This window comes from Streptomyces sp. CoH27 (assembly GCF_020181035.1).
Lineage (GTDB): Bacteria > Actinomycetota > Actinomycetes > Streptomycetales > Streptomycetaceae > Streptomyces > Streptomyces camelliae.
Genome location: NZ_JAIQYY010000015.1, coordinates 44,675 through 100,818 on the forward strand (window position 1 = coordinate 44,675; position 56,144 = coordinate 100,818).

The following is a 56,144-nucleotide window of genomic DNA, read 5'->3' on the forward strand; positions in this document are numbered from 1 at the left end:
TTGTTCTGCTGTCGTGTCAGAGCGCGTCGGGGCCGCGCTCGCCGGTGCGGACCCGGACGGCCGTGTCGACCGGCAGGGACCAGACCTTGCCGTCACCGATCTTGCCGGTTCGGGCCGCCTTCACGATGACCTCGATCAGCTGCTCGGCGTCGTCGTCCTCGGCCAGCACCTCGATGCGGATCTTGGGGACCAGGTCGACGGTGTACTCGGCACCGCGGTAGACCTCGGTGTGGCCCCGCTGCCGACCGTAACCGCTGGCCTCGGTGACCGTCAGCCCGTGGACGCCGAAGGCCTGAAGCGCCTCCTTGATCTCGTCCAGCCGGTGGGGCTTGACGACGGCGGTGATGAGCTTCATGCGTCCACCTTCTTGGTCTGCGTGGTGGCCAGGGCCGGGGCGTGGGCGGCGGAGCCGATGACACCACCGCCGGTGCCGCTGAAGTCGTAGGCGCTCTCGGCGTGCTCGGCCTGGTCGATACCGGAGATCTCCTCGTCCTCGGTGACCCGCATGCCGATCGTCTTGTCGAGCAGGAAGGCGAGGATCGCGGAGACGACCAGCGAGTAGCCGAGGACCGCGCCGACACCGGCGCACTGCTTCCACAGCTGGGTCCAGGAGTGGTCGCCGTAGAAGACGCCCGTGGCGGTGGACTGGCCCTTGCCGGTGGCGAAGAAGCCGATCAGCAGGGAGCCGAGGATGCCGCCGACCATGTGGACGCCGACGACGTCGAGGGAGTCGTCGTAGCCGAACTTGAACTTCAGGCCGACGGCCGCGGCGCAGGCGACACCGGCGATGGCGCCGACGGCGATCGCGCCGAGCGGGGAGACCGCACCGCCGGACGGGGTGATCGCGACGAGTCCGGCGACCGCGCCGGAGGCGGCGCCCAGCGTGGTGAACGCGCCGTGCTTGATCTTCTCGTAGGCGAGCCAGGCCAGCATGGCGGCACCCGTCGCGACCTGCGTGTTGACGAACATCAGCGCGCCGACGCCGTCGTCGTTGCCGAGCCAGGAGCCGGCGTTGAAGCCGAACCAGCCGAACCACAGCAGACCGGCGCCGAGCATGACCAGCGGGAGGCTGTGCGGGCGCATCGGGTCCTTCTTGAAGCCGACGCGCTTGCCGATGACGAGGATGACACCGAGCGCCGCCGCACCCGCGTTGATGTGGACCGCCGTACCGCCCGCGAAGTCGATCACGCCGAGCTTGAAGGCCCAGCCGTCGGCACCCCAGACCCAGTGGGCGACCGGGACGTAGACGATCGTGGCCCACAGGGCGATGAACAGGCACCAGGCCGAGAACTTCACGCGGTCGGCGAGCGCGCCGCTTATCAGGGCCGGTGTGATGATGGCGAACATCATCTGGAAGACCATGAAGACGAAGATCGGGATGGTGTATCCCGGCCAGAGCTCGGTCAGGCCGATGTGGCTGAGCCCGAACCAGTTCGAGTCCCAGCCGATGAAGCCGTTGTGCGTGCCGAAGGCGAGGGAGAAGCCGTAGAGCGTCCAGAGGATGGTGATGATCCCCATGGCGATGAAGCTCATCATCAGCATGTTGAGGGTGCTCTTGACCCGGACCATGCCTCCGTAGAAGAAGGCGAGTCCCGGGGTCATGATCAGCACCAGGGCGGAAGCAATGAGCATGAAGCCTGTGTTCGCGGACGACAGCTTGGGTGCCTCCGCGGCAAGCGTGATGGCTGGTGCCATCGGCATCTCCTCGTCATTGGTACGGCCCCGTGCGGGCGGTGCCTGTGAGCGGTCCGGTCGGTTGCGGGGGGCGGGCCGGTTATGCGCCAGAGACTGACGCAGCGCGGTTTCGATGGAAGCCCCTCGTTGTTTCGCCGGGGTGACGAAGGCGCCGTGCGTGTTACGCGTGGATGAACTGCCGGATCTCCGGCATGGCGATCGTTATCGTGACGCAACCTGCCGGGGAGGAGTCCCCGGCAGGTTGCAAAGCCGGCCGCGGCGGGCCTCTCGATGACCTGGCGTGGGGGAGCCGAGTCGGGCAGTTCGGGAGGCCCGGCCGCGGCCGGGGCTTGGGATACCGGGGCCGTCAGACGGCCTCGGCGGTCTCCGGGAGGTCCACGGCGAGCTGGTCGGTGAGGTCGACGACGACGGCGAGGTCGCCGTAGTCCCGCGCGGCCGTGTCGACCGTCTTTCGGATACGAGTGTTCACGCGCTCGGAGCGGACCTTCTTGGCGATCTCCATCGCCCGGGTGGCGTATTCCGTGCCCTGCTCGGGCTCGCGCTGGAGCAGATGCACGGTGGCCTTGCCGATCAGGTTGAGCGCATACGACCGCTGGTGCTCCGGATCGTCGGCGAACAGCTCCACGGCCCGCTGCATGAGCGGCTCGGCGAGGGAGGCGTAGGTGGGGCTGCGCCCGGCGACGTAGGCGAGGTCGCGGAAGGAGTGGGAGTTCTCGCCGTACAGCTCGGCCTCGGAGAAGAAGCGGATCCAGTCGGGGTCCGGCTCGTCCCACTCGTCGGCCTCGGTGAAGGTGTCCTCGGCCATGCGGACCGCACGCTTGGTCTTGCCGGGCTGGCCCATGTTGGCGTACGCGCGGGCCTCCATCGCATACAGCATGGACTGGGTGCGCGGGCTCGCGCAGTCCCGGCTGCCGTACTGGGCGAGGTGGATGAGCTCCAGGGCGTCGTCGGGCCGGCCGAGGTGGATCATCTGGCGGCTCATGCTGGAGAGGATGTACGAGCCGAGCGGCTTGTCACCGGCCTCCTTGGCCGCGTGCAGGGCGAGAACGAAGTACTTCTGCGCGGTGGGCTGGAGGCCGACGTCGTACGACATCCAGCCCGCCAGCTCGGCCAGTTCGGCCGCGACCTTGAACAGGACGCGGGTGGTGGCCTCGGGCTGGGGTTCCTGGAGCAGGTCGGTGACCTCGTGCAGCTGGCCGACGACCGCCTTGCGGCGCAGGCCGCCGCCGCACTGGGCGTCCCACTGGCGGAACATCCGGGTGGTGGACTCCAGCAGCTCCAGCTCGGGCCGGGACAGCCGGCCGGGGCGGCGCGGGTCGAGGAGGCGCGCGGGCTCGGCCGCCACCGGGGAGGCGGGGCTCGGCACGAGCCAGCGCTGCATGGGCTCGATCAGTGAGGGGCCGGCGGACAGTGCGAGGGAGGTGCCGAGGAAGCCGCGCCGGGCGAGCATCAGATCGCTGCGCGAGAACTCGCTGAGCAGGGCGACCGTCTGCGGTCCGGTCCAGGGCAGGTCGACGCCGGACGCGGAGGGTGACTGGCGGGCGGCGCGCAGACCGAGGTCCTCGATGGAGACCACACAGCCGAAGCGCTCGGAGAACAGCTCCGAGAGGATGCGCGGGATCGGTTCGCGGGGATTCTCGCCGTCCAGCCAGCGCCGTACGCGCGAGGTGTCGGTGGAGATGTGGTTGGCGCCCAGCTGGCGGGCGCGGCGGTTCACCTGGCGGGCCAGCTCGCCCTTGGACCAGCCGCTGCGTACGAACCACGAGCCGAGCAGCTCGTTGGGGCGCTTGTCAGCGTTCGTCCCGCTACCGCCGTTGCCGCTCACTGGAACGCCCCCATCCCTGAGACCTCTTGTCGCCGTCGCGATCCTCGGTCGCCCCGGAGGGAGACCGCCACGCGCCAGCCCTATCAGAATGCCGGTAAATACGGCCTCCCGTCCGGTAGTTGTCACCCATCGAACGAGTTGACCACTGGCCTCCGGCAACCCATGGATGCATATGCCCCGAAGACTCGCACACTCACAGTAATCCTACGATCACCGGTCCAGCCATGGCGATCCAAGAAACGCCACCATTCGCCACCCCTTCGAATGAACTCACGATCCCTGGTCCGCGATTCACTTGACATAGGACGACCGAAAGTGGGCGGAGTGAGGCACGTGGGGGCGCGTGACCGTCGATGCGCCACCCGAAGCGCTTCCAGGCGCCGCTTCGACCTCGCGCGTGGCCCGGGGCCGGCACGGGAAGGCGGAGCCCTAGCATTACGTTCCGCTTTCGCCTCGTTCCGTGTCGTAACCACCGGCGCGCTGGACCCGTTGGAGGGGGCATGGGCTTCACGATCGGCGGCATTCGCGAGATCCGCTCCAGCACGCGGCGGCGCGGCCGTTCCTCGGAGTGCACCGCCGTCGCCGAGTTCACCGGGCTGTGGGGCTGGGACGTGGTGCCGGGCGCACGGGCCGCGGCGGGCGCCTGCTCGTGCGGGCATGCCGACTGCCCGGCGCCGGGGGCCCATCCGCTCGACTTCGCACCCCAGGTGCCGGCCGGGGCCACGCTGGACGAGGTGAGCAAGGCCTGGGCGGAGTTCCCGGGGGCCGCGGTGATGCTGCCGGTGGGCCAGGCCTTCGACGTCATCGAGGTCTCCGAGGCGGCCGGCCGGCGCGCTCTGGTCCGGCTCGAACGCATGGGCCTTCCGCTCGGCCCGGTGGCCGCGACTCCGGACGGCCGGGCCCACTTCTTCGTCTCCCCGGGCGCCGCCGCCGACCTGCCCCGGCTGCTCTACCGCATGGGCTGGGACGACCCCTCCGCCCTGGACCTGCGCGGCCTCGGCCCCGGTGCGTACATCACGGCCCCGCCCTCCGACCGGGGCGGCCTGGGCCCGGTGCGCTGGCTGCGCCCGCCGGCGCTGGACTCGGCGACGGCACCTCCGGCGGCCCGGCTGCTGCTGGGCACGCTGGCCTATGTGGCGCACCGGTCGCGGGCGCAGGCATAACCCCTGGCGCCGGTCCGCACAAGGCGAAGCGCCCGTCCCCAACTGCACCTTGGGGCCGGGCGCTTCTCGCGCGCAGGTAGTGAATTCACTACCTGATCAGTCACCGATCAGCGCGTCCACGAACGCCTCCGGCTCGAACGGCGCGAGATCGTCCGCGCCCTCGCCGAGTCCGACCAGCTTGACCGGCACGCCCAGCTCGCGCTGGACCGCGACGACGATGCCGCCCTTGGCGGTGCCGTCGAGCTTGGTGAGCACGATGCCGGTGATGTCCACGACCTCGGCGAAGACCCGGGCCTGCACCAGACCGTTCTGGCCGGTGGTGGCGTCCAGGACGAGCAGCACCTCGTCCAGCGGCGCGTGCTTCTCCACGACCCGCTTGACCTTGCCCAGCTCGTCCATGAGGCCGGTCTTGGTGTGCAGGCGACCGGCGGTGTCGATGAGGACGACGTCGACCCCGATCTCCTTGCCCTCCTTGACCGCGTCGAAGGCCACGGAGGCCGGGTCGCCGGCTTCGGGGCCGCGCACGGTGTGGGCACCGACGCGCTCGCCCCAGGTCTGGAGCTGGTCGGCGGCGGCGGCGCGGAAGGTGTCGGCGGCGCCGAGCACGACCGTGCGGCCGTCGGCGACGAGCACGCGCGCGAGCTTGCCGGTGGTGGTGGTCTTGCCGGTGCCGTTGACGCCGACGACCATCACGATGCCGGGCTTGCGGTCCTCGGGCTCGGTCTTCACCGTGCGGTCGACGTCGGTGCCGACCAGCTTGAGCAGCTCCTCGCGCAGCAGGACGCGCAGCTCCTCGGGGGTGCGGGTGCCGAGCACCTTGACGCGCTCGCGCAGGCCCTCGACCAGTTCCTGGGTGGGCTGCACGCCGACGTCGGCGGTGAGCAGGATGTCCTCGATCTCCTCCCAGGTCTCCTCGTCCAGGTGCTCGCGCGAGAGCAGCGTGAGCAGGCCCTTGCCGAGGGCGTTCTGGGAGCGGGACAGGCGGGTGCGCAGCCGGACCAGCCGGCCGGCGGTGGGCTCCGGGATCTCGATCTCCGGAACCTCTTCGACGACGGGAGGCTCCGCCACGGCGACCGGTGCTGGGCCGCCGGGGAGATCCACCTCCTCGATCGTCCGGCGCGGTTCGTCGCGCGGTGTCTCGGCCTCGTCGCCGACGTGCGGCTCGGCCGGGGGCGCGGTGATGTCGGGCGTCTTCGGGGGTGGCGGAGGCAGCGACTTCCGGCGCCGGCTGCCCACGATCAGCCCACCGAGCGCGCCGAGCACGACCACGGCGATGACTACAGCAAGGATGACGGTTTCCATAACGCGTCCAGTATCAGCCATGGGTTACGACGAGAGCTTATTTGTGGCTTCCTCCGAGAGACAAACGCTACTTAAGGCGAGGAGTGGGATCAAAGTACGATGGTGGCGGCTCCGTCGACGCGCGTAGAGTCCGACCGTCCCCTTCCCCCCACGGCAGGCCCCTTTTTGATGAGCAAAACCGTCGAGACCGAAGGTGCTCTCGAAACCCGAGGCATCGAGCAGGTCCCGGATCACGAGCGCACCGGGAAGACCCGTGAGCTGTTCCCGACCTGGGTCGGCGCCAACATCAGCGTGCTGCTGCTGACGATGGGCGCGAGCCTCGTCGTGGCGTACCACCTGAACATCTGGCAGGCGCTGGTCGTCGCGGTGGCGGCGCCGGTCGTGTCGTACGGCCTCGTCGGGCTGATCGGGATCGCGGGCAAGCGCGGCGGCGCGCCCGGCATGGCGCTGTCGCGCGCGGTCTTCGGCCAGCGCGGCAATCTGCTGCCCGGTTCGCTGATCTGGGTCGCGCGCTGGGGCTGGGAGACGATCAACGCGGTGACCGGCGCGTACGCGATGCTCACCATCCTGGACATCCTGTTCGGCCTGAAGGCGAACAGCGTGCTCGACATGGTGACGCTGCTGGTCTTCGTCGTCGCGACGTTCGCGATCTCCGGGCTCGGCATCAACGCCGTGCAGAAGTGCAACAAGTACGCGACGTACCTCTTCGGCGTCTTCTCGGTGCTGGTGCTGGTCTACCTCATCGCGAACACGAACTGGTCGAAGGTGCTGCACCACGGCGGCGGCTCCACGGCCGCGGTGATCACCGGTGTCGGCATGATCGCGGCGGGCGGTGTCAGCTGGATCCCGACGGCGCCGGACTTCACCCGCTACCTGCCGCGCACGGCGTCGTCGAAGGCGATCGTGGGTACGGCGGTGGGCGGCGCCGGCATCGTCGTGCTGCCCATGGTCCTGATGGGCGCGGTGATGGCGGTCTCGACCCCGGACCTGGCCTCGGCCACCGACCCGGTGTCCTTCCTCGGCGAGATCCTGCCGACGTGGATCGCGGTGCCGTACCTGTTCATCGCGCTGATCGGCATGCTGCTGATCAACTCGATGTCGATGTACTCGGCGGGCTTCACCGCGCAGACCCTCGGCTTCAAGGTGCCGCGGCACTGGGCGGTCTCGGTGAACGCCGTGATCTCGCTGGTCTTCGGCGGGGTGCTGATGCTGGTGGCGACGAGCTTCATGGGCTCCTTCATCGCCTTCCTCTCCCTGCTCGCCGTCGCCTTCTCCGCCTGGGTGGGCGTGTTCGGCGCGGACATGCTGCGCCGCACGGAGTACGACGGCGAGGCCATGGCCGACACGACCCGCACCAGCGCCTACTGGTACAAGGGCGGCTTCTCCCCCGCGGCCGTGGCCGCCTGGGCGATCGGCCTGCTGTCGGGCCTGATGTTCACGACCTCGGACTGGTTCACCGGCCCGCTCGCGAAGAACAACGTCATCGGCGAGTACGGCCTCGGCTGGGTCGCCACGATCGTCATCTCGGGCCTGCTGTACGTGATCCTGCCGAAGCCGGCGGTGGTGCGGCCGGCGCCGGCCGGCGAGCAGGCGGCGGAGGCCAGGGAGTCCGCGACTCTGGCTGTCTGACGCTACGTCAGCTACCGTCCCCCTCCACCGCATCGCACCGGAGGGGGACTTTCCCATGCCCGTCACGGTCGTCCGCTTCAATCTCGTCGCCCCGGGCGCCGCGCCCGCCGCGCTCTCCGCCCGTTACCGGGCCGCCCTGGAGATGGCCGCGTACGCGGACGAGCGCGGGATCAGCACCGTGCAGACCGAGGAGCATCACGGCGCCGCGAACAACTGGCTGCCGTCGCCGTTCGCCTTCGCGGGCGCGGTGTTCGGGGCGACCCGGAACATCGCGGTGACCGTGTCGGCGGTGATCGGCCCGCTGCACGATCCGCTGCGGCTGGCCGAGGAGATCGCCGTACTGGACCTGCTGAGCGGCGGGCGGCTGGTGACGGTGGCGGGGATCGGCTACCGGCCCGAGGAGTACGCCCTGTTCGGCGTCGACTGGAAGCGCCGGGGCCGGCTCCAGGACGAGCTGCTTCAGACGCTGCTGACGGCGTGGTCGGGCGAGGAGTTCACCTACCGGGGCCGCCGGGTACGGCTCACCCCGCGCCCGTTCACCGATCCGCACCCGCTGCTGCTGGTCGGCGGCTCCTCCAGGGCCGCCGCGCGCCGGGCCGCCCGGCTGGGGCTGCCGTTCTTCCCGAGCGCGCACCTGCCCGAGCTGGAGGCGTACTACAAGGAGAAGCTCACCGAGTACGGCACCGAGGGCTGGTCGCTGATGCCCGCCGCCGAGACCCCGCTCCTGCACATCGCCGAGGACCCGGACCGGGCGTGGACCGTGTACGGCGAGCACTTCCTGCACGAGGCCCGGACCTACGCCTCCTGGCAGTCCGGGCAGATCCGCTCGGCGGTGAGGTCGGCGGCCACGACGGTGGACGAGCTCCGCGAGGAGGGCGTGTACCGGATCCTCACCCCGGAGCAGTGCGTGGCGCTGGGCGCCGACAGTCTCGTGCTCCATCCGCTGGCGGGCGGGATGCCGGTGGCGGAGGGGTGGCGGAGCCTGAGGCTCTTCGCGGAGCGGGTGCTTCCGGTGCTGGCGGATCGAGCCGCGTGAGGAGGGCGCGCAGCAGCACGGCCTCGGCCGGATCGCCGCCGACGGCCCGCAGCGCGGCAACGGCGGTGGGCCGTACCTGCGGGTGGGTGGCGGCGGTCGGGGAACTGCCGAGCCGTACGCGTGGTCCATCGACGCCCAGTCGATGTCGTGGCGTCCGTCGAACGTGCGGATCACCAGGGCGGACGGCACGGACAATGCGGCTGACCTGCGGCGAAGGGGGCCGTATGGCACACCGCCGCCCCCGTTCCGGGCAGTGGCCGGAGCGGGGGCGGCGGACGGTACGGGGAGAGGGCAGCGGGGACTTGGCCCTTCTCCCCGAGTTCACGGGGTCTCCTGGGCGGAGGTCAGCCCATCTCCTCCAGCGCCTTGCCCTTCGTCTCCTTGACGAACTTCAGGACGAACGGGATGGAGAGGGCCGCGAAGACCGTGTAGATGATGTAGGTGCCGGAGAGGTTCCAGTCGGCCAGCGACGGGAAGCTCGCGGTGATGGCCCAGTTGGCGATCCACTGCGCGGAGGCGGCCACACCGAGGGCGGCGGCGCGGATCTTGTTCGGGAACATCTCGCCGAGGAAGACCCAGACCACCACGCCCCACGACAGGGCGAAGAAGAGGACGAACACGTGGGCGGCGATCAGAGCGACCCAGCCCTGGGTGCTCGGCAGCTTGCCGTCGACCAGGTGGTAGCTGAACGCCCAGGCCTCCAGGGCCAGGCCGACGACCATGCCGACGGAGCCGATGAGGGCCAGCGGCTTGCGGCCGACGCGGTCCACGAAGATCATCGCGATGACGGTGCCGACGATGTTGATGATCGACGTCGTGAAGGAGTAGAAGAACGAGTCCGCCGGGTCGATGCCGACCGACTGCCACAGCGTCGAGGAGTAGTAGAACGCGACGTTGATGCCGACGAACTGCTGGAAGACCGACAGGCCGATACCGATCCAGACGATCGGCTTGAAGAAGAAGCCGCCGCCGAGCAGGTCCTTGAAGGTGGACTTGTGCTCGCTCTGCATCGCGTGCTCGATCTCGGCGACGCGGGCGTCCAGGTCGGCGTCCTGGCCCTCGACCTCGGCGAGGATCTCCTTGGCGCGTTCACGCTTGCCGACGGAGAGCAGGAAGCGCGGGGACTCGGGGATCGCGAAGGACAGCAGGCCGTAGAGGACGGCCGGGACGACCATGACGCCGAGCATGACCTGCCAGGCCTCCAGGCCCATCAGGTGGCCGCGCTGGTTGCCGCCGGCGGCGTTCAGCAGGCCCCAGTTGACCAGCTGGGAGACGGCGATGCCGATGACGATCGCGGCCTGCTGGAACGAGCCGAGCCGGCCGCGGTAGGCGGGCGGGGCGACCTCCGCGATGTAGGCGGGGCCGATGACGGAGGCCATGCCGATGGCGAAGCCGCCGACGACGCGCCAGAGTGCGAAGTCCCACAGGGCGAAGGGCAGCGCCGAGCCGACGGCGCTCACCGTGAACAGTACGGCGGCGATCTGCATGACGCGGATGCGGCCGATCCGGTCGGCTATGCGGCCGGCGTAGGCGGCACCGATGGCGCAGCCGATCAGGGCGATCGCGATGACCTGGGCGAGCGCGGCGGAGCCGATGTCGTAGCGGCTGCGGATGGCCTCGACCGCGCCGTTGATCACGGAGCTGTCGTAGCCGAAGAGGAAACCGCCCATGGCGGCGGCCGCCGCGATGAAGATGACGTGCCCGAGATGATCGGGATGAGCCGTTCTGGCTCCTGACTGAGGTGCCTGCGCTGTGCTGGTCACGTGTATCTCCTCGGGCCGCGGCAACGCTGCCGGGGTGGGGGTGAGCCCTGTCAGGTTCAAGTGGTGCATGGGTCCACACCGCTCACACCTGAAGGTAAAAGCAACGTTGCAGAGACTATGCCTTCAAGTTTCGAAGTCAATAGTTCAACAGCTGTGAGTTTTGAGATATGCCCTGTTGCCCTGTGTTCATTTATTGAACACAGAGTTAGTTGATCTTGAAGGGCTCAGCGCAGACGCTGGGAGATCACCTTCGACACGCCGTCGCCCTGCATGGACACGCCGTAGAGCGCGTCGGCGACCTCCATCGTGCGCTTCTGGTGCGTGATCACGATCAGCTGCGAGGCCTCCTGCAGCTCCTGCATGATCCGGATCAGCCGCTGGAGGTTGGTGTCGTCCAGCGCGGCCTCGACCTCGTCCATGACGTAGAACGGGCTGGGCCGGGCCTTGAAGATCGACACCAGCAGCGCGACGGCCGTCAGCGAGCGTTCGCCGCCGGACAGCAGGGAGAGCCGCTTGACCTTCTTGCCCGGCGGGCGCGCCTCGACGTCCACACCGGTGGTCAGCATGTTGTCGGGATCGGTCAGGATCAGCCGTCCGTCACCGCCCGGGAAGAGCCGGCTGAAGACGCCCTCGAACTCGCGGGCGGTGTCCCGGTACGCCTCGGTGAAGACCTGCTCGACGCGCTCGTCGACCTCCTTCACCACCTGAAGCAGGTCGGCGCGGGTCTTCTTCAGGTCCTCCAGCTGCTCGCTCAGGAACTTGTGCCGCTCCTCCAGCGCCGCGAACTCCTCCAGCGCCAGCGGGTTGACCTTGCCGAGCTGCTGGTACGCCCGCTCGGCCGCCTTGAGCCGCCGCTCCTGTTCGGCCCGGTGGAAGGGGCGCGGCTGGTTACGGGGATGATCGGGGTCGTCCGGCAGCTGCTCGCCCTCGGCGGGGAGCGAGGGCGGCACGGGCTGGTGCGGGCCGTACTCCGACACCAGTCCTTCCGGTTCGACGCCCAGCTCCTCCAGTGCCTTGGTCTCCAGCTGCTCTATCCGCAGCCGCTTCTCGGCGCCGAGCACCTCGCCGCGGTGGACGGAGTCGGTCAGCTTGTCGAGTTCCGACTTCAGTTCGCGGCCGGCGGTGCGGGCGGCGGTCAGCTCCTGTTCCCGCTGCGCCTTCGCAGCCTCGGCGGCGGAGCGTTCCCGCTCGGCGCGGGCGAGGGACACCTCGATGTGCGCGAGCAGCTGCCGGGCGCCGGAGGCGACGGCCTCGGCGACGGCTGCCTCGTGGCGCAGCCGGGCCCGGCGCTGCTCGGCACCCGCGCGTGCCTCGCGTTCGGCGCGGGCGGCCCGGTCGAGCGAGTCGGCCCGCCCGGCCAGCCCCTTGACCCGCTCCTCGTGGGTACGGACCTGGAGCCGGGCCTCCATCTCGGTCTGCCGCGCGTTGGCCCCGTCGGCGGCGAGCCGGTCGCGCACGGAGGTGTCCGGCTCCTCCTCGACCGGCATCTCCTCGGCGACAGCCAGCCGTTCGGCCAGCTCCTCCGCCTCCTGCACGGCCTTCTCCAGCGCCTCCTGCGCACGGGCGGCGGCCGCGGTGGAGCGCTCGGCCTCCCCGGCGGCGCCACGCGCCTGTCCGGCGAGCCGGCCGAGCTGCTGGGCGACGGCCGACTTCTCCCGGTCGGCGGCCCGGCGCCGCTCCGCCAGTTCTTCCACGAGGGCGGCGGCCTCGGTACGGCGTTCGGCTGCCGCGTGCTGTGCCTCGGTGAGTTCCTCGCAGCGCAGCGCCAGCTCTTCCAACTCGGCTGCGGCTTCGTCGACCGAGGCCTGCACCTCCAGCAGGCTCGGTGCGCCCGCGGAGCCGCCGTGGGCGAAGTGAGCGCCCAGCAGGTCGCCTTCGGCGGTGACGGCTGTCAGGTCGGGGTGGGTGTGGACCAGGTCTTCCGCGTCCTCCAGGGTGTCCACCACGACGATGCCGTGGAGGAGGCGGTGGACGGCGGGCATGAGGTCGGCGGGGCCGCGGACCAGCTCCGCAGCGAAGCGCCCACAGGACAGGGGGGTGACAGCGGATTCGGCGTCTGCGGGCTCATCGTGGCTTGTCGCGCCACGCGGCGGAGCCGCATATCGATACTGCTCCGCATTCCTTTGGGGCGCGTCCCCTGGCGTCGACTCCATCGGCCCCGCCAGCAGCAGCGCCGCCCGGCCGCCGTCCTGCTTGCGCAGCATGCGGATCGCCTCGGCCGCCGCCGCAGGGGTCGATACGGCGATCGCGTCCGCCGCCGCGCCGAAAGCTGCGGCCAGCGGGATCTCGTGGCCCGGGGTGACCGTCAGCAGCTCCGCCGCCGGGCCCAGAATCCCGGTGAGCCGGTCCCGTGCCCCCAGCAGTATCCCGGTACCGTCCTTGCGCCTCAGCCCCAAGGCCAGGGCCTCCCGGCGGGCCTGGGTCGCGGCTCGGCGGCGTTCGGCGGCGGTGAGTGCCTCGCGGGCCGTGCTCAGGGCGGACTCCGCCTCCGCCAGTTGCCGCTTGGCCGCCTCGTGCTGGTCGGCCAGGTCCGCGTCGTCGGCGTCGAGGCCGTCCACCTCGGCCTTGAGGGCCTCGTACTCCTCCTGGGCGGTGACCGCGCGTTCCTGGGCCTCGTCGCGGGCCGCGGCCAGCCGGTCGATCTCGGCCTGGGCCGAGGCGGCGCGGGAGCGGGCCGCGTTGACCTGGCCGGTCAGCCGGGCCAGGCCCTCTCGGCGGTCGGCGATGGCGCGGGCCACGTCCTTCAGCCGGCGTTCCTCGACGGCCAGTTCCCGTTCCAGCTCGGCCCGGTGGGCGACCGTGTCGTCCAGGGCGTGCTGGGCCGCGTCCAGGGCGGCCTCCAGCTCGGCCTCCTGCTCCCGGATGCGGGCGGCCTCGCGCTCCAGGTCCTCGGGGTCGCGGCCGCGGCGCTCGTCGGGGGGCGCGGACGTCGCGCTCTTCACGCGCGCGTCGGCCAGCGAGATCGTGCCGCGGACGCGTTCGGCCAGCTGGGACAGTTCGTACCAGGTCTGCTGGGCGCGCTGGAGGCGGGGCGCGAGCTGCCGTACCTCGTCCTCCAGCAGGGCCTCGCGCTGCTGGGCCTTCTTCAGCTCCTGTTCGGCCGCCTCCTTGCGTTCCTTCAGGGCCGCCTCGTCGGCGATCTCCGTCTTCAGGGCCTCGCGGAGGCGTACGAGGTCGTCGGCCAGCAGGCGCAGGCGGGCGTCCCGCAGATCCGCCTGGATGACCGCGGCCCGCCGGGCGACCGCCGCCTGGCGGCCCAGGGGCTTGAGCTGGCGACGCAGCTCGTCCGTCAGGTCCTGCACGCGCGCGAGGTTGGCCTGCATCGCGTCCAGCTTGCGCAGGGCCTTTTCCTTGCGCTTGCGGTGCTTGAGGACGCCGGCCGCCTCTTCGATGAAGGCGCGGCGGCCCATGGGGTCGGCGTGCAGGACGGAGTCGAGCTGGCCCTGGCCGACGATGACGTGCATCTCGCGGCCGATGCCGGAGTCGGACAGGAGTTCCTGGATGTCGAGGAGCCGGCAGGTGTCGCCGTTGATCTGGTACTCGCTGCCGCCGTTGCGGAACATGATCCGCGTGATGGTGACCTCGGCGTACTCGATGGGCAGCGCCCCGTCGGAGTTGTCGATGGTCAGGGACACCTCGGCGCGGCCCAGGGGCGGGCGGCCGGTGGTGCCGGCGAAGATGACGTCCTCCATCTTGCCGCCGCGCAGCGACTTGGCGCCCTGCTCGCCCATGACCCAGCTGAGCGCGTCCACGACATTGGACTTGCCCGAGCCGTTCGGGCCGACGACACACGTGATGCCCGGTTCGAACCGGAGTGTGGTCGCCGAGGCGAACGACTTGAACCCACGGAGGGTCAGGGCCTTGAGGTGCACGCCGCTGGACTCTACCGGGCGCCGCTATCTCACTCCATGAACACTCGCAACCGCGCGGTTTCGCCAGTGAACATGCAGGGCACACCGTACGTTAAAGAGGGTGAAAGGATGCGCGGGGGAAGAAAAGAAGGGACGCCGAAGCGTCCCTTGCAACTCTGACGGCCGGGTTACGGTCGTCCGTTCCTGAGCGGTTGATGACGACAGCCCGATCGCTGCGACTGTTGTCGTGGAGCGATGCAGGGATCAGGTGAGCGCAGGCTCCGCCTGGTGTGCGTCGATGCTCTCCATGATCCTGTCCTGAGAGGCGGCAGCCGTCAGCGCGTCGTTCTCCGCCTGGATCCGTACGAGCTCGGACTCCAGGTCCTGGACACGCTGCTGCAGCCGTCGCATCTCGGCGAGGAGTCGAGGGTCGGAGCCGCCGACGTAACCGAGAAGCGCCTTTGCCATGATGGATGGTCCTCCACACTGAGTGACCGACCGATGCGGTGTGGGTCGTGAGGGATTCGCACCCGCGGTGCTTGGCACATCCGGGTGTTGCTCTGCTGTTGCTTCATGCCAAACAGCTAAGGTGCGCGGGGCTTTCAGCGTCTCACCAAAAAGTTTGACGGTCAACACGATCACGCCCCGTATTGGTGGGCGAACCGGGGGCACGCGGCCGGGAAATCGGCGGCGCGGCGACTCTTCCGGTGCCTCGGGGCGTGACGATCAGTCGTTCCTGCGGAGCCTGCCATGCCGGGCCGGTCTTGGCAACCACCAGGCTCTTTCACTCTCCGTACGCGCCCCCGACGGCTCCCCGCGCGCCGGTCCGTACGGCACCGGGGGCCCGGCTCACCGGATGGCGAAGCCGTCGTAGCCGCCGCGGGGTGTGTCCCAGATCTCGGTGACACCCTCCACGCGCCCGGGCGTGTCGTCGCCCTGGAGCCAGTCCAGCAGCCCCTCACAGCCCTCGCGCGACCCTTCCGCCACCACCTGGACGCGACCGTCGGCCAAATTGAGAGCAAAACCACTCAGGCCGCCGATCTCCAGTGCCTTGGCGCGCGTGAACCAGCGGAAACCCACACCCTGGACGTAACCACGCACCCAGGCGACCAGTCGTACATCCTCGCTCATGGATGCAACCTAACCGGCCGTTGTCGCTCGGAACACATCCTCGCTCAGCGGCATGGGGTACCGTCCCGCCCAATGAATCTCATATGAAACTCACTCGATCGAGTGAGTCGGGTCGGTCAGAGGGACGACCGCGAGGACGAGGAAGAGGGCAAGGACATGGGCCGCCACCGACGCTCACGCTCCGCCACCGGGAGTGACGACCCGCAGAACTCGTACCCGCAGGACTCCGTCGAGCGGGACCCTTACGCGCTGGAGCTCCACCAGGGTGACCGAATACCCAAGGGCACCGCGCCGTATCTGAACCCGGAGGCCTACGCCGAGACGAACGCCAGGGTTCACGCCTATCTGTTCGCCGGCGACGACGGCTCGGGCTCCGGTGCGGACGGCAGGTTCGCCCCGTCCGGCGACTCCCCCCGCCGGCGCCGGAAGAAGGCCGGGCGGCCGGTGCGCACGGGACTGCTCGGTACGGCCGCCGCGCTCGCGCTCGGCACGACCGCGGTGGCCACGGGTGTGGTGCCGGGTCTGGAGCACTACAGGCTCGGCGGCGGCACGGACACCACCGGCGGCGAGCGGGTGCAGGCGGCGGACTCGCCGGGCAACACCGCGGCCGAGCAGGGCGGTACGTCGGGCAGCGCGGGCAGCCGCGTGGGCGGCACCGGTGCCGGCCCGACCGCCACGCGCCCGGAGTCCCCGAGCCCGTCCGCCTCCGCGTCCCCCTCGACGTCGGCCTCGCCGACGCCCACCCCGTCGAAGACGGCGTCCGGGACACCGGCGCCGCAGGCCACCGTGGCCGAGTCGAAGGCCACTCCGTCGCGGGCGGCGAGCAAGGCGGCGCCGGTGACGTTGCCGGCGCAGACCGCCGCCGAGGCGGAGGTGCTGAAGCTCGTCAACGAGGAGCGGTCGAAGGTCGGGTGCAGCCCGCTGTCGGCGAACTCCTCGCTGACCAAGCTGGCCGAGGCGTTCAGCGACGAGATGGCCGCGCGGGGCTTCTTCGACCACACCGACCCGGACGGCAAGTCGCCGTGGGACCGGGCGGCAGCGGCCGGCATCAGCAATCTGGGCGGGGAGAACATCGCCCGCGGCCAGGCCGACGCGGCGGCCGTGATGCAGGCCTGGATGAACAGCCCCGGCCACAAGGCGAACATCCTGAACTGCAACTTCAAGACGCTCGGCGTCGGCGTCCACTTCGGCTCGGGCGGCCCTTGGTGGACGCAGGACTTCGGGTACTGACCACTTCTTCGGGTACCGACCGCTCAGAGAGCGCGGCGGTAGGCCAGTCCGGGACGGCCGCTGAGCCGCCTCTCGCCGACGACGGTGAACCCGGTGCGGGCGAGCACGGCCTGCGAGGCCGCGTTGTCGAGGGTGGTCGCGGCCGTCAGGAAGGTCAGCCCGTACGTCCCGGCGGCCAGGGCGGCGAGCTCCCGCACGGCCCAGGTGGCCAGGCCCCGGCCGGCGGCGTGCTCGGCGATCCGGTACCCGAGTTCGGCGCCGCCGTCCGCCACGTCGTAGAGGTTGATCCGCCCCAGCACCTCGCCGCCGGCGCCGGCCACCACATGGAAGCGACAGACGCCCGCCTCCTGCTCGGCGAGCAGGGCGCTCAGCCGCTCGTCGAACCGGGCGAAGTACTCATCGCCCCGGTCCGGGACGGACGCGGCGAAGTACGCGCGGTTCTCCCGCTCGAAGGCGAGGAGCGCGGGGGCGTGGTCCGGGCGGAGCAGTTGCAGCTCGGGCATGCGGGGACTGTACGCATCCCCGCATGCCCGTGTCCCCCGCTTTTCGGCTGCGTCAGGCCGTGGCCAGACCCCGCGCGAACACCCGCGCCGTCTCCGTCACCCGGCGGCCCAGGTGCTCGGCGGTGGCTATGTCCGCCTTGTGGACGCCCTCGGGACCCTGGTCGTTGTTGCTCTGCGCGGCGGCGCCGGCGAAGAAGCCGAGGCGGTTGAGGTCGTTCTCCGAGGCGCTGCTGGCGTTCCAGCCGGGGAGCAGACCGAGGTTCACCCAGTGCATGCCGTGCTGGGCGGCGAGGGTCTGGAAGAACTGCAGGGTGTGCAGCTTGTCGCCGCTCTTGGACGCCGAGTTGGTGAAGCCGGCGGCCAGCTTGTCCTTCCAGTCCTGGCCGAACCAGCGCTTGGAGGTCGCCTCGGCGAAGACGTGGAAGGCGCCGGAGGCGGTGCCCATGTACGTGGGCGAGCCGAAGACGATCGCGTCGGAGCGGTCCAGCGTCTCCCACTGCTCGTCGGTGATCTCGTCGACCTTGATCAGGTGCACCTCGGCACCCGCGTCGGCGGCCCCGGCGCGGACGGCCTCGGCGAGGACGGCGGTGTGGCCGAAGCCGGAGTGGTAGGCGATGGAAACGACAGGGATGGTCATTACAGACTCCTCGATCGGACAGCCCGGAAAGCGAGTGGGCAGCTCAAAGGCAATGACCACAGGAAAGCACTAACTTTTCGTTAGTGCAACCTGGTGGTTAGCGCTGCATCGGCGTACGCTTACCGCCATGACCGCCACCATCCAGGGCCAGGACCAGGACAACCTCGCCTACGACGTCTTCGCCAAGGCCTGCCCGTCACGCACGACGCTGGAGCACGTCACGGGCCGCTGGGGCGGGCTGACGCTCGGGGCGCTGTACGAGGGGACGCTGCGCTTCAACGAGCTGCGGCGCCGGGTCGACGGAGTGAGCGAGAAGATGCTGTCCCAGACGCTGCACGCGCTGGAGCGCGACGGCCTGGTGCACCGCGCGGCCCAGCCGACGAACCCGCCGCGTGTGGACTACGACCTGACTCCGCTGGGCCGCCAGGTCGCCGAGCGGCTGCTCGCCCTCATCCACTGCGTGGAGGGCTCGATGGACGACGTGCTGGCGGCACGCGCGCGTTACGACGAGACGCGCGGCGCCCTCTGACACTTCGGGCAGAAGTAACTGGACCGGTTCATCCAGGGCCGGCGGCGGATCGGCGTACCGCACCGCTTGCAGGGCTCGCCCTCACGGCCGTACGCGTCCAGGGACCGGTCGAAGTAGCCCGACTCTCCGTTGACGTTGACGTACAGGCTGTCGAAGCTGGTGCCGCCGACTGCGAGGGCCGCGTTCATCACGTCCCGGACGTGGCCGAGCAGTTGCGTCGTGACCGGGCGGGTGAAGTTCGCCGTGGGACGCTCGTAGTGGATGCGCGAGCGCCACAACGCCTCGTCCGCGTAGATGTTGCCGACCCCGCTGATCAGCGACTGGTCCAGCAGGGCCCGCTTGATGGTGGTCCGCTTGCGGCGCAGTGCCTGCTGGAAGGCCTCGTCGTCGAACAGCGGATCGAGGGGGTCGCGGGCGATGTGTGCGATGACGTCGGGCAGGCCGCCCGGGGTGTTGTCGTGCAACGACAGCCCGCCGAAGGTGCGTTGGTCGACGAAGCGCAGTTCCGTGCCGAGGGAGTCGGCGAACCGGACGCGGATGCGCAGGTGCTTCTCGTCCGGCGCCTCGTGCGGCTGCACCAGCAGCTGGCCGCTCATCCCGAGGTGGGCGAGGACGGACTGGTTCGTCTCCTCCAGCGGCAGCCACAGGTACTTGCCGCGCCGGCTGGGCGTGCCGATGTGGTGGCCCTTGAGGCGGTGCGCGAAGTCGTCGGCGCCCGCGATGTGCCGGCGTACGGCGCGCGGGTGCAGCACCTCGACCTCGGCGACGGTGCGGTGGGCGACCCAGCGCGCGAGACCGCGCCGGACGACCTCGACCTCGGGCAACTCGGGCATCGGGACCCCCCTGCGGAGCGGTCGTACACAAGCGGTGGACGAGCCGCGCGCCCGCCCCCTTTCGTCAGCGGCGGGGCGGGCGCTCGGTACTGCTGTGGGTCAGACGGAGGCGGACGACGACTCGCCGCCCTCGGCCGCGGCGGCCTTGGCAGCCTCGTCGGCTTCCCTGGCCTCCTTGGCCGCCTTGGCGCGCTCGTCCGCCGCGGCCCGGATGGCCCGCCAGGCGGACTCGGCGGCCTGCTGCTCCGCCTCCTTCTTGCTGCGGCCGGTGCCGGTGCCGTACGAGACGCCTCCGACGCGGGCGGCAGCAGTGAAGGTCTTCTCGTGGTCGGGGCCGGTCTCCGTGACCAGGTACTCGGGCACGCCGAGCCCCTCGATCGCGGTCAGCTCCTGCAGGGACGTCTTCCAGTCCAGGCCTGCGCCCAGGTTGGAGGACTTCTCGATCAGCGGGTCGAAGAGCCGGTGGACCAGCTCGGAGGCCGCGTCGAGGCCCTGGTCGAGATAGACCGCGCCGATCACCGCTTCCAGGGTGTCGGCGAGGATGGACGCCTTGTCCCGGCCGCCCGTGCCCTCTTCACCACGGCCGAGCCGGATGAAGGCGCCCAGGTCGAGGCCGCGCCCCACCTCCGCCAGCGCACGCGAGTTGACCACCGCGGCCCGCAGCTTGGCCAGCTGGCCCTCGGGCAGGTCGGGGTGGGTGCGGTACAGCGTGTCCGTGACGACGAGACCGAGGACGGAGTCACCGAGGAACTCCAGCCGCTCGTTCGTCGGCAGACCGCCGTTCTCGTACGCGTAGGAACGGTGGGTCAGCGCACGCACCAGAAGGGCGGACTCGACCTGGTAGCCGAGCCGCCCTTCCAGAAGCGTATGGGACGAGGCCTGGTTGTCCGCTGGGCTCCCGCTCGTGCGGGAGGAGTTCTTCTTGGGCGTGGACACAGTGCCTCTCACCAGCCCGCTCAGACTTCGAGGACCTGGCGCTTGTTGTAGGTGCCGCAAGACGGGCACGCGATGTGCTGCTGCTTGGGCTCGTGGCAGCGCTCGCACGCAACCAGGGTGGGGACCGCAGCCTTCCACTGCGACCGGCGGTGGCGCGTGTTGCTGCGCGACATCTTCCGCTTCGGAACAGCCACGGCTACTTCTCCTGCTTCTCGTCGACGCCCGCTTCGGCGCCGCTCATCTCGTCCTTCTCGCCGTCTTCGAGTGAACCGGCGAGTCCCTGCAAAGCCGCCCAACGGATGTCGACGGCGTCGTGGTGGTGGTCCGGGTCGTCCGCGAGCCGCGCTCCGCACTCGGAGCACAGGCCCGGACAGTCTTCCTGGCACACCGGCTGCATCGGCAGTGCGAGCACCACCGCGTCACGCAGCAGAGGTTCGAGGTCGAAGAGTCCGTCCTCGATGAAGAACCTGTCCTCGTCGTCCTCGGCGTCGTCGCCCGGTTCCGCGATCACGCGGCCCCGGTCGTCGGCGTCAGGGTACGAGAACAGCTCCTGGAAGTCCGCTTCGAGCTCCAGCTCGACCGGCTCCAGACACCTTACGCACTCCCCCTCGGCCTGTGCACGGGCGGTGCCTGTGACAAGCACCCCTTCCATGACCGACTCAAGCCGGAGTTCGAGCTCCACCGGGGCGCCGTGCGGCACTCCGATGACTCCCTGGATTCCGAGATCCGTGGGGGCGTCGATCGTGCGGGTCAGGCGCTGCAGCGCACCAGGACGCCGCCCCAGCTCGTGTGTGTCGAACACGAGAGGGTTGCGGTGGTCGAGGCGGGCGTTGGGAGCCATTCCTGCTTTCGATCTTCATGCTCGGAGGGACGCCGCCCGTCGGTGTTCCAGGCAGCGCTGATCGCGGACATACGCGCGACCGAAGAGCCAGGATACTGGACCTTTCGCTCAGGGCCCAATCCGGTCCCTCACTGCAGACCGCGCCCTTGCTCGTACGCCCGCAGCTGCTCAGCGCTGATCATGCTCGTGTCGAAAAGACTGGTCTCGTCCAGAGCGTAGCCCTGCTGATGGGGCTGCTCGGGCTGGTAGCCGGTCTGCTGGGAGTCGTACGAGCCCTGGTAGGCGGCGGCGTACGGATCGGCCTGCTGGTAGCCGTAGGAGTCCTGCTGACCGCCGTAGCCGGGCTGCTGCGGGAAGCTGGGGGCACCTCCCGCCGGAGCGTAGCCGGAGGCGGGGGAGTACGGGTCCGGCTGTTGCTGGTAGCCGTAGGCCGGCTGGGGCTCGTACGACGGCTGCTGCGGCGGCTGTGCGGGCCGCTCCTGGCGCTCGGCCGGGGCGTCCTGCTCGGCGAGGGCCGCGAGGTCGGCGAGGTAGTCGGCGTCGCTGGAGTGCTGGAAGGTCGTGGTGTCGTCGGCGAGGGCGCCGAGGTCGTCCGTGGCGATCCGGCCGTGCAGTTTCTGCCGGCCGCGGCCGACGGCCTCCAGGGTCTTGGCGAGGACCGCCTCGAAGGCGCCCAGCTTGGCGTCGACGTAGGCGTCGGCGTTGTGGCGCAGGGTCTCGGGGTCCTGGCTGCGCTCGGGGGCGTCCTCGTCCTCGTAGCCGTTCTCGTCCAGGCCGGGGCCGGTGCCGAGCAGCTTCTCGCGGCCGCGGCCGACCGAGCCGAGGGTCTTGGTGAGGACGACCTCGAAGTTGGCGAGCTTGGAGTCGACGTAGTCGTCCGCCTCGGCGCGGACCTCCTCGGCCTCCTGGCGGGCCTCGGCGAGGATCCGGTCGGCCTCGTTCTGCGAGCGGCGGGCGACCTCGGTGTCGGAGATCAGCGAGCCGCGCTCGGCGTGCGCGTTCTCGATGATCCGCTCGGCCTCCAGCCGGGCCTGCTCGACCATCTGCTCACGGTCGCCGATCAGCTCCTGCGCCTGCGCGAGGGAGCCGGGCAGCGCCTGGCGCAGCTCTTCCAGCATCGCGAGCAGCTCGGCGCGGTTGATCACGCAGGACGCCGACATGGGCATGGCCCGGGCGCCGGCGACCGCGGAGACGATCTCGTCGAGCTTCTTCTGCACGTCCACCTGTGCTCGCCACTCTCTACAACCGGGTTGGAGACGGACGGGACGACTGTAGTCCCATCAGTCCTTGCGCAGGCGCTTGTTCAGGGCCTCCAGCACCGGGGCCGGCACCAGGTGGGAGACGTCGCCGCCCCAGGCCGCGACCTCCTTCACCAGGGAGGAGGAGAGGAAGCTGTAGGTGGGGTTGGTGGGCACGAACAGCGTTTCCACGCCGGTCAGGCCGTTGTTCATCTGGGCCATCTGCAGCTCGTAGTCGAAGTCGCTGACGGCGCGCAGGCCCTTGACGATGGCGGGGATGTCGCGCTGCTTGCAGAAGTCGACGAGGAGGCCGTGGAAGGCCTCGACCCGGACGTTGGCGTAGTCGGCGGTGACCTCGCGGATCAGCTCGATCCGCTCCTCGATCTCGAACAGGCCCTTCTTGGACTTGTTGATCATCACCGCGACGTAGACCTCGTCGTAGAGACGGGAGGCACGGGCGATGATGTCGAGGTGTCCGTTGGTGATCGGGTCGAACGACCCGGGACAGACGGCGCGGCGCACTTGTGATCCCTCGCTCTCCGGTCCGGTCATCGTGCGTCTTCGCACGTAGAGGCGGCGCGACCGTACCAAAACGTTCCCTCGCCGTAACGACGGGACCGGACCGCCTCGAAGCCGTCCGGCCAGTGGAATGCGCCGCCTCTGGTGCTGCGCTCCACGGTGACGAGGGCTTCTTCGGCGAGCCAGCCTTCCGAGCGGAGTGTGAGCAGAATCTCGCGAAGATCGTGATCTGTGACAACGTACGGGGGGTCGAGGAAGACCAGGTCGTACGGCTCGGCGGGGGGTGCGGTTCTGATCACTTGTTCCGCTTTGCCCGCTCGGACTTCGGCGCCGGGGAGGCCGAGGTTTCTTACGTTTTCCCTGACTGTGCGGGCCGCGCGGGCGTCGGCTTCCACGAGGAGCGTGTGGCTCGCGCCCCGGGAGAGAGCCTCCAGGCCTACGGCACCGGAGCCGGCGTAGAGGTCGAGGACTCGTTCGCCGTCCAGAGGGCCGCCCAACAGTGACTGCCAGGTGGAGAAGAGCCCTTCGCGTGCGCGGTCGGAGGTGGGGCGGGTGCCGGTGCCGGGCGGCACGGCCAGGCGGCGTCCGCCGGCTGCGCCGGCGATCACGCGGGTCATGGGGGGTCCTTCTTCATGGACGGCTTTACGGTTCATTGTGGCTGGTCGCGCCCGCGCGGCGGTAGCCGCATGGTCCATGCAGCCCCGTGCCCCTTCGGGGGCGCTTCACCTCAGCCCTTTTCCAGGAACTGCTCCCTCTCCTCGTCCAACAAGGCGTCCAGGGCCGTGCGCAGGCCGGGAAGGTGCTCCAGCTCCGGATCCTCCGCCACCACCGCCGTCGCCTCCTCTCTCGCCTCCGCGATGACCTCCTCGTCCTCGATGACCGCGAGGACGCGCAAGGAGGAGCGGGCGCCGGACTGGGCCTGGCCGAGGACGTCGCCCTCGCGGCGCTGTTCGAGGTCGATGCGGGAGAGTTCGAAGCCGTCGAGGGTGGCGGCGACCGCGTTCAGGCGCTGGCGGGCGGCGCTGGCCTCGGGCATCTCGGTGACCAGCAGGCACAGGCCGGCGGCCGAGCCGCGGCCGACGCGGCCGCGGAGCTGGTGGAGCTGGGACACGCCGAAGCGGTCGGCATCCATGATCACCATGGCCGTGGCGTTGGGGACGTTGACGCCGACCTCGATGACGGTCGTGGCGACCAGGACGTCCGTCTCGCCGGCCGCGAAGCGGCGCATGACCGCGTCCTTGTCGTCCGGGTTCATACGGCCGTGGAGGACCTCCACCTTCAGGCCCTGGAGGGGGCCCTTGGCCAGCTGGTCGGCCACGTCGAGGACCGCGAGCGGGGGGCGCTTCTCCGCCTCGTCCTCCGGGGACCTCTTCTTGCCGGCCTTCTTGGGGTCGTCCTCCTCGTCCCCGATGCGGGGGCAGACGACGTACGCCTGATGGCCGTTCGCCACCTCCTCGCGGACCCGCTCCCAGGCGCGGGCCAGGAAGTGGGGCTTGTCGGCGGCCGGGACGACGTGGCTGGCGATGGGCGAGCGGCCCGCCGGCAGCTGGTCGAGGACCGAGGTCTCCAGGTCACCGAAGACGGTCATCGCGACCGTGCGCGGGATGGGAGTGGCCGTCATGACGAGGAGGTGTGGGGGCTGTTTGCCCTTGCCGCGCAGGGCGTCCCGCTGTTCGACGCCGAAGCGGTGCTGTTCGTCCACGACGACCAGGCCGAGGTCGTGGAACTGGACCTTGTCCTCGATGAGCGCGTGCGTGCCGATGACGATGCCGGCCTCGCCGGTGACCAGGTCCAGCAGGGCCTGGCGGCGGGCTGCGGCCCCCATGGAGCCGGTGAGCAGCACGACCTTGGTGGCCTGCTCGGCGCCGCCCAGCATGCCTCCCTCGGCGAGCTCGCCCATCATCTCCGTGACCGACCGGTGGTGCTGCTGGGCGAGCACCTCGGTGGGGGCGAGCATGGCGGCCTGGCCGCCGGCGTCGACCGTGGCGAGCATGGCGCGCAGGGCCACCATCGTGTTGTGGGTGACCGTGAAGTTGTCGGTGACGTACGCGTGGCTCGGGTGAGCGACGCTGATGCACTGCACGGGTTTTCGTCCCACGTACTCGACGGCACGGATCCCTCGGCGGAAGGTGTCGTCCTCGGGACGTGGGCTCACGCGCTCGGCTTTGCGGGCGAGTCTGAACGGCGCGTATGCGTCGGGCAGGGCCAGCGAGACGTCGAAGGCGGCCTTCTCCGGCAGCACGCGGGCCCGGCCGCCGAGCGACCGGACGAGCCAGGCGACATCGTCGGCGAGCCTGCGCGAGGCTGAGCACAGGGAGATGCTCAAGCCGTCCTCGCCGACGGTGCCGCCGGCGTCCAGAAGGCCTTGCAGCAGAGCGAGACGGTTCTTGATCGAAGTGTTCTTGAAGTCGTCCGGGACGCATGCGTGCCGGAATGATCCGTCTCCCAGCGAGAGACCCAGCAGATACGGATCGAGCGGCAGCCCCGAGTCGTCTCCGAGATCAACCGGGGTGGCTGCCGGGACGTACCACTTCGAAGATCCGTCGGCTTCGAACGTGTCCAGCCGGAGCTCCCTGGTCGTCATGACCTCGGGGGCCTGGCCCCGGTGCCGTCCGCCACTCGTGCCGACGATCCAGAGATGCTCGTCGTCGCACTCGACGGAGCTTCCATCGGAAAGGACCAGGCGCCAGACCTCACGCTCCCCTTGCGGGAACACACCGTCGACGAGCGCGATCTCCCCGTCCGGCACGACGACCTCGTCCCCCACCGCCATGTCCCCCATGCGGCGGAAGCCGGCAGGGGTGAGCACGAGAGAGTCGAGCGGCTGCGCCTTGCCCGAACCCACCTCACCTTGCAGCAGCCGGTGCATCGGATGCTCGGTCGCCAGGTCGTCGAAGATCTCCTTGGAGACCTTCTGCTGGCCCTCGGTGAGGGTGAAGGGGAGGCGGTCGTCGAAGGCGGTGAGCAGGCCGTCGGGCGTGGGGCGCCGGGGGACGGCCGGGAGCAGGGCGTCCGCGTGGCGGCGGCGGGCCAGGGCCACCTGGAGGACGAAGGCCTCGTCCCACTTCAGGCGGGCGCGGGCGTCGGCGATGTCCGCCTTGGTGTGCGGGCGGTGGATCTTGAGCAGGGCCTCGGGGAGCGGCAAGAGGGCGCGGCCCTGGCGGAGGGAGGGCGGCAGCGGGTCGACCGCCTCCTGGGCGGTGGGCAGGACCGTCTGGACCGCCTTGCCGATCTTCCAGGACTCCAGTTTGGCGGTGGCCGGATAGATGGGGATCAGGGCGCCGGCCCAGGCCTCGACGGTCTCGTCGCCGTCGCCGCGCAGCAACTCGTAGGCAGGGTGGGCGAGTTGGAGGCGGCGGTTGAAGACGGAAACCTTGCCGGCGAACATCGCGCGCGTGCCCGGCAGCAGCTCCTTGTGCGGCTTGTGGACGCCGTTGCCGAAGAAGACCAGCTGGAGCCGGCCGCTGCCGTCGGTGATCGTGACCTCCAGGCGCTGGCCCTTGCCGCGCGGGGCCTTGGCGGAGGCGAAGGTGTGCAGCCGGGCGTCGGCGACCTGGGCGACCACCGTGACGTGCTCGTCCATGGGGAGGTCGGCGAGGTGGGTGAGCTGGCCGCGCTCCTCGTATCTGCGCGGGTAGTGGTGGAGGAGGTCGCCGACGGTGTGCAGGCCGAGGTGCTCGGCCATCACCTTCGCGGTGGCGGGGCCGAGCACTGACTTCAGGGGCTGCTTCAGTGGTTCGTTCAGTGCGGGCACGAGATCCATTGCACACCACGGCACTGACAATGCCGTATATGTCTCCGGAAAGTCCTGGTCAGGCGGGTCGTTCGGGCCCTAGGATGGCGCGCTCCGGCCATCCTTCGCGGTCACCGCCCCCTCCGGGACCGCCCGACCCCGCGCCGCACGCACTCCCCCTCCGGCGCAGTGACGATGGACTCCCAGACCTCACAGTCATCCCAGGCATCCCAGTCACCTCACCCACCTCACACGTTCCAGGTCGACCTGCGCGGTCTGGTGGACCTGCTCTCGCACCATCTCTACTCCAGTCCCCGGGTCTATCTGCGCGAGCTGCTGCAGAACGCCGTGGACGCGGTCACCGCCCGGCGCGCCGAACAGCCCGATGCCCCGGCCCGGGTACGGCTGTACGCGGACGGCGGGGCGCTGCGGGTGGAGGACTCCGGCATCGGGCTCACCGAGGCGGACGTGCACAGTCTGCTGGCGACCATCGGCCGCAGCTCCAAGCGGGCCGACGGACTGCGCGAGGCCCGCTCCGATTTCCTCGGCCAGTTCGGGATCGGCCTGCTGGCCTGTTTCGTGGTCGCCGAGCGGATCCGGGTGGTCAGCCGCAGCGCCCGTACGCCCGATGCGCCGCCGGTGGAGTGGACCGCGCGGGACGACGGGTCGTACACCGTGCGCACGCTGGACGCCTCGGCGCGGTCCGAGCCCGGTACGACCGTGTACCTCACCGCGCGCGCGGGCGCCGCCGAGTGGCTCACGCCCGAGCGGGTCCTGGCCCTGGCCCGGGACTTCGGCTCGCTGCTGCCGTACGACGTCCGGGTGGGCGAGGAGCCGGTCACCGAGCTGCCCGCGCCCTGGGACCGGCCGTACCCGAGCCCCGCGAGCAGAAGGGTGGCGCTGGCCCGGCACTGTCATGAGCTGTTCGGGTTCACTCCGCTGGACTCGATCGACCTGGACGTGCCGCTGGCCGGGATCCGCGGGGTGGCGTACGTGCTGCCGGCGGCGGTCAGCCCGGCGCAGCGGGCGCGTCACCGGGTGCATCTGAAGGGCATGCTGCTGACCGAGCGGGCCGAACAGCTGCTGCCGGACTGGGCGTTCTTCGTGCGCTGTGTGCTGGACACCGACAGCCTGCGGCCGACGGCCTCGCGCGAGTCGCTGTACGAGGACGAGACGCTGGCTGCCGTGCGGGAGGCGCTCGGTGAAAGGATTCGCTCGTGGCTCACGGGGCTCGCCGCCGGTGACCCGGAGCGGCTGCGGGCCTTCCTCGCCGTGCACCATCTGGGGGTCAAGTCCCTCGCCCGGCACGACGTCGAGATGCTGCGCACGATGCTGCCGTGGCTGCCGTTCGAGACGAGCGACGGGCAGCTGTCCCTGGAGGAGTTCGCGCAGCGGCACCCGGTGGTGCACTTCACGCGGACCGTCGAGGAGTACCGGCAGGTCGCGCCGATCGCGTCCGCGCAGGGCGTCGGCGTGATCAACGGCGGCTACACGTACGACAGCGAGCTGGTCGAGGCGCTGCCGTCGGTGCGGCCCGGGACACCGGTCGCCGAGCTGGACGCGGACACCGTGACCGCGCACCTGGACTCCGTGGACCCGGCCGAGGAGCTGGCGCTGTCGGGTTTCCTCGCCGCCGCGCGCGCGAAGCTCGACCCGCTGGGCTGTGACGTCGTCCTACGGGCCTTTCATCCGCTCTCCGTACCCGCGTTACACCTGGACGACCGGGCCGCCCGGCACGAGCAGGCACGCGCGGACGCCGAGGAGCAGGCCGACGACCTGTGGGCGGGCATCCTGGGCTCGCTGCGCGGCAGCGCCCCGCGCGCGCGTCTGGTGCTCAACCATCTCAACCCACTGGTGCGGCGCATCGGTTCACTGCGGGACCCCGAACTGATCGGCACCGCCACCGAGTCGGTGTACGGACAGGCCCTGCTGATGGCGCAGCGCCCGCTGCGGCCGGCCGACTCGGCGCTGCTCAACCGGGCGTTCATCGGCCTGCTGGAGTGGGCCACTCATGGGGAAGGCGAGCGCTGATGGGTGAGATCACCGACTTCGAGGCACTGCGCCGGGCGATGGCGGAGAACTCCGAGCAGCCGGAGGGTCCCGCCCGCAACGCGCGCGCGGAGCAGCTCCTCGCCGACGCCGAGCGGCTGGGCGTCCCGCTCACCGTGATCGAGGCGCTCGGGCACCAGCTGAAGGTCTACAACTACAGCTCCGAGAAGGACAAGATGTTCGTCCCGTTCGCGCGGCTGCTGCGCATGTGGGACGAGCGGCCGGAGGACTTCGACGCGTACGAGGCGCACTCACTGCACTGGGTCTTCAAGTGGATGTCGGCGGGCATGCTGGACCAGCCGCACGTGCCGCTCGCCTCGGTCGAGAAGTGGCTCGGCGAGATGGCGCACCGCTACCGGCTCGCCGGGCACTCCGAACGGGCCGTGCGCAGCGCCGAGTTCAGCGTGGCCGCGCACATCGGCGACCTCGCGCGCGCGGAGCGGGCGTACGCCGCGTGGCTGGCCGCGGACCGGGACGAGATGGCCGACTGCCACGCGTGCGAGCTGCACGGGCAGGGCGAGTGGCAGGTCACGCGCGGCCGGGACGCCGAGGCCCTGGAGCTGTGGCGGCCGGTGCTGGAGGGCGAGTTCACCTGCGCGCACGAACCGCACACCGTGTTGGCGTCCTCGCTGGTCCCGCTGCTGCGGCTGGGCCGTGTGGACGAGGCTCGCGCGCATCACCTGCGGGGCTTTCGCCTCGTACGCCCGATGGAGTCGATGCGCGCCGCGTACGCCGACCATGTGGAGTTCTGCGCGCTGACCGGCAACGAGGCGCGCGGTCTGGAGCTGCTCGCCGAGCGGCCGGCGTACTTCACGGACACCGGGCACCCGCGCAGCCGTCTCGACTTCCTGTCCGTGGTGACCCTGCTGATGGACCGGCTGACCGAGCTGGGCCTCGGCGGCCGGCGGGTGCCGGGCCCGGCCGGGCGAAGCTGGACGGCGGACGAACTCGCCGCGCACGCGCGCGTGGAGACCCTGGAACTGGCCGAGCGGTTCGACCGGCGCAACGGCACGCCGTACGTCGGCGACCGGACGCGCGCGCGGATGGCCCGACGCCCGCTGGTGGACCGCCTGCCCCTGGGCGTGCGCACGACGCGTACGGCACCGGCACCGCCACAGGCGCCTCCGGCGCCCCCTCAGGCGTCCGACCTCGCCACCCGGCTGGCCGAGGCACGGCGCCTGTCGGAGACGCTGCGCCCGCATGCGATGGAGGCCTGGGCCGCGGTCGCGCAGGCGGCGGAAGGCGCGGAACTGGAGCCCCGCGACCGCGCGGAGATCGCCGACCACGAGGCGATGGCCCGCGGCCCCCAGGGCATCGAGCTGTTCGAGCGGGCGGCGGCGCTGTACGCCGAGGCGGGCGACCCCGGCGAGGCGCTGGCGGCACGCGCGCGTGGAGCGTACGTCCGCGCACTGACGGGCGAGGTGGACGCGGCCCTGGCAACGGTCACGGCCCTGTACGACGAGGTCCTCGCCCTGTACGCCGACGAGGGCACCGAGGTACGGCAGACGGCGTCGGTGGTGATGAGCCGGGCCCGGATCCTGATGCGGGGCGTGCACGAGGGCACGGTGTTCGAGCCGGCGGCAGCCGGGACGGCCCCGGACGGTTCGGCACCGGCGGGGCCCACCTCGGGCAGACCGGAACCGGTCGAGGCGGCCCCGGAAGGGGCGGACTCCGACCAACCGGCCCCACGGCGGCGCGAGCCGGGTCCGGAGGGAGCCGGCCCCGAGCAGCCGGTGCCTGGGAGCACCAGGCCGGACGGAACAGCGGCCGGCCAAAGGGCACCTCGGCAGAGCGAGCCGGAGCCGGGGCGGGAGGCAGCTGAGCCGCAGCCGCCGGTACCGGAGGATGCCGGGCCGGACGGGGCGACGGGCGGCCAGCCGGCACCTCGCCAGGGCGAACCGGAGCCGGGGCGGGAGGGAGTCAGGCCGCAGTGGCCGGTGTATGGGGGTGGTGGGGTGGATGCCGCCGCGCTTGCCGAGCAGGCTGTGCGGGAGGTGCTCGCTCTCGTCGGCGGGCGGGGTGCACAGGACGTGCGGCTGGCGGCGCGGGCCGCGGAGGCGCGGGGGATGCTCGGTGAGCTGGCCGGGCTGCGCGGAGACGCCGGGCGCGCTGCCGCGTTGTTCCGCGAGGCCGTCGGCGCCTACATCGACGCCGGGCTGCCGTGGTTCGCCGTGGAGTACGAGGTGCAGGTCGCCGCCCTCGCCCATCAGGCCGGTGACGCGGAAGGGGCCGAGCGGGCGCTGCGGTCCGCCCTGGAGCACGGCGGGCCGTACGTGGAGCCGGTCGGGCGAGCCCAGTTGCATCTGCAGCTCGCCGAGGTCGTCGGCGGGCGCGGTGAGGTCGTCGAGGCCGCCGAACATGCCCTCCAGGCCGCGCACTGGGCCGACGAGGCGGGCGAGAGCGGCACGCTGGGCGCCTGGGCCAGGCAGCAGCTGGGCGGGTTCCTGCTGCGGCAGGGGCGGTGCGCGGAGGCCGCGGAGGTGCTGGAGTCGGCCCTGACCGAGCTGTCCGCCGAGACACACGGCGACGGGGCCTTCGTACAGGCGCTGTGGTGGCTCGGCGACTGTCTGGGCGAGCTGGGTGATCACCGGGCGGCCGCCGAACGCCGGCTGCGGGCCGCCGAGTTCGCCCGGCACTGGCCCGACCAGCAGGACCACGCCACGCTCGCCCATCTCGCCGCCGAGTCCCTGGGCCACGCCGGTCTCCTGGCGGAGGCCGAGCAGGCGTACGCGCGCGCGGGCGAACTGTGGCGGGCGCTGGGCAACCCGCAGTTCCTGGTGCGCTCACTGCGTGCCCGCGCGTGGCTGGCCCTGCGCGAGGGCTCCGGGGCGGAGAGTGGGCGAGCGCTGATGGCGGACGCGGTGCGTACGTGCGAGGACGCGCTGGCGGCCGCCGCGGACCCGGTGGCCCGCGAGGAGCTCACGGCCGAACTGGGCACAACCCACCGCCAGTTCGGCGATCTGCTGGCCCGCTCCGCGACCGCGGAGGCCGACGAGGAGGACGCGGAAGGGGCCGAGGACGGCTTGATCCAGGGTGCCTTCGAAGCCGCGCTGGGTCACATGGACCGGGCTGCCGCGCTGTTCGGCACGCTCGGCGCGGACGGACTGCACAGCCGTACCGGTGCCGAACTGGCCGCGGGCTGGCTGGAGGCCGATCTCGGCAGGCCCGCCGAGGCGATCACACGCGCGCGTGCCGTGCTCGCGGCCTACGCGGACGCCGGAGACGAGGACGCGACGGTGCGGGAGCGGCGGACGGAGGCCACCCAGATGCTCGGCCTGGAGGACTGAGTCCCACGCGCCCCAGCCCTCACGTCCCCGCCCCTCACTCCACCCCGATGAGCAGCAGCGCCCCCTGCCGGCCTCCCCGGTACACCACGGTGTCGACGGCGAGGTAGGACTCGCGCACCCGGGTCTCCAGGTGGTCGGTGACGGTCTCGGGGGCCTCGTCGCCCACGACAAGGGTGACCAGCTCGCCGCCGGCCTGGAGCATGCGGTCCAGGACGGTGACCGCGGTGGCGGTGACGTCGGCGCCGATCACCGCCACGTCGCCGTCGATCAGCCCGAGGACGTCCCCGGCCTGGCAGATGCCGGCGGTCGTCCAGGACTCGTGCTCGGCGACGACGACCTCGGCGTACCGGGTGGCGCCGGCCGCCGAGGTCATCTGGACGACGTCCTCGTCGAACCGGCGTCCCGGCTCGTGCACGGCGAGCGCGGCAATTCCCTGGACCGCCGAGCGGGTCGGGATCAGGGCCACGCGGATGCCCTCGGCGCGGGCCTGCTCGGCGGCCGCGGCGGCCGTGTGGCGCAGCTCGGCGTCGTTGGGCAGCAGGACGACCTCGCGCGCGTGGGCCCGCCGTACCGCCTGCACCAGCTCCCCGCTGGCGGGCGGCTCCCCTGGGCGCGCGAGCACCGCGGTGGCGCCGGCCTCGGCGTACAGCCCGGCCAGGCCCTCGCCCGGCACGACAGCGACGACGGCCCGCTGCACCCGCTCGCGCGGGGGCCGTCCGCGCCCGGTGTGCACGTCCCCGAGCCCGAAGTGCGTGATCCGGATCCGGTACGGCCGCCCGGCCTCCACGCCCGCCTCCACGGCGGCACCGGCGTCGTCCACGTGCACATGGACGTTCCACAGCCCGTCGCCGCCGACCACGACCAGGGAGTCACCGAGGGCGTCGAGCCTTCCCCGGAGCCGGTCCACGGCCGTGTCGTCGGCTTCCAGGAGGTAGATCACCTCGTAGGCGGGCCCGTCGGGACCGTTTCCGTCGGCACACGGCCCGTTGCCGGAAACGAGCGCCACACGCGCGTGCGCCTCGGAATCGACGGCCACGACGCCCGAGCCCCCCGGCGCCTGCCGTACCGTCTCCCCCGTGCAGGCCTCCACCAGTGCGCCCAGCACCGCCACGAGGCCGCATCCGCCCGCGTCGACCACTCCGGCCCTGCCCAGCACCTCCAGCTGGCCCGGAGTCGCCGCCAGGGCCGCTCGGGCGCCCTCGTAGGCCGCGCGCGCGACCGCCCCGCAGTCGCCCTCGGCTCCCTCGGCGGCGTCGGCGGCGGCCGAGGCGACCGTCAGCACCGTCCCCTCCACGGGGTGGGCCACAGCCTGCCGGGCGGAGTCGGCGGCCCGCCGCAGCGCCAGCCGCAGCCCGGCACCGTCGGTGCGGGACTCGTCACCGACGGCCTCGTCGTCCTCGGCGAGCACCTGGGCCATCCCCCGCAGCAGCTGCGCGAGGATCGTCCCGGAGTTGCCCCGGGCGCCGATGAGCGCGCCGTGGGCCATCGCGTGCACGGCGTCCGCGAGGGACGGCTCCCCGTCGCCCGCCTCGTAACCGGAGAACACGGCCTCCACGGCCGTCGCCGCCGATTCCAGGGTGAGGTAGAGGTTCGTGCCGGTGTCCCCGTCGGCCACCGGGTAGACGTTGATCGCGTCGATCTCCTCGCGGGCCTGCCCCAGTGCGCCGAGGGCCAGACCGCACCAGGTGCGCACCGCGAGAGCATCGAAGAATGTCTGCGGCACCTGCGCCACCTGCGCCTCCCTGAGCCGGCCGTACGTGGGACGCAGCGTAGACCCCGATCGGGCGTCCGGCGGAAGAGGGCCGGGAGCGGGGCCCTGAGCTGCCATGGTAGTTTCCTAGGGCGGACGCAGTCGTTGTATGCTGCTCCGGTTGCCCGATCCACATCGGGCTGTTCCCCTGGCACCGCCATTCAGATTCAGGTCTTACGATCTCGATTCCCGGCATGCCGGGATTAACCGTAAGTGCATCTGAAGTCTTTGGAGTGACCCGTGGCTGCCAACTGCGACGTCTGCGGCAAGGGGCCGGGCTTCGGCAACAACATCTCGCACTCGCACCGCCGTACGTCCCGCCGCTGGAACCCGAACATCCAGCGTGTGCGTACCGTGGTCGGCGGGACGCCGAAGCGCGTGAACGCCTGCACCTCGTGCATCAAGGCCGGCAAGGTCTCGCGCTGACGCCAACAGCTGAGCGCGCGGCCACTGCTGGTTCGCTGCACTGAGCCGGTCCACCTCTGGGTGGGCCGGCTCTTTGCCGTACCCACGCACGCCGTACCCACGCACGCCGTACCCACGCACGCCGTACCCAGGCGCCCTGCCCACGCGCCGTACCCCAGCCGGATCAGGCCCTGAAGCGCCAGCCGTGATCCACCGGCCCGATCCCCGCGCCCAGCGCGAACCCGGCCGCGATCGCGCCCGTGACGTACTCCTTGGCCGCCGTGACCGCCTCCGGGACGCTTCGCCCCTTCGCCAGCCCCGACGCGATCGCCGAGGCCAGCGTGCAGCCCGTGCCGTGCGTGTGCCGGTTGGTGTGGCGCGGGGCCCGCAGCCAGTGCTCCGCCGAGCCGTCCGTCAGAAGATCCACAGCATCGCCGGCCAAGTGCCCGCCCTTGATCAGCACCCAGCGCGGCCCGTACGCCAGCACGGCCGCCGCGGCCTGTCGCATGCCCTCCTCCGACTCGACGCGCACACCCGTGAGTTGGGTCACCTCGTCGAGGTTCGGGGTCGCCACGGTCGCCGCCGGGAGCAGCTTCGTGCGCACGGAGTCCAGCGCGGAGGCGGCCAGCAGCGGGTCGCCGTGCTTGGAGACGCCCACCGGGTCCACCACGGCCGGCGCGTCCGTACCGGAGATCAACTCGGCGACCGTCTCGACCACTTCGGCCGAGCCCAGCATGCCGGTCTTCACTGCCTGCACCCCGATGTCGTCCACCACGCTGCGGTACTGGGCCCGTACCGCCGCCGCGGGCAGCTCCCAGGCGCCCTGCACGCCCAGCGAGTTCTGCGCGGTCACGGCCGTGATCACGCTCATCCCGTGCACCCCGAGCGCCAGCATCGTCTTCAGGTCGGCCTGGATGCCGGCGCCGCCGCCGGAGTCCGAGCCGGCCACCGTGAGCACCCGAGGGATCATGACTCGATGTCCCCGAAGTGGTCCCAGCCGCCCTTGCTGGTCCAGGGCGCCCCGTCGACGGTCACCTGGGGCAGCGCGGAGGGGTTGAGGACCTCGCCGATGACCTTCCAGCGGGCCGGCAGCTTGGTGTCCGGCGGGAAGGTCGCGACGATCGCGTGGTCCTCTCCCCCGGTCAGCACCCACTGCAGCGGGTCCACGCCGACAGCCTGACCGATGTCGTTCATCTGGGTCGGGATGTCGATCGCGCCGGAGCGGATGTCGATGCGGACCTTGCTCGCCTCGGCGATGTGCCCGAGGTCGGCGATCAGGCCGTCGCTCACGTCGCACATCGCGGTCGCGCCGAGCCCCGCGGCGGCCGGGCCCGCGTGGTAGGGCGGCTCGGGGCGGCGGTGGGCCTCCACGAAGGCGCGCGGGGAGCGGAAGCCGCGGGAGAGGACCGCGTAACCGGCCGCGGACCAGCCCAGCCAGCCCGTGACGGCCACCAGGTCGCCCGGCTGGGCTCCCGCGCGCGTGACGGGCTCCTGGTTGCGCAGATCACCGAGCGCGGTGATCGACACCATGATCGTGTCGCCGCGTACGACGTCCCCGCCGACCACGGAGGCGCCCGCGACCTGGCACTCGTCGCGCAGGCCGTCCATCAGCTCGCTCGGCCAGGTCACCGGCAGTTCGGCGGGCACGACCAGGCCGAGCAGCAGGGCGGTCGGCACGGCGCCCATCGCGGCGATGTCGGCGAGGTTCTGGGCGGCCGCCTTGCGTCCCACGTCGTACGCCGTGGACCAGTCGCGGCGGAAGTGCCGCCCCTCCAGCAGGATGTCGGTGCTCGCCACCACGCGCCGGTCGGGCGCGGCGACCACCGCGGCGTCGTCGCCGGGGCCGATCCGCACCGCCGGGGTGGTGGTGAGACGGGAGGTGAGCTCCCTGATGAGCCCGAATTCCCCGAGCTCACCAACAGTGCCCTTCATTTCCCTGGCTCCCCTTCTCTGCCTTGCCGTGCCCACTCGCGCGTCATCAGTGTCCCCGATACGGTCGAGATGACCGTCGTTGCGGTTGGTCCGACCGTCCGCTGCGGTCAGGATGACCGTCCGTTGCGGTCGAAGGCGACCGTCAACCTCCGCCGTGCCTGCACCCTGGCGCGCAAGCCCGGTTCCCGCAGGTCTCCCCTCGGGGAGCGGCGACGCGATACCGTGGCGTTCCTTTTCCCCACATGATCCTCGTGGCCGCCCTGGAGGTTCCGTGGTACAGGCGTACATCCTGATCCAGACGGAGGTCGGCAAGGCGTCGACCGTCGCCGAGACCATCAGCAAGATCCCTGGAGTGATCCAGGCCGAGGACGTGACGGGTCCGTACGACGTCATCGTGCGCGCCCAGGCCGACACGGTCGACGATCTCGGCCGCATGGTGGTCGCCAAGGTCCAGCAAGTGGACGGCATCACCCGCACCCTGACCTGCCCGGTCGTGCATCTGTAGCCCCCGTCTACGCTTGGCCGGTGAACATGTTCCGTCACCGGCCCCTCGTCCTGCTCGCGCCCGCGCTGCTGCTCGCGGTCGCGGGCTGTTCCTCGGCAGACGACAGCGCGACGGTGGCGGTTCCCACCCCCGACGCGAAGACGGCTCCGGTGTGCCGGGCCCTGCACCGGGTCCTGCCGCAGAAGCTCGACGGTCGCAGCCGCAACGACCCCGCACCCCGGTCCGCCTACACGGCGGGCTGGGGAAGCCCGGCGATCATACTGCGCTGCGGTGTCGCACGGCCGCCGAAGATGGTCGATCCGAAGGTGGCCGAAGGGGGCGACCGTGACGCGATCGCGGGCGGGGTGGACGGCGTCGACTGGCTGATGGAGAAGCAGGGCGACGGCACCTGGCGGTTCACCACGGCCAATCGCACGGCCTATGTGCAGGTCAGCCTGCCCAAGGGGATGTCCGCGCAGGAGGAGGGCACGACGGTGCTCACGGGGCTCGCGTCGGCCGTGAAGGAGGCGGTCCCGACGGGGATCGCCTCCATGCGCGGATGACCTGCCGGCCGGTCAGCGAAGCCCGGTCGGGCGGCGCAGCGCGGCCTGGACCAGGCGGTCGATCAGCTCGGGGTAGCTGACGCCGGTGGCCTGCCACATCTGCGGGTACATCGAGATCGGCGTGAAGCCGGGCAGGGTGTTGACCTCGTTGATCACGAACTCGCCGTCCTCGGTGAGGAAGAAGTCCGCGCGGACCAGGCCCTCGCAGGAGACCGCCTCGAACGCCTCCACCGCGAGCCGGCGCACCTCGGCCGTCTGCTCCTCGGTGAGCGGCGCCGGGACGATGCCGGGCGTGGAGTCGATGTACTTGGCCTCGAAGTCGTAGTACGCGTGCGCGTCCGGCGGCGGGATCTCGGCCGGCACGGAGGCGCGCGGGCCGTCCTCGAACTCCAGGACGCCGCACTCGATCTCACGGCCGCGTACGGCGGCCTCGACCAGGATCTTGGGGTCGTGCGCCTGCGCGGTGGCGATCGCCTCGTCCAGGCCGGACAGGTCGTCGACCTTGGTGATGCCGATGGACGACCCCGCGCGCGCGGGCTTCACGAACAGCGGCCAGCCGTACTCGCCGGCGAAGTCGATGATCTTCTTGCGGGCGGCGGACTCGTCCTGCGCCCACTCGCGGGGGCGGATCACCAGGTACGGGCCGACCTTGAGCCCGAAGGAGGTGAAGACCCGCTTCATGTACTCCTTGTCCTGGCCGACGGCCGAGGCGAGCACACCGGCACCCACGTACGGCACCCCGGACAGCTCCAGGAGGCCCTGGAGGGTGCCGTCCTCGCCGTAGGGGCCGTGGAGCACCGGGAAGACCACGTCGACCTCGCCGAGCGCCTTGGGCACGGAGCCGGGCTCGGTGTAGACGACCTCGCGGTTGGCCGGGTCGACGGGGAGCACCACGCCGCCCTCGTGCGACTCGGCGAGCTGGTCGACGCTGGGCGTGCGGCGGTCGGTGATGGCCATGCGCTCGGGCTCGTCGGCGGTGAGCGCCCACCGGCCGTCCTGGGTGATGCCGATCGGCAGGACGTCGTACTTCGTCCGGTCGATGGCCTTGAGGACGGCGCCGGCGGTGACCACGGAGATCCCGTGTTCGGAGCTGCGCCCGCCGAACACGACGGCCACACGCGGCTTCCGCGACGGCTGCTCAGGGCTCTGGGGAAGGTTCTCGGTGCTCATATCGCGTTGAGAGTACCCGTTGGTAGAGCCCGGATACAGCGTCGACTCCGCCCGGGAACGGACAAAGACGGGCGGGTTCGCTCAGCGTCGTTCCGGCTTCGCGCTGCGCGACATCAGCTCCTTGACGGCGGTCACCGGCGACTTGCCCTCGTGCACGATGGCGACGACCGTCTCGGTGATGGGCATGTCGACGCCGTGCCGGCGGGCCAGATCCAGCACGGACTCGCAGGACTTGACGCCCTCGGCGGTCTGCTTGGTGACCGCGATGGTCTCCTCAAGGGTCATGCCCTTGCCGAGGTTGGTGCCGAAGGTGTGGTTGCGCGACAGCGGCGAGGAGCAGGTGGCCACCAGGTCGCCGAGGCCCGCGAGTCCGGCGAAGGTCAGCGGGTCGGCGCCGAGCGCGACTCCGAGCCGCGCGGTCTCGGCGAGGCCGCGGGTGATGAGCGAGCCCTTGGCATTGTCGCCGAGCCCCATGCCGTCCGCGATGCCGACGGCGAGCCCGATGACGTTCTTCACGGCACCGCCGAGCTCGCAGCCCACCACGTCGGTCTCCGTGTAGGGGCGGAAGTACGGCGTGTGGCAGGCGGCCTGCAGGCGGCGGGCGACGGCCTCGTCGGCGCAGGCGACGACGGCGGCGGCGGGCATCCGGGCGGCGATCTCGCGGGCCAGGTTGGGTCCGGTGACGACGGCGATGCGCTCCGGGCCGACCTTGGCGACGTCCTGGATGACCTCGCTCATCCGCATGGTGGAACCGAGTTCGACGCCCTTCATCAGGGAGACGAGCACGGTGTCCGGGGCCAGCAGCGGGGTCCACTCGGCGAGGTTCTCGCGCAGGGTCTGGGAGGGCACGGACAGGACCGTGAAGTCGGCGCCGGCCAGCGCCTCGGCGGGGTCGGTGGTCGCCCGGACGTTCTCGGGGAGTTCGACGCCCGGCAGGTAGTCGGGGTTGGTGCGGGTGGTGTTGATCGCCTCCGCGACCTCGGCTCGCCGGGCCCACAGGGTGACCTCGCATCCGGCGTCGGCGAGCACGATGGCGAAGGCCGTGCCCCACGAACCGGCGCTGAAGACCGCCGCCTTGACCGCCTTGCTCACTTGCCCTGCCCCTCCGGTTCGCTGCCCTGCGTCTGTGCCTGGTGGGTCTGCGTCTGGGTCTGCGTCTCGGTCTGCGCCCGGGTGCGGCGCCGCTGTTCGATCCGCTCGCGGCGCGGGTCGTAGGGCGTCGCGGGCGCCTTCTCGCCGCGGATCTCCTCCAGCTGGCGGGTGATGGCCGCCATGATGACCTCGGTGGCCTCCTTGAGCAGCTCCGGGGTCATCTCCTTGCCGTAGAAGCGCGAGAGGTCCACGGGCGGGCCCGCGAGCACGTGGTGCGTCTTGCGCGGGAAGAGGTTCGGCTTCTTGGCGTACGCCGGCAGCAGTTCGTTGGCGCCCCACTGGGCGACCGGAATCACCGGGCACTTGGTCTGCAGGGCCACGCGGGCGGCGCCCGTCTTGCCGGTCATGGGCCAGCCGTCCGGGTCGCGGGTGAGGGTGCCCTCGGGGTAGAAGGCGACGCACTCGCCGCGCTCCACGGCGTCGATCGCGGCCCGGAAGGCGCTGAGCGCGTCGGTGGACTCGCGGTAGACGGGGATCTGCCCGGTGCCGCGCATGGCGGCGCCGATGAATCCCTTCTTGAAAAGTCCGCTCTTCGCCAGGAATCGCGGAACACGTCCGGTGTTGTACTGATAGTGCGCGTACGCGAAGGGGTCCACGTGGGAATTGTGGTTCACCACGGTGATAAATCCGTCCTCGGCCGGAATGTGCTCCATTCCGCGCCAGTCCCGCTTGATCAGAATCACCAGCGGCGGTTTGCAGATCACCGCGGCCAAGCGGTACCAGAAGCCGATTCTGCGGCGGGGCACTAGGACACCTTCCTCTAGGGGCTGCCACCCCGGCGGGGGCCGCAACAGTGTCGCCCCGGGCCGCCGGTCTGTCGAGAACACCGTACGCCCGCCCGTCGCCCACCCCACCCTTGCCAGGAGCTTCGCGCACCCCCTGTTTTTCGTGTCCTCGGATCGGCCAGGTGACAATGAGCGCGACAAGAGAGGGGCGGTACGCCGGTGCAGTGGAGCTTGGTCATCCCCCTGAAACCGTTGGCGCGGGCCAAGACCAGGCTGTCGGACACGGCGGCGGACGGGGTGCGCCCGGGGCTGGCGCTGGCGTTCGCGCAGGACACGGTGGCGGCGGCGCTGGCGTGTGAGGCCGTGGCGAGTGTGGCGGTCGTCACGGACGACGAGCGGGCCGGCCGCGAGCTGGCGGCACTGGGCGCACGCATCGTCCCCGACACCCCCGCGGACGGCCTGAACGCCGCTCTGGCGCACGGCGCGGCCGTGGTACGCGCATATCGCCCCTGCGCCCCCGTAGCGGCCCTGAACGCCGATCTGCCGGCCCTGCGCCCGCTCGAACTGGCCCGTGTACTGGCGGCCGCAGCGGAATTCCCCCGCGCGTTTCTCGCGGACGCGGCGGAGATCGGCACGACGTTGCTGGCTGCGGGCCCGGAACAGGAATTGCACCCGGCGTTCGGCCCCGATTCGCGCAACCGCCACCGCACCTCGGGCGCAAAGGAACTCACCCTGGCCGGCGTGGATTCGGTACGGCAGGACGTGGACACCGGGAATGATCTGCGCGCGGCGCTGGCCCTGGGGGTGGGGCCGTACACGACTGCTGCTGCGGCGGGTCTGCTGAGCGCCCCGTAGGCTGAACATCATGCAGGCCACGGCATACACCTACGACCCGGCGACGCGCAGCGGACAGGTGCTGCTCGACGACGGCACCCCCCTCCCCTACGACACCGCCGCGTTCGACGCCGGGGGCCTGTTGCTCCTGCGGCCCGGGCAGCGGGTGCGGATCGAGACCGAGGGCGAGGGGAACGCCCTGCGGATCACGCTCGTCACGCTGCAGACCCTGTAACTGCCCGTACTGCCTTCACACACGCCGCGGGCCGGGCTCCCCGAGGGAGTCCGGCCCGGCGCGTGAGTGCCCTGTGGACCTACGACGTCGCCTTGCGCGCGGTGGTCTTCTTCGCCGTGGTCTTGCGAGCCGTCGACTTCTTGGCCGGCGCCTTCTTCGCGGTGACCTTCTTGGCCGGGGCCTTCTTGGCCGTCGCCTTCTTCGCCGCGGTGGTCTTCGCCGCGGTGGTCTTGGCGGCCGCCGTGGTCTTCTTGGCGGGCGCCTTCTTCGCCACGGCCTTCTTGACGGCGGCCTTCTTCGCCGGCGCCGCCTTCTTCGCCGTGGTCTTCTTCGCGGCCGCCTTGGTGACCTTCTTCGCGGCGGCCTTCTTGACCGTCGCCGCGGCGCCACCGGTCAGGCTGCCCTTGGGCGCCTTCTTGACGGCGACCTCGCCACCGCGCGGGAGCTTCTTCGTACCGCTCACCAGGTCCTTGAAGCCCTGGCCCGCGCGGAAGCGCGGCACGGAGGTCTTCTTGACCCGAACCCGCTCGCCCGTCTGAGGGTTACGGGCGTAACGGGCGGGGCGGTCCACCTTCTCGAAGGACCCGAAGCCGGTGACCGAGACCCGGTCGCCCGCGACGGTCGCGCGGACGATGGCGTCCAGGACCGCGTCGACAGCATCGGCCGCTTGCTGGCGGCCGCCCATCTTGTCGGCAATCGCTTCTACGAGCTGCGCCTTGTTCACGTCTTCCCCTTCGGAGACATCGCCAGAACGAAAGTGTTCAAGCTTTTTCGCACGTTAGGCAGATATATACCGCAAATCAAACACGAAACGGGCTTATCACCCTTGTGCCGCAACGGACTCGGCGATCTCGGTCTGTTCAGCGGTCCTCTTCGGGGATCCGACCCTCGTCTTCGGGGATCCGACCCTCGTCGAGGTCCGCGTTGAACCGTTCGAGCCGCCTCGCCGCAGCGGCGAGATCGTGCTTGGCCGCGGCCGTAATGACCAGCAGCTTCCGGGTCAGCGCCATCCGTACGCCCTCCGGGACTTGCAGTGCGCGCACTCTTGCGTGCGCTTCCTTGAGCTGGTTCGCGACCGCCGTATAGAGCTGGAGTTGGCCGTCGTGTCCCATGCACAGATTGTGCCATCTGGGGCGAGTTGTCGCCTGCGCAGGGTGCAACTGCCGCCTCAAATGGCCTTACAGGCACTTGCGGAGGCCGCGATCATTGCACTCACCTACCCCCTCAACGCCCTGTCTAACGTGGGAAGTTGAGCGGAGCGTAAGAATCCCGCAGGTCCGTACGGGTCCAGACATGGCTGTACCCCCAATCGTGGCGATCGGGGGTACAGACGGGGTGGCGCGGTGGCCGAAATCAGCCCTGGAGATCAGGCCTGGAGATCAGACCTGGAGCGTCCGCGGCTTGTAGGACGGCCGCTTGGCCTCGTACGCGGCGATGTCGGCCTCGTTCTGGAGGGTGATGGAGATGTCGTCCAGGCCGTTCAGCAGCCGCCAGCGGGAGTTCTCGTCCAGCTCGAAGGAGGCGGTGATGCCCTCCGCACGAACCTCACGAGCCTCAAGGTCCACAGTGATCTCAGCAGTGGGGTCCGCTTCCGTGAGCTCCCACAGCGCGTCCACGATCTTCTGGTCCAGAACCACCGTGAGCAGGCCGTTCTTCAGCGAGTTACCCCGGAAGATGTCCGCGAAGCGGGCGGAGATCACGGCCTTGAAGCCGTAGTTCTGCAGCGCCCAGACGGCGTGCTCACGGGAGGAACCGGTGCCGAAGTCGGGACCGGCGACCAGGACGGTCGCGCCCTGCCGCTCGGGGCGGTTGAGGACGAACTCGGGGTCCTTGCGCCAGGCCTCGAACAGCCCGTCCTCGAACCCGTCCCGGGTCACCTTCTTGAGCCAGTGAGCAGGGATGATCTGGTCGGTGTCGACGTTGCTGCGGCGCAGCGGGACGGCCCGGCCGGTGTGCGTGGTGAAGGCTTCCATGGCTGATCAGACTCCAGCGGGCGCGGCGGTTGCGTCGGTCAGGTCGGCGGGCGAGGCCAGGTGGCCCAGGACGGCGGTGGCGGCCGCGACCTGCGGCGACACCAGGTGGGTACGGCCGCCCTTGCCCTGCCGGCCCTCGAAGTTGCGGTTGGAGGTGGAGGCGGAGCGCTCACCCGGGGCCAGCTGGTCCGGGTTCATGCCGAGGCACATCGAGCAGCCCGCGTGCCGCCATTCGGCGCCGGCCTCCTTGAAGACCACGTCCAGGCCCTCGGAGACGGCCTGCAGACCGACCCGCGCGGAGCCGGGGACGACCAGCATCCGTACGCCGTCGGCGACTTTGCGGTCCTTCAGCAGCTCGGCGGCGGCGCGCAGGTCCTCGATGCGGCCGTTGGTGCACGAGCCTACGAAGACGGTGTCCACCTTGATGGAACGCAGCGGCTGGCCGGCCTCCAACCCCATGTATTCCAGGGCCTTTTCGGCGGCGAGGCGCTCCGAAGCGTCTTCGTACGAAGCCGGGTCGGGGACGGCCGCCGAAAGCGGCGCGCCCTGGCCGGGGTTGGTGCCCCAGGTGACGAACGGGGAGAGCGACGCGGCGTCGATGTGGACCTCGGCGTCGAAGACCGCGTCCTCGTCCGTCCGCAGGGTCTTCCAGTACTCCACCGCGGCGTCCCAGTCGGCGCCCTCGGGGGCGTGCGGGCGGCCCTTGAGGTACGCGAAGGTGGTCTCGTCGGGGGCGATCATGCCCGCGCGGGCGCCGGCCTCGATCGACATGTTGCAGATGGTCATCCGGGCCTCCATCGAGAGCTTCTCGATGGCGGAGCCGCGGTACTCCAGGATGTAGCCCTGGCCGCCACCCGTGCCGATCTTGGCGATGATCGCCAGGATCAGGTCCTTGGCGGTGACGCCCTCGGGCAGCTCGCCGTCGACCGTGATGGCCATGGTCTTCGGGCGGGCCAGGGGCAGCGTCTGGGTGGCCAGCACGTGCTCGACCTGCGAGGTGCCGATGCCGAACGCCAGCGCGCCGAAGGCACCGTGCGTGGAGGTGTGGGAGTCGCCGCAGACGACGGTCGTGCCCGGCTGGGTCAGTCCGAGCTGCGGACCGACCACGTGCACCACGCCCTGCTCGACGTCACCGAGCGGGTGCAGCCGGACGCCGAACTCGGCGCAGTTCTTGCGCAGCGTCTCCAGCTGGGCCCGGGAGACCGGGTCCGCGATGGGCTTGTCGATGTCGAGGGTCGGGGTGTTGTGGTCCTCGGTCGCGATGGTGAGGTCGAGCCGGCGCACCTGCCGACCGCTCTTGCGCAGCCCGTCGAAGGCCTGCGGGCTGGTCACCTCGTGCAGCAGGTGCAGATCGATGAAGAGGAGGTCGGGCTCGCCCTCGGCGCGCCGGACGACATGGTCGTCCCAGACCTTCTCCGCGAGTGTCCTACCCATCGCTTTCCCTCCGGCCGGCAAACGTCCGCCGGCCCAACTAGAGATCTTGAGGAGGAGACGCCCGCGCCCCAGGTGTCGTGATTCCGGGCGTCCGCCACCGGGCCCGTTGGTCCGCGGGCCGCTGTGTGATTCCAGGGTGGCGCGTTCCACGGAAAATTGAACTTGCGTTTCACAGAGTGAGACGTGAGTATCGTTGCATGGACAACAGTAGCGGCGTCGGCGTTCTGGACAAGGCGGCCCTCGTCCTGAGCGCTCTGGAGTCCGGTCCGGCCACCCTCGCGGGTCTGGTCGGGGCCACCGGACTGGCACGACCCACGGCTCACCGCCTGGCCGTGGCCTTGGAACACCACCGCATGGTGGCACGCGACATGCAGGGCCGTTTCATTCTCGGCCCGCGCCTCGCGGAGCTTGCGGCGGCGGCCGGCGAGGACCGCCTTCTCGCCACGGCAGGCCCGGTGCTCACCCACCTCCGCGACGTCACCGGCGAGAGCGCGCAGCTCTACCGACGCCAGGGTGACATGCGTATCTGTGTGGCCGCGGCGGAACGCCTGTCCGGCCTGCGGGACACCGTCCCGGTGGGCTCCACGCTCACGATGAAGGCCGGCTCCTCCGCGCAGATCCTCATGGCCTGGGAGGAGCCCGAGCGTCTGCACCGGGGCCTGCAGGGCGCCCGCTTCACGGCGACGGCCCTGTCGGGCGTACGGCGCCGCGGCTGGGCCCAGTCCATCGGCGAGCGCGAGCCGGGCGTGGCGTCCGTCTCCGCGCCCGTACGCGGCCCCTCCAACCGCGTCGTGGCCGCCGTCTCCGTCTCGGGCCCCATCGAGCGCCTGACCCGCCACCCGGGCCGTATGCACGCCCAGGCCGTCATCGACGCGGCAGCGCGCCTGTCGGAGGCCCTGCGCCGCTCGGGCTGAGCCCCGCTCTTCGCGCTTCGGGAAACACCGAGGAGGGCCTGCCTCAACGCCGCGGCAGGCCCTCCTCGCTCCCCCGTCCCCCCGTCAGCCGGTCTTCTCGGCCACCGGCGCCTGTCCCGACCGGTGGGCGAACCGGTCCTTCGCGTACCGGCCCCGCTTCTCCAGCGGGATCTGCCCGTGCGCGGCGGCCAGCCCGAACGCGGGCATGTCGCCGTAGATCGCCTCGTACGACCCCTCCGGCACGACGTACGCCTCGTGCCAGATCCCGACCTGCCCGCGCAGCTTGCCGCTGCGCTCCTTGCGGTTGAGCGCGGCCCACGCCTTGTGGTGGAACGCGTCCGGCGCGGTTGCGTAGGCGTACAGCTTCGCCTTGGACTCCCAGTACTGCACGATGTAGTACGTCCGCGGCGACGCCGTCAGCATGACCTTCGCCCGCAGCCCTCGCGCGGGGTCCTTCTCCAGCTCTCGGAGCATCCGCAGCATCGCGAGCATCACGGGCAGCCACAGGTGTACGGCCCAGAACCGGTTGATGCGCATGCCGATCAGCAGGACGACGACGTCGCCCTTCGCATCAGCGGTCGTACGGGTGACCATGCCCACTTCCCCCTTGTTGGTGAGCGGCGCTATCCAACTAGCGATGCTTGGATAGTGCCGTTATCCAAGAAGGAGCGCAAGACATGCGGCTCGCCGAACTGAGCAGACGCAGCGGTGTGTCCACCGCGACGATCAAGTACTACCTGCGCGAAGGCCTGTTGCCGCCGGGCCGCCAGATCAACCCCACGACGGCGGAGTACGACGACGGGCATCTGCGCCGGCTGCGGCTGGTGCGCGCGATGATCCAGGTCGGCGGGCTCCCCGTGGCCACGGTCCGGGAGGTGCTGCGCAACGTCGACGACGAGTCCCTGGGCCGCACGATCCGGCTGGGCGCGGCCCTGTGGGCGCTGCCGCAGGTGCCGGAGCCGGACGAGGACGACGCGTTCGTGCAGGCGGCGCACCGCGAGGTGGACGACTTGCTGGACCGGTTGGGCTGGTCGAACGCAAAACTGCTGACGACGATCTCCCCCGCGTACCGCTCCCTGGTGGTGGCGGTGGCCGCGTTCCGCCGGCTCGGTTACGACTGGGGGCACGAACTGCTCGCGTCCTACGCCAAGTTGATGCACGAGGTGGCCAAACTCGACCTGGACTTCGTCGAGACGCATCCCTCGGAGGCGGAGAAGGTGGAGACGGCGGTGCTCGGCTCGGTGCTGACCGAGCCGATGCTGCAGGCCCTGCGCCGACTGGCCCAGGAGGAGGAGTCGGCGCGCCGCTACGGTTTCGAGTAGCGCCCGGGTACGACGAAGGCCCCCCACCGAAGTGGAGGGCCTTCCCTGTGTACCCCCGACCGGATTCGAACCGGCGCTACCGCCTTGAGAGGGCGGCGTGCTAGGCCGCTACACAACGGGGGCGTGGATCCTGCGTTTCCGCAGGTCCGAGCTGGTCTACCTGGACTCGAACCAAGACTAACTGAACCAGAATCAGTCGTGCTGCCAATTACACCATAGACCAATGATGGTTTAGACCAGTCAGTACCCCCGACCGGATTCGAACCGGCGCTACCGCCTTGAGAGGGCGGCGTGCTAGGCCGCTACACAACGGGGGCCCTAGCGATCCCGACAAGATCAGGATCAGTACCCCCGACCGGATTCGAACCGGCGCTACTGCCTTGAGAGGGCAGCGTGCTAGGCCGCTACACAACGGGGGCTTTGCAGATAAGCTCTGCGAGCTGGCCTACCTGGACTCGAACCAAGACTAACTGAACCAGAATCAGTCGTGCTGCCAATTACACCATAGGCCACTGGAACTCAAGCCCCTGCGGGGTCCTCGTTCTAGCTTGCTCCTCGGGGCTCCGGCCTTTCGGCCCGCTCCCCTCGGCGCAGGAAGAACATTACCTGAAGGTGGACGGGGCTCCAAAACGGGTATCCGCACGGACGAGCGCGGGGAGTTCGGCGAGGGTCGAGATCCGGTGCACCACGCCCTCCGCGGCGAGCTCCCGCGCGGCCTGGTCACCGGCCGTCCCGCGGTCGATCCACACGGACAGCAGCCCGGCCTCGGCGGCGCCGCGTCCGTCGATCTCCGGGTGGTCGCCGACGTACGCCACCTCGTGCGCAGGCAGTCCGAGGGCCTCGCAGGCCGCCCGGAAGGCCCCGGCCGCCGGCTTGGAGACGCCCAGCTCGGCGGCGCACAGGACGGCCTCGAAGCGGTCGAGGATGCCGAGGGTGCGCAGCTTGTGCTCCTGGACCGTGAGGCTGGAGTTGGACAGCACCGCGTGCCGGTGGCCGCCGAGGCCGTCCAGGGTGGGCACAACGTCCGGGAACAGCCGCCAGGCGGCCTCGTAGTGGTGCAGGTAGCGCTCGAACCAGGCGTCCGCCTCCGCGTCGGCGAGTGGCTCGCCCAGGAAGTAGCGGACGCGGTCGCGCCGCTGGCCCTCGAAGGTGTTCTCGCCGGCCGCGAAGCGCGCCCACTCCCGGTCGGTGCACTCCCGCCACCACTGAAGGGCCTCGTCGGGCCCGCCGTACCAGGCCAGCAGCCCCTCGGCTTCGAGGTAGGCGGCCATGCCCTCCCGGTCGGCCGTCGTGTAGTCGAACAGGGTGTCGTCCACGTCCCAGACCACTGCACTGATCGTCATGGTCCGACCGTAACGCCGGGGCGGGGCGGGTGTGACGGTTTCCGGCCGTGCCGGGGCGGGCGGATGCCGTAGCTTGGGGCCATGCACGAGTACCGCGTCCAGTTCACCGTCGAGGCCCGCGAGGCGTACGACTCGCTGCCCGGCTCACGCCAGGCTCAGCTGGACAGGGCCCTGCGGATACTGGCCCGCGATCCGTTCCGGAAGAACTCGACCGCTCCGCTCGGCCCGGACGAGCATCTGCGCAAGGCGTATGTGGCCCCCGGCGTGATGCTGGAGTACATGGTGGCCGGGGCGATCATGGTCATCGTCGTGCTGGAGATCTTCGACGAGAACCACTACCTGATCGACGAAGCCGACGCGCAGTGACCGACGCGAAGGGGCGGCAACCGGAGTTCCGGTTGCCGCCCCTTCGCGTCGGGCTCGATTACGCGGCGAGCCTGGCCAGCGCCGCGTCGATGCGGGCCAGCGTCTTCTCCTTGCCCAGGACTTCCAGGGACTCGAAGAGCGGCAGGCCGACCGTGCGGCCGGTGACGGCGACGCGGACCGGGGCCTGGGCCTTGCCGAGCTTGAGGCCGTGGGCCTCGCCGGCGGCCAGGACGGCCTCCTTCAGGGAGTCGGGAGAGGTCCAGTCGGCCGTCTCCAGCTTCTCCTTCGCCGTGCGAAGCAGGGCGTCGCTGCCCTCCTTCATCGCCTTCGTCCAGGACGGCTCGTCGAAGACCGGCTCCGCCAGGAACAGGAAGTCGACGTTGTCGGTGATCTCCGACAGGACCTTGAGGCGGGTCTGCGCGTGCGGGGCGATCGCCTCCCACTTGGCCTCGTCGAAGTCCTCCGGCGCCCAGGGGGCGAACGGGGCCTTCAGCCACGGGCGGCAGCGCTCGGTGAACTCCTTCACATCCAGCATGCGGATGTGGTCGGCGTTGATCGCCTCGCACTTCTTCAGGTCGAAGCGCGCCGGGTTGGGGTTCACGTCGGCGATGTCGAAGGCCGCGACCATCTCCGGGATCGTGAAGATGTCCTGGTCCGCGGAGAGCGACCAGCCCAGCAGGGACAGGTAGTTGAGCAGGCCCTCGGGCAGGAAGCCCTGCTCGCGGTAGAGGTTCAGCGACGACTGCGGGTCACGCTTGGACAGCTTCTTGTTGCCCTCGCCCATCACGTACGGCAGGTGGCCGAAGGCCGGGATCTGCTTCGCGATGCCCAGCTCGATCAGCGCCTTGTACAGGGCGATCTGGCGCGGGGTGGAGGAGAGCAGGTCCTCGCCGCGCAGGACGTGGGTGATCTCCATCAGGGCGTCGTCGACCGGGTTGACCAGCGTGTACAGCGGGGCGCCGTTCGCCCGGACGATGCCGTAGTCCGGCACGTTCTCGGGTGTGAAGGTCAGCTCGCCGCGGACCAGGTCGGTGAAGGTGATCGTCTCGTCCGGCATCCGGAAGCGGACGATGGGCGCACGGCCCTGGGCCTTGTACTCCTCGACCTGCGCCTCGCTCAGGTCACGGCAGTGACCGTCGTAACCCGACGGCCTGCCCGCGGCCCGCGCCGCCTCGCGGCGGGTGTCCAGCTCCTCCTGGGAGCAGTAGCAGCGGTAGGCGTGGCCGGCGTCCAGCAGCTTCTGCGCGACCTCCTTGTAGAGGTCCATGCGCTGCGACTGGCGGTACGGCGCGTGCGGGCCGCCGACCTCGGGGCCCTCGTCCCAGTCGAAGCCCAGCCAGCGCATCGCGTCGAGCAGCTGGTTGTACGACTCCTCGGAGTCGCGGGCCGCGTCGGTGTCCTCGATGCGGAAGACCAGGGTGCCCTGGTGGTGCCGGGCGAACGCCCAGTTGAACAGGGCGGTGCGGACCAGGCCCACGTGGGGGTTACCGGTGGGTGAGGGACAGAAACGGACGCGTACGGGGGAGCCGGGTGCGCTAGCCACGCTTGACAACCTTGTTGGTGAGAGTGCCGATGCCTTCGATGGTGACGGCGACCTCGTCGCCGACGTGCAGGGGGCCGACCCCCGCGGGGGTGCCGGTGAGGATGACGTCGCCGGGGAGCAGGGTCATGGCCTCGGAGATGTTGACGACCAGGTCCTCGATGGGATTGATCATCTCGCTCGTGCGGCCCAGCTGGCGCTGTTCGCCGTTGACCGTGAGCTGGATGGTCAGGTCGTTCGCGCGCGCCAGGTCCAGGTCCGTCTCCACCCAGGGGCCGAGCGGGCAGGAGGTGTCGAAGCCCTTGGCCCGGGCCCACTGCTTCTCGCGCCGCTGCACATCGCGGGCGGTGACGTCGTTGGCGCAGGTGTAGCCGAAGATCACGTCCTTGACGCGCTCGCGCGGGACCTCGCGGCACATGCGGCCGATCACGACGGCCAGCTCGGCCTCGTGGTGCACCTCCTCGGAGAACGAGGGGTACTGGATGTCGTCGCCGGGCCCGATCACCGAGGTGGACGGCTTGAAGAAGGCGAACGGGACGTCGGGCACCTCGTTGCCCAGTTCGCGCGCGTGCTCGCCGTAGTTGCGGCCGAACGCGACGACCTTGTTGGGGAGGACCGGCGGGAGGAGTCTGACCTTGCTGAGCGGCACCTTCGTACCGGACATCTCGTAGTCCGCGAACGGGATGCCCTTGATGATGTCGAGAACGAGTTCGTCCTGCTTGTCGCCCTCGACCGCGCCGAAGGCTACGTTCCCGTCGATGGAGAACCTGGCGATGCGCACGGGATCCTGCGCCCCTCAACTAGAACCGGCGTACTGACGCCCCAGGTTAACCGGTCGATGGGCGGCAATCCGCCCGAAAAAGCAGTCCGCCGAATTCCGTGGTGCACGGAATTCGGCGGAATAGGTGAGCGCCGGTCGGCTACTCTGCGGCTGCCGCCGCCGGGACCGGGACGTCCATGAGGACGGTGCGCCGGGGGTTGGCCGTCTGGGCCGGGAGGTCGACGGAGTGCTCCGGCAGCTCGGCGGTCTGCAGTTCGCCCGCGTCCTTCAGATGCGCCAGGGTCGTGCGCCGCGGGTTCGCGATCTTGTGGAACATCATCGTCGTCTTCACCGTTGTCGTCCTGTGCCCTCTGGTCGTGTGGGTTTGCAGAGTCGTCCCTCTTGTAAAGCGTCAGGCTAAACATCCGATTCCCCGCCGACGGCGCCAACCGCCGCCGTGCCGCGTGTGAGTTTGCTCACGACCTCGCAGACAAACCGGTCAAATCTCGCCAGCAACGCGCCCCAGCGAAACGGACATTGCCCCTCTGAACCCATCATTCCGCTCCTGATCATGGCGACTGGGACACCTGACACCGACCGGCGACTCGCAGGGATACGCCCGTTATGCACGGGATAAGCTTCCACGAGCGGTGACCTGACCCTCACATTCCGTCACCGATGTCACGGCTCGGCAGCGGCCCTTGTTGGAGATCCGGCACTGTGCTGGAATTCCACGGACCGCCGCAGGATCGAGCCGGCGCACAGGGGGCGCGAAGCAGCGCCGAGTGGCGGGCGAGAACAGGGGGAACGAGGGCGGTCACTCAAGACCACCGGGGGGCGTATTCAGGGCGCTCTCCACAACGCCGACACCGTGTCCTTCCGTTCGCGCGGAGGGGTGCCTGGTCCAGAGGTTGCGACGCTAGTGCAGGGACGTTTCAAGAGGGATGGCAGCGCTTCGGCGGAGCCGGAGCCGCACGACGGGACTGGCCCCATGAAGGGCGGTTCCTCCCCCCAGCACGCCCAGAACCCGGGCCCGGCCCCGACTCCGGACGGCGGTGAGCGCGGCGGGCGTCCCGGCGCGCCCGGACCGGCCGCCTCGGCCACGGCGTCGGCCACCGGCGGCGGCTCCGGGGCCCCCACGCCGACCGTGAAGCCCGCCAAGGGCTCCACCGGCGCCGGCTCACGCATGGCGCTGCGCAACTGGCGCATCTCCACGCGTCTGGTCTCCCTGCTCGCCCTCCCCGTGGTCGCCGCGACCTCGCTGGGCGCGCTGCGCATCGACCAGAACATCAACGACATCCAGCAGCTCGACAACATGAAGCTGCTGACGGACATGACCAAGCAGGCCACCGAGCTGGCCGCCGCGCTCCAGGAGGAGCGCGACCAGTCCGCCGGTCCGCTGTCGCACGGCCTGAAGGCGACCGACTACACGGTCAAGGGCTACCAGGAGAAGACCGACCGGGCCCGCGAGAACTTCCTCAACGCCTCCGAGCAGATCGACGCGGCCAGCAAGAGCGGCAACCTCCAGGGCGTCCGCGACGCGCTCGTCGGCCTCGCCAACCAGCTGGACGACCTGGCCAAGATCCGCCGCTCGGCCTACCAGTCGCAGAACAACTCGACCCAGACCATCGAGTCGTACCACCGCCTGATCACCCAGCTGATCAGCCTCTCCCAGGACATGGCCGAGGCGTCCAGCAACCCGGAGATGATCTCCCGCACCCGCGCCCTGGCGGCCTTCTCCACCGCCAAGGAGTACGCCTCCGTGCAGCGCGCGACGATCGCCGCCGCACTGCCCGCGACCACCGCGACCAAGGGCGACCTCTCCGACAACGACCGCCTCTACGGCCAGTCGGCGTACGAGAGCGAGAACTCCGAGCTGGCGATCTTCCGCAAGATCTACGCCAGCCAGAACGCCGAGGAACTCCTCAAGCCGATCGACGAGGGCAACCCGACGATCGAGTCCGCCGACACCTACGCCAAGCGCGCCTTCGAGTCCTCCAGCGGTATGCAGCAGCTGCCGGCGCGGTCGTACCGCGACTGGGTGGACGACAGCTCGACCAAGATCGAGCAGATGAAGAAGATCGAGCACACGCTGCTCGAAGAGATGGAGCAGAAGGCCCGCGAGCTCAAGAGCGCCACCCAGCAGGACGCCATCATCTCCGGTGCGCTGATCCTGCTCGTGCTCGGTGTGTCGCTGGTCGGCGCGTTCGTCGTGGCCCGGTCCATGATCCGCTCGCTGCGCCGGCTCCAGGAGACCGCCACCAAGGTCGCCCAGGACCGGCTGCCCGAGCTGGTCAAGCAGCTGTCGGAGTCCGACCCGCAGGACGTCGACACCTCCGTGGAGTCGGTCGGTGTGCACTCCCGGGACGAGATCGGCCAGGTGGCCGCGGCCTTCGACGACGTGCACCGCGAGGCGGTCCGCCTCGCCGCCGAGCAGGCCCTGCTGCGGGGCAACGTCAACGCGATGTTCACCAACCTCTCGCGCCGCTCCCAGGGCCTCATCCAGCGTCAGCTGTCGCTCATCTCCGAACTGGAGTCCCGCGAGGCCGACCCGGACCAGCTGTCCTCGCTGTTCAAGCTCGACCACCTCGCGACGCGTATGCGCCGTAACGGTGAGAACCTCCTCGTCCTCGCCGGTGAGGAGCCGGGCCGCCGCTGGACCCGCCCGGTCCCGCTGGTCGACGTGCTCCGTGCCGCCGCCTCCGAGGTGGAGCAGTACGAGCGCATCGAGCTGGCCTCCGTGCCGACCACCGAGGTCGCAGGGCGTGTCGTCAACGACCTCGTGCACCTGCTCGCCGAGCTGCTGGAGAACGCGACCTCGTTCTCCTCGCCGCAGACCAAGGTGAAGGTGACGGGTCACGCGCTGCCCGACGGCCGCGTGCTGATCGAGATCCACGACACCGGTATCGGCCTGTCCCCCGAGGACCTCGCGGCGATCAACGAGCGGCTCGCCTCGCCGCCCACCGTGGACGTCTCCGTCTCCCGCCGCATGGGTCTGTTCGTGGTCGGCCGGCTGTCGCAGCGCCACGGCATCCGCATCCAGCTGCGTCCGTCCGACTCCGGTGGTACGACCGCGCTGGTCATGCTGCCCGTGGACGTGGCCCAGGGTGGCAAGAAGCCCGCTCCGGGCAAGCCGGGCGCGCCCGGTGGCACCGGTGGGCCGGCCGCCGCGCAGGCCGCCGCGGGTGCTGCCGCGGCCCGTCGGCAGACCGGCAACGCGGGCGGCGGTGCCCTCGGCGGCACCCCGGCCGGCGGTGGTCTGCTCGGTGCCGGTCCCGCCCCGCGCGGTCAGGTCGGCGCCGGCCAGGGTCCCCGGGCCGCGCTGCCCGGCGCGGGCCAGGGCGGCCGTCCCGGTGCGCCGGGCGGAGCGCGCGGCCCCCAGGGCGGTGCCGGTGCGTTCGGCGGTCCCGGTGCCTTCGGCGGACCCCAGCAGGGTCGCCCGGCGCCCGCGGGTTCCGGTGCGGGCGGCTTCGGCGGTCAGGCGCCGGGCGCCCCGCAGGGTCTGCAGGCGACGAACCCGGGCGGACCGCAGCAGAACACCTTCGGTGGTGACGCCTTCGGCGGCCGTGGCCCGCAGCGGCCCGGTGCCTCCGGCGACCAGGGCCGTCAGCCCCAGCTGCCGCCGCGCGGCGGTCCGCGGGCCGAACTGCCCGGCGCCGACCCGCAGCCGCGCACCCCGAGCTGGAGCGACTCCGGGGCCCCGCAGTCCCGCGCCTCGCTGGACACCCCGCGCGGCCACGACGAGCAGGACCCGGCGCACACCGCGCGCATGCCGCGCATCGACGACCGGCAGGGTCCGGGCGCGACCGCGGAGATACCCCGGGTGGACGACCACGGTCCGTCCACCACGGGCGAGTACCCGCGCGCGGACCTGAACGGCTACGGCGGCGCCCAGGGCACGGGCCAGTTCCCGCGGCCCGACGTCCCGCAGCAGACCGGCCAGTTCGCCCGCCCGGACAGCCCCCGGCAGAGCGACCAGTTCGCCCTGCCCGACAGCTCCCAGCAGACCGGCCAGTTCCCGCGCCCGGACAGCGCGCAGCAGACCGGCCAGTTCGCCCGTCCCGAGGCTCCGCAGCTGCCGGGCGGGTTCGACGGCCACGGTGGTCAGCAGGATCCGCAGGGCTCGGGATCGTTCGTCCGCTCCGACGTCTTCGGCACCCCGGCGCCCGCGCGGCAGGACGACAGCGCGCAGAACACCGGCGCGTTCCCGGCTCCGCAGGCGTACGACGGCGGTTACGGCGCCGGCTACGACGGCAGCTCCACCGGGCAGCACGCCCTGCCCGTGCGGCAGGACCCGGCGCACACCGGCCAGTTCGAGCGCCCGCAGCCGCCCGCCCGGGACGACTTCGGCGCCCCGCGCCCGCCCGCCCCGCAGGCACAGCAGCCGCAGCGGCCCGTCGACGGGCGGGGCCCGGGTGACGGGTGGGCCCTGCCGCCGGCCGGCGGCCAGGGCGACGGCCGTACCCCGCTGTACGACACGCTGGAGACCAACTGGTTCCACGGCGGTCCGCAGGCGGAGAGCGGGCAGGACCGGCAGCAGCCGCAGGCGCCCGCTCCGCAGCGGGGCTCCAACGGCAACACCAACGGGAACGGCAACACCAACGCCAATGGCGCGGCCACCGGATCGTGGCGTACCTCGCCGAACGACGAACTCGTCCGGCAGGCCGAGCGCGTACGGCAGCCCGCAGCGGGCGGTATCACCACCTCCGGCCTGCCGCGCCGGGTGCCCCGGGCGAACCTCGTCCCGGGCACGGCCCAGCAGCAACAGCACCAGGTCGGTCCGCAGGTGTCGCGTGCGCCTGACGACGTACGCGGACGGCTGACCAATCTCCGTCGGGGCATCGCTCAGGGCCGTCAGGCCGGAAACGGTCAGACCGGCAGCTTCCCGAGCCCCACTCACCAGCAGGAGCGTTAGTTGAGTCCGATGAGCCAGGCGGCACAGAACCTGAACTGGTTGATCACCAACTTCGTGGACAACACCCCCGGGGTGTCGCACACGGTGGTGGTCTCCGCCGACGGCCTTCTGCTGGCGATGTCCGAGGGCTTCCCGCGGGACCGCGCCGACCAGCTGGCGGCGGTCGCCTCCGGGCTGACCTCGCTGACGGCCGGGGCCTCCCGGATCTTCGAGGGCGGCGACGTGGCCCAGACGGTCGTGGAGATGGAGCGTGGCTTCCTCTTCCTGATGTCCATCTCCGACGGGTCGTCCCTCGCGGTCCTGGCCCACCCGGAGTGCGACATCGGCCTCGTCGGCTATGAGATGGCACTGCTCGTGGACCGCGCGGGTGCGGTACTCACCCCGGACCTGCGCGCCGAACTCCAAGGCAGTCTGCTCCACTGACCGCCCCCGGCACCACCCACCTCACCAAACCACCGTCCGGCCGCCACAATCCCCCCACCGGCCACTGACAGACGGCTTGACCGACCGACCTGCTGTCCCGCCCGGAGGATTCATGACCCCGCCCACCGCCCATCATGATCCGTACGCGGAGCCGTACGGGGACGAGGGCGACCA

At 70.9% G+C, this 56,144-nt stretch carries 51 protein-coding genes and 5 tRNA genes (1 of these 56 cut by a window edge); 18 read left to right on the forward strand and 38 right to left on the reverse strand.

Going from position 1 to position 56,144, the window contains the following annotated elements; genetic code table 11:
* Positions 1-16: 16 nt before the first annotated feature.
* From LE548_RS25460 to LE548_RS25470, 3 genes are all read right to left on the reverse strand, one after another.
* Positions 17-355 carry a P-II family nitrogen regulator gene (locus LE548_RS25460; protein WP_043504401.1) on the reverse strand — a complete coding sequence of 113 codons (339 nt, stop codon included), beginning with the start codon at positions 353-355 and terminating at the stop codon, positions 17-19.
* Positions 352-1,695, reverse strand: a complete 1,344-nt coding sequence (locus LE548_RS25465; protein WP_225099283.1) for an ammonium transporter — start codon at positions 1,693-1,695, stop codon at positions 352-354. The genes LE548_RS25460 and LE548_RS25465 overlap by 4 nt, the downstream gene beginning before the upstream one ends.
* Positions 1,696-2,041: 346 nt before the next feature.
* Positions 2,042-3,520, reverse strand: coding sequence for a hypothetical protein (locus LE548_RS25470; protein ID WP_225099284.1), 1,479 nt, complete (start codon positions 3,518-3,520; stop codon positions 2,042-2,044).
* Positions 3,521-4,020: 500 nt separating this feature from the next.
* Here LE548_RS25470 and LE548_RS25475 point away from each other — a divergent pair, with 500 nt between their 5' ends.
* The gene (locus LE548_RS25475; protein WP_225099285.1) at positions 4,021-4,683 is read left to right on the forward strand and encodes a bifunctional DNA primase/polymerase; all 663 of its coding nucleotides are present in this window, start codon (positions 4,021-4,023) and stop codon (positions 4,681-4,683) included.
* Between the two features lie 96 nt (positions 4,684-4,779).
* Here the strand turns inward: LE548_RS25475 and ftsY are convergent, their stop codons facing one another.
* Entirely contained in the window at positions 4,780-5,985 is a 1,206-nt protein-coding gene (ftsY, locus tag LE548_RS25480) for a signal recognition particle-docking protein FtsY (RefSeq protein ID WP_225099286.1), read from the reverse strand.
* Positions 5,986-6,153: 168 nt separating this feature from the next.
* Between ftsY and LE548_RS25485 the strand changes: the two genes are divergently transcribed.
* Positions 6,154-7,614, forward strand: coding sequence for a cytosine permease (locus tag LE548_RS25485; protein WP_225099287.1), 1,461 nt, complete (start codon positions 6,154-6,156; stop codon positions 7,612-7,614).
* 55 nt (positions 7,615-7,669) lie between these two features.
* Positions 7,670-8,650, forward strand: a complete 981-nt coding sequence (locus LE548_RS25490) for an LLM class flavin-dependent oxidoreductase (protein ID WP_225099288.1) — start codon at positions 7,670-7,672, stop codon at positions 8,648-8,650.
* Between the two features lie 344 nt (positions 8,651-8,994).
* Here the strand turns inward: LE548_RS25490 and LE548_RS25495 are convergent, their stop codons facing one another.
* The 4 genes from LE548_RS25495 to LE548_RS25510 form a co-directional block, all read right to left on the reverse strand.
* The gene (locus LE548_RS25495) at positions 8,995-10,413 is read right to left on the reverse strand and encodes a sugar porter family MFS transporter (RefSeq protein WP_225099289.1); all 1,419 of its coding nucleotides are present in this window, start codon (positions 10,411-10,413) and stop codon (positions 8,995-8,997) included.
* 224 nt (positions 10,414-10,637) lie between these two features.
* Positions 10,638-14,285, reverse strand: coding sequence for a chromosome segregation protein SMC (gene smc / locus LE548_RS25500; protein WP_225099290.1), 3,648 nt, complete (start codon positions 14,283-14,285; stop codon positions 10,638-10,640).
* Positions 14,286-14,528: 243 nt separating this feature from the next.
* A complete protein-coding gene (locus LE548_RS25505) occupies positions 14,529-14,732 on the reverse strand; it encodes a hypothetical protein (protein WP_023546484.1) in 204 nt (67 codons plus the stop codon).
* A 381-nt stretch (positions 14,733-15,113) separates the two neighbouring features.
* Positions 15,114-15,395 carry an acylphosphatase gene (locus LE548_RS25510; RefSeq protein WP_225099291.1) on the reverse strand — a complete coding sequence of 94 codons (282 nt, stop codon included), beginning with the start codon at positions 15,393-15,395 and terminating at the stop codon, positions 15,114-15,116.
* Positions 15,396-15,551: 156 nt separating this feature from the next.
* Between LE548_RS25510 and LE548_RS25515 the strand changes: the two genes are divergently transcribed.
* Positions 15,552-16,625: a CAP domain-containing protein gene (locus tag LE548_RS25515; RefSeq protein WP_225099444.1), complete on the forward strand. Its 1,074-nt coding sequence runs from the start codon at positions 15,552-15,554 to the stop codon at positions 16,623-16,625.
* 23 nt (positions 16,626-16,648) lie between these two features.
* On the opposite strand, the gene LE548_RS25520 is transcribed toward LE548_RS25515, so the two are convergent.
* Together LE548_RS25520 and LE548_RS25525 are read right to left on the reverse strand one after the other, a co-directional pair.
* On the reverse strand, positions 16,649-17,128 hold the full coding sequence (locus tag LE548_RS25520; RefSeq protein WP_225099292.1) for a GNAT family N-acetyltransferase: 480 nt from the start codon (positions 17,126-17,128) through the stop codon (positions 16,649-16,651).
* A gap of 52 nt (positions 17,129-17,180) precedes the next feature.
* Entirely contained in the window at positions 17,181-17,765 is a 585-nt protein-coding gene (locus tag LE548_RS25525; protein WP_225099293.1) for a flavodoxin family protein, read from the reverse strand.
* 127 nt (positions 17,766-17,892) lie between these two features.
* On the opposite strand from LE548_RS25525, the gene LE548_RS25530 reads away from it, so the two are divergent.
* Positions 17,893-18,294 (forward strand): helix-turn-helix domain-containing protein, encoded by a 402-nt coding sequence (locus LE548_RS25530; RefSeq protein ID WP_225099294.1) that lies wholly within the window; start codon positions 17,893-17,895, stop codon positions 18,292-18,294.
* Here the strand turns inward: LE548_RS25530 and mutM are convergent.
* The 8 genes from mutM to LE548_RS25570 form a co-directional block, all read right to left on the reverse strand.
* On the reverse strand, positions 18,267-19,127 hold the full coding sequence (mutM, locus tag LE548_RS25535) for a bifunctional DNA-formamidopyrimidine glycosylase/DNA-(apurinic or apyrimidinic site) lyase (protein ID WP_225099295.1): 861 nt from the start codon (positions 19,125-19,127) through the stop codon (positions 18,267-18,269). The genes LE548_RS25530 and mutM overlap by 28 nt on opposite strands.
* A gap of 99 nt (positions 19,128-19,226) precedes the next feature.
* A complete protein-coding gene (gene rnc / locus LE548_RS25540; RefSeq protein ID WP_374116176.1) occupies positions 19,227-20,075 on the reverse strand; it encodes a ribonuclease III in 849 nt (282 codons plus the stop codon).
* Positions 20,076-20,083: 8 nt separating this feature from the next.
* Complete coding sequence (rpmF, locus tag LE548_RS25545) at positions 20,084-20,257, reverse strand: 50S ribosomal protein L32 (protein ID WP_003951102.1); 174 nt, start codon at positions 20,255-20,257, stop codon at positions 20,084-20,086.
* A gap of 2 nt (positions 20,258-20,259) precedes the next feature.
* Positions 20,260-20,904: a DUF177 domain-containing protein gene (locus LE548_RS25550; RefSeq protein WP_225099297.1), complete on the reverse strand. Its 645-nt coding sequence runs from the start codon at positions 20,902-20,904 to the stop codon at positions 20,260-20,262.
* Positions 20,905-21,032: 128 nt separating this feature from the next.
* Complete coding sequence (locus LE548_RS25555) at positions 21,033-22,127, reverse strand: ATP synthase F0 subunit B (RefSeq protein WP_225099298.1); 1,095 nt, start codon at positions 22,125-22,127, stop codon at positions 21,033-21,035.
* Between the two features lie 57 nt (positions 22,128-22,184).
* Positions 22,185-22,664, reverse strand: a complete 480-nt coding sequence (gene coaD / locus LE548_RS25560; protein WP_225099445.1) for a pantetheine-phosphate adenylyltransferase — start codon at positions 22,662-22,664, stop codon at positions 22,185-22,187.
* Between the two features lie 26 nt (positions 22,665-22,690).
* Complete coding sequence (gene rsmD, locus LE548_RS25565; RefSeq protein WP_225099299.1) at positions 22,691-23,278, reverse strand: 16S rRNA (guanine(966)-N(2))-methyltransferase RsmD; 588 nt, start codon at positions 23,276-23,278, stop codon at positions 22,691-22,693.
* A 110-nt stretch (positions 23,279-23,388) separates the two neighbouring features.
* Positions 23,389-26,424: a helicase-related protein gene (locus LE548_RS25570; RefSeq protein ID WP_225099300.1), complete on the reverse strand. Its 3,036-nt coding sequence runs from the start codon at positions 26,422-26,424 to the stop codon at positions 23,389-23,391.
* A gap of 165 nt (positions 26,425-26,589) precedes the next feature.
* Between LE548_RS25570 and LE548_RS25575 the strand changes: the two genes are divergently transcribed.
* Positions 26,590-28,425: an HSP90 family protein gene (locus LE548_RS25575; protein ID WP_225099301.1), complete on the forward strand. Its 1,836-nt coding sequence runs from the start codon at positions 26,590-26,592 to the stop codon at positions 28,423-28,425.
* Positions 28,425-31,730, forward strand: a complete 3,306-nt coding sequence (locus tag LE548_RS25580; protein ID WP_225099302.1) for a tetratricopeptide repeat protein — start codon at positions 28,425-28,427, stop codon at positions 31,728-31,730. The genes LE548_RS25575 and LE548_RS25580 overlap by 1 nt, the downstream gene beginning before the upstream one ends.
* 34 nt (positions 31,731-31,764) lie before the next feature.
* Here LE548_RS25580 and LE548_RS25585 read toward each other — a convergent pair whose 3' ends face one another.
* On the reverse strand, positions 31,765-33,462 hold the full coding sequence (locus LE548_RS25585) for a DAK2 domain-containing protein (protein ID WP_225099303.1): 1,698 nt from the start codon (positions 33,460-33,462) through the stop codon (positions 31,765-31,767).
* Positions 33,463-33,720: 258 nt separating this feature from the next.
* Between LE548_RS25585 and rpmB the strand changes: the two genes are divergently transcribed.
* The gene (rpmB, locus tag LE548_RS25590) at positions 33,721-33,906 is read left to right on the forward strand and encodes a 50S ribosomal protein L28 (protein WP_003993230.1); all 186 of its coding nucleotides are present in this window, start codon (positions 33,721-33,723) and stop codon (positions 33,904-33,906) included.
* Between the two features lie 163 nt (positions 33,907-34,069).
* Here the strand turns inward: rpmB and thiD are convergent, their stop codons facing one another.
* Both thiD and LE548_RS25600 read right to left on the reverse strand, forming a co-directional pair.
* Positions 34,070-34,855 carry a bifunctional hydroxymethylpyrimidine kinase/phosphomethylpyrimidine kinase gene (thiD, locus tag LE548_RS25595; RefSeq protein WP_225099304.1) on the reverse strand — a complete coding sequence of 262 codons (786 nt, stop codon included), beginning with the start codon at positions 34,853-34,855 and terminating at the stop codon, positions 34,070-34,072.
* Positions 34,852-35,817 carry a thiamine-phosphate kinase gene (locus LE548_RS25600; RefSeq protein WP_208898615.1) on the reverse strand — a complete coding sequence of 322 codons (966 nt, stop codon included), beginning with the start codon at positions 35,815-35,817 and terminating at the stop codon, positions 34,852-34,854. Before LE548_RS25600 ends, thiD begins: the two co-directional genes overlap by 4 nt.
* Before the next feature lie 271 nt (positions 35,818-36,088).
* Between LE548_RS25600 and LE548_RS25605 the strand changes: the two genes are divergently transcribed.
* Complete coding sequence (locus tag LE548_RS25605) at positions 36,089-36,322, forward strand: Lrp/AsnC family transcriptional regulator (protein ID WP_003997603.1); 234 nt, start codon at positions 36,089-36,091, stop codon at positions 36,320-36,322.
* A gap of 20 nt (positions 36,323-36,342) precedes the next feature.
* A complete protein-coding gene (locus LE548_RS25610) occupies positions 36,343-36,864 on the forward strand; it encodes a DUF3515 domain-containing protein (RefSeq protein WP_225099305.1) in 522 nt (173 codons plus the stop codon).
* A 12-nt stretch (positions 36,865-36,876) separates the two neighbouring features.
* Here the strand turns inward: LE548_RS25610 and LE548_RS25615 are convergent, their stop codons facing one another.
* The 3 genes from LE548_RS25615 to LE548_RS25625 all read right to left on the reverse strand — a co-directional run bounded on the left by LE548_RS25615 (position 36,877) and on the right by LE548_RS25625 (position 39,932).
* Entirely contained in the window at positions 36,877-38,034 is a 1,158-nt protein-coding gene (locus LE548_RS25615) for a D-alanine--D-alanine ligase family protein (protein WP_225099306.1), read from the reverse strand.
* Positions 38,035-38,115: 81 nt separating this feature from the next.
* The gene (locus LE548_RS25620; RefSeq protein ID WP_225099307.1) at positions 38,116-39,126 is read right to left on the reverse strand and encodes an NAD(P)H-dependent glycerol-3-phosphate dehydrogenase; all 1,011 of its coding nucleotides are present in this window, start codon (positions 39,124-39,126) and stop codon (positions 38,116-38,118) included.
* Positions 39,123-39,932, reverse strand: a complete 810-nt coding sequence (locus tag LE548_RS25625) for a 1-acyl-sn-glycerol-3-phosphate acyltransferase (RefSeq protein WP_225099308.1) — start codon at positions 39,930-39,932, stop codon at positions 39,123-39,125. The genes LE548_RS25620 and LE548_RS25625 overlap by 4 nt, the downstream gene beginning before the upstream one ends.
* A 198-nt stretch (positions 39,933-40,130) precedes the next feature.
* Between LE548_RS25625 and cofC the strand changes: the two genes are divergently transcribed.
* Both cofC and LE548_RS25635 read left to right on the forward strand, forming a co-directional pair.
* Positions 40,131-40,766 (forward strand): 2-phospho-L-lactate guanylyltransferase, encoded by a 636-nt coding sequence (gene cofC / locus LE548_RS25630; RefSeq protein WP_225099309.1) that lies wholly within the window; start codon positions 40,131-40,133, stop codon positions 40,764-40,766.
* Between the two features lie 10 nt (positions 40,767-40,776).
* Positions 40,777-40,980, forward strand: a complete 204-nt coding sequence (locus tag LE548_RS25635; RefSeq protein WP_225099310.1) for a hypothetical protein — start codon at positions 40,777-40,779, stop codon at positions 40,978-40,980.
* A 79-nt stretch (positions 40,981-41,059) separates the two neighbouring features.
* Here LE548_RS25635 and LE548_RS25640 read toward each other — a convergent pair whose 3' ends face one another.
* From LE548_RS25640 to leuC, 4 genes are all read right to left on the reverse strand, one after another.
* The gene (locus LE548_RS25640) at positions 41,060-41,704 is read right to left on the reverse strand and encodes an HU family DNA-binding protein (RefSeq protein WP_225099311.1); all 645 of its coding nucleotides are present in this window, start codon (positions 41,702-41,704) and stop codon (positions 41,060-41,062) included.
* Between the two features lie 136 nt (positions 41,705-41,840).
* Positions 41,841-42,092, reverse strand: a complete 252-nt coding sequence (locus LE548_RS25645) for a hypothetical protein (RefSeq protein ID WP_225099312.1) — start codon at positions 42,090-42,092, stop codon at positions 41,841-41,843.
* Between the two features lie 267 nt (positions 42,093-42,359).
* Complete coding sequence (gene leuD, locus LE548_RS25650; protein ID WP_225099313.1) at positions 42,360-42,953, reverse strand: 3-isopropylmalate dehydratase small subunit; 594 nt, start codon at positions 42,951-42,953, stop codon at positions 42,360-42,362.
* Between the two features lie 6 nt (positions 42,954-42,959).
* Complete coding sequence (gene leuC / locus LE548_RS25655) at positions 42,960-44,387, reverse strand: 3-isopropylmalate dehydratase large subunit (protein ID WP_225099314.1); 1,428 nt, start codon at positions 44,385-44,387, stop codon at positions 42,960-42,962.
* 197 nt (positions 44,388-44,584) lie between these two features.
* On the opposite strand from leuC, the gene ndgR reads away from it, so the two are divergent.
* Positions 44,585-45,301 (forward strand): IclR family transcriptional regulator NdgR, encoded by a 717-nt coding sequence (ndgR, locus tag LE548_RS25660; protein WP_009320373.1) that lies wholly within the window; start codon positions 44,585-44,587, stop codon positions 45,299-45,301.
* Between the two features lie 84 nt (positions 45,302-45,385).
* On the opposite strand, the gene LE548_RS25665 is transcribed toward ndgR, so the two are convergent.
* A complete protein-coding gene (locus LE548_RS25665) occupies positions 45,386-45,895 on the reverse strand; it encodes a DUF4188 domain-containing protein (RefSeq protein ID WP_225099315.1) in 510 nt (169 codons plus the stop codon).
* An 83-nt stretch (positions 45,896-45,978) separates the two neighbouring features.
* Here LE548_RS25665 and LE548_RS25670 point away from each other — a divergent pair, with 83 nt between their 5' ends.
* Entirely contained in the window at positions 45,979-46,623 is a 645-nt protein-coding gene (locus tag LE548_RS25670) for a MerR family transcriptional regulator (RefSeq protein WP_225099316.1), read from the forward strand.
* A 50-nt stretch (positions 46,624-46,673) separates the two neighbouring features.
* Here the strand turns inward: LE548_RS25670 and LE548_RS25675 are convergent.
* From LE548_RS25675 to LE548_RS25700, 6 genes are all read right to left on the reverse strand, one after another.
* Positions 46,674-46,746 (reverse strand) — tRNA-Glu (locus LE548_RS25675).
* Positions 46,747-46,774: 28 nt separating this feature from the next.
* Positions 46,775-46,846, reverse strand: a tRNA-Gln gene (locus tag LE548_RS25680).
* A gap of 21 nt (positions 46,847-46,867) precedes the next feature.
* Positions 46,868-46,940, reverse strand: a tRNA-Glu gene (locus LE548_RS25685).
* A gap of 29 nt (positions 46,941-46,969) precedes the next feature.
* Positions 46,970-47,042: transfer RNA gene (locus LE548_RS25690), tRNA-Glu, on the reverse strand.
* Between the two features lie 21 nt (positions 47,043-47,063).
* A tRNA-Gln gene (locus LE548_RS25695) sits at positions 47,064-47,135 on the reverse strand.
* A gap of 90 nt (positions 47,136-47,225) precedes the next feature.
* Positions 47,226-47,966, reverse strand: coding sequence for an HAD family hydrolase (locus LE548_RS25700; RefSeq protein WP_225099317.1), 741 nt, complete (start codon positions 47,964-47,966; stop codon positions 47,226-47,228).
* Positions 47,967-48,047: 81 nt separating this feature from the next.
* On the opposite strand from LE548_RS25700, the gene LE548_RS25705 reads away from it, so the two are divergent.
* Complete coding sequence (locus tag LE548_RS25705) at positions 48,048-48,332, forward strand: type II toxin-antitoxin system RelE/ParE family toxin (protein ID WP_225099318.1); 285 nt, start codon at positions 48,048-48,050, stop codon at positions 48,330-48,332.
* Between the two features lie 58 nt (positions 48,333-48,390).
* On the opposite strand, the gene gltX is transcribed toward LE548_RS25705, so the two are convergent.
* From gltX to LE548_RS25720, 3 genes are all read right to left on the reverse strand, one after another.
* A complete protein-coding gene (gene gltX / locus LE548_RS25710; RefSeq protein ID WP_225099319.1) occupies positions 48,391-49,875 on the reverse strand; it encodes a glutamate--tRNA ligase in 1,485 nt (494 codons plus the stop codon).
* The gene (locus tag LE548_RS25715) at positions 49,868-50,653 is read right to left on the reverse strand and encodes a fumarylacetoacetate hydrolase family protein (RefSeq protein WP_225099320.1); all 786 of its coding nucleotides are present in this window, start codon (positions 50,651-50,653) and stop codon (positions 49,868-49,870) included. The genes gltX and LE548_RS25715 overlap by 8 nt, the downstream gene beginning before the upstream one ends.
* A gap of 139 nt (positions 50,654-50,792) precedes the next feature.
* The gene (locus LE548_RS25720; protein ID WP_225099321.1) at positions 50,793-50,984 is read right to left on the reverse strand and encodes a hypothetical protein; all 192 of its coding nucleotides are present in this window, start codon (positions 50,982-50,984) and stop codon (positions 50,793-50,795) included.
* A 570-nt stretch (positions 50,985-51,554) separates the two neighbouring features.
* On the opposite strand from LE548_RS25720, the gene LE548_RS25725 reads away from it, so the two are divergent.
* The 3 genes from LE548_RS25725 to LE548_RS25735 all read left to right on the forward strand — a co-directional run.
* A complete protein-coding gene (locus LE548_RS25725) occupies positions 51,555-55,547 on the forward strand; it encodes a nitrate- and nitrite sensing domain-containing protein (protein WP_225099322.1) in 3,993 nt (1,330 codons plus the stop codon).
* A gap of 9 nt (positions 55,548-55,556) precedes the next feature.
* Positions 55,557-55,970 (forward strand): roadblock/LC7 domain-containing protein, encoded by a 414-nt coding sequence (locus tag LE548_RS25730; RefSeq protein WP_121890767.1) that lies wholly within the window; start codon positions 55,557-55,559, stop codon positions 55,968-55,970.
* A 112-nt stretch (positions 55,971-56,082) separates the two neighbouring features.
* Positions 56,083-56,144, forward strand: the 5' end (the start) of a protein-coding gene (locus tag LE548_RS25735) for a DUF742 domain-containing protein (RefSeq protein WP_009190816.1). Its footprint extends 337 nt past the window's final position; only the first 62 of its 399 coding nucleotides appear in the window; the start codon lies at positions 56,083-56,085; its stop codon lies off the right edge, out of view.

What these genes read in the sequence shown, in the direction of transcription:
- LE548_RS25705 (WP_225099318.1), top strand. Translation starts at nt 48,048, where the DNA reads ATGCACGAGTACCGCGTCCAGTTCACCGTCGAGGCCCGCGAGGCGTAC.
- LE548_RS25615 (WP_225099306.1), bottom strand. Translation starts at nt 38,034, where the DNA reads ATGAGCACCGAGAACCTTCCCCAGAGCCCTGAGCAGCCGTCGCGGAAG.
- LE548_RS25550 (WP_225099297.1), bottom strand. Translation starts at nt 20,904, where the DNA reads ATGGCTCCCAACGCCCGCCTCGACCACCGCAACCCTCTCGTGTTCGAC.
- ftsY (WP_225099286.1), bottom strand. Translation starts at nt 5,985, where the DNA reads ATGGAAACCGTCATCCTTGCTGTAGTCATCGCCGTGGTCGTGCTCGGC.
- LE548_RS25665 (WP_225099315.1), bottom strand. Translation starts at nt 45,895, where the DNA reads ATGGTCACCCGTACGACCGCTGATGCGAAGGGCGACGTCGTCGTCCTG.
- leuD (WP_225099313.1), bottom strand. Translation starts at nt 42,953, where the DNA reads ATGGAAGCCTTCACCACGCACACCGGCCGGGCCGTCCCGCTGCGCCGC.
- LE548_RS25530 (WP_225099294.1), top strand. Translation starts at nt 17,893, where the DNA reads ATGACCGCCACCATCCAGGGCCAGGACCAGGACAACCTCGCCTACGAC.
- thiD (WP_225099304.1), bottom strand. Translation starts at nt 34,855, where the DNA reads ATGATCCCTCGGGTGCTCACGGTGGCCGGCTCGGACTCCGGCGGCGGC.
- LE548_RS25520 (WP_225099292.1), bottom strand. Translation starts at nt 17,128, where the DNA reads ATGCCCGAGCTGCAACTGCTCCGCCCGGACCACGCCCCCGCGCTCCTC.
- LE548_RS25575 (WP_225099301.1), top strand. Translation starts at nt 26,590, where the DNA reads ATGGACTCCCAGACCTCACAGTCATCCCAGGCATCCCAGTCACCTCAC.
- LE548_RS25465 (WP_225099283.1), bottom strand. Translation starts at nt 1,695, where the DNA reads ATGGCACCAGCCATCACGCTTGCCGCGGAGGCACCCAAGCTGTCGTCC.
- LE548_RS25515 (WP_225099444.1), top strand. Translation starts at nt 15,552, where the DNA reads ATGGGCCGCCACCGACGCTCACGCTCCGCCACCGGGAGTGACGACCCG.
- LE548_RS25505 (WP_023546484.1), bottom strand. Translation starts at nt 14,732, where the DNA reads ATGGCAAAGGCGCTTCTCGGTTACGTCGGCGGCTCCGACCCTCGACTC.
- LE548_RS25730 (WP_121890767.1), top strand. Translation starts at nt 55,557, where the DNA reads ATGAGCCAGGCGGCACAGAACCTGAACTGGTTGATCACCAACTTCGTG.
- LE548_RS25475 (WP_225099285.1), top strand. Translation starts at nt 4,021, where the DNA reads ATGGGCTTCACGATCGGCGGCATTCGCGAGATCCGCTCCAGCACGCGG.
- LE548_RS25600 (WP_208898615.1), bottom strand. Translation starts at nt 35,817, where the DNA reads ATGAAGGGCACTGTTGGTGAGCTCGGGGAATTCGGGCTCATCAGGGAG.
- LE548_RS25580 (WP_225099302.1), top strand. Translation starts at nt 28,425, where the DNA reads ATGGGTGAGATCACCGACTTCGAGGCACTGCGCCGGGCGATGGCGGAG.
- LE548_RS25490 (WP_225099288.1), top strand. Translation starts at nt 7,670, where the DNA reads ATGCCCGTCACGGTCGTCCGCTTCAATCTCGTCGCCCCGGGCGCCGCG.
- LE548_RS25460 (WP_043504401.1), bottom strand. Translation starts at nt 355, where the DNA reads ATGAAGCTCATCACCGCCGTCGTCAAGCCCCACCGGCTGGACGAGATC.
- LE548_RS25635 (WP_225099310.1), top strand. Translation starts at nt 40,777, where the DNA reads ATGCAGGCCACGGCATACACCTACGACCCGGCGACGCGCAGCGGACAG.
- LE548_RS25700 (WP_225099317.1), bottom strand. Translation starts at nt 47,966, where the DNA reads ATGACGATCAGTGCAGTGGTCTGGGACGTGGACGACACCCTGTTCGAC.
- LE548_RS25570 (WP_225099300.1), bottom strand. Translation starts at nt 26,424, where the DNA reads ATGGATCTCGTGCCCGCACTGAACGAACCACTGAAGCAGCCCCTGAAG.
- rsmD (WP_225099299.1), bottom strand. Translation starts at nt 23,278, where the DNA reads ATGACCCGCGTGATCGCCGGCGCAGCCGGCGGACGCCGCCTGGCCGTG.
- LE548_RS25645 (WP_225099312.1), bottom strand. Translation starts at nt 42,092, where the DNA reads ATGGGACACGACGGCCAACTCCAGCTCTATACGGCGGTCGCGAACCAG.
- mutM (WP_225099295.1), bottom strand. Translation starts at nt 19,127, where the DNA reads ATGCCCGAGTTGCCCGAGGTCGAGGTCGTCCGGCGCGGTCTCGCGCGC.
- LE548_RS25670 (WP_225099316.1), top strand. Translation starts at nt 45,979, where the DNA reads ATGCGGCTCGCCGAACTGAGCAGACGCAGCGGTGTGTCCACCGCGACG.
- LE548_RS25510 (WP_225099291.1), bottom strand. Translation starts at nt 15,395, where the DNA reads ATGAGCGAGGATGTACGACTGGTCGCCTGGGTGCGTGGTTACGTCCAG.
- LE548_RS25525 (WP_225099293.1), bottom strand. Translation starts at nt 17,765, where the DNA reads ATGACCATCCCTGTCGTTTCCATCGCCTACCACTCCGGCTTCGGCCAC.
- LE548_RS25485 (WP_225099287.1), top strand. Translation starts at nt 6,154, where the DNA reads ATGAGCAAAACCGTCGAGACCGAAGGTGCTCTCGAAACCCGAGGCATC.
- ndgR (WP_009320373.1), top strand. Translation starts at nt 44,585, where the DNA reads ATGGACAACAGTAGCGGCGTCGGCGTTCTGGACAAGGCGGCCCTCGTC.
- leuC (WP_225099314.1), bottom strand. Translation starts at nt 44,387, where the DNA reads ATGGGTAGGACACTCGCGGAGAAGGTCTGGGACGACCATGTCGTCCGG.